Source organism: Arthrobacter sp. NPDC055138 (genome assembly GCF_053607305.1).
In genome coordinates this window covers 1-57,671 of sequence record NZ_JBSGTH010000009.1, presented here as the reverse complement: position 1 = coordinate 57,671, position 57,671 = coordinate 1, and the positions used below count along the sequence as shown (strand labels likewise).

Below are 57,671 nucleotides of genomic sequence, written 5' to 3'. Positions count from 1 at the left end.
CACGCGCCCTACCGGCAGTCCCAGCGCGGGGACATCTACCAAGATGTGATTGCCAAGCTCAAAGAGCACGGCCACGTCTACGAGTCCTACTCCACCCCGGAGGAGGTCGAGGAGCGGCACCGCGCCGCTGGCCGCGACATCAAGCTCGGCTACGACAACTTCGACCGGCACCTGACGCCGGAGCAGATCGCTGCTTTCAAGGCGGAAGGCCGCGAGCCGGTGCTGCGGGTGCAGATGCCGGACGAAGACATCACGTTCGCGGACCTGGTCCGCGGCGAGATCACGTTCAAGGCCGGCAGCGTCCCGGACTTCGTGGTAGTTCGGGCGAATGGCAAACCGCTCTACACGCTGGTCAATCCGGTCGACGACGCGCTGATGGGCATTACCCACGTGCTGCGCGGGGAAGATTTGCTCTCTTCGACGCCGCGTCAGATCGCGCTCTACCGGGCGTTGGTAGACATCGGCGTCGCCCGCTACATGCCGCTGTTCGGCCACTTGCCGTACGTGATGGGCGAAGGCAACAAGAAGCTGTCCAAGCGTGATCCGGAGTCCAACCTCTTCCTTCACCGCGAACGCGGCTTCATCCGCGAGGGGCTGCTGAACTACCTGTCGCTGTTGGGGTGGTCGCTGTCCGCTGACGAGGACATCTTTACCGTTGACCAGTTGGTGGAGAACTTCGACATCCACGACGTGCTAGCCAATCCTGCCCGGTTCGACCTGAAAAAGGCCGAAGCCATCAACGGCACGCACGTCCGGTTGCTGGAACCGGGTGACTTCAAGCTCCGGTTGGTGCCCTACCTGCAGCACGCCGGCTTGGTCGGCGAAATGCTGAACGAACGTGAGCAGATGATTCTGGCGGATGCCGCGCCACTGGTCCAGGAGCGCATCACGCTGCTGGGCGAAGCGCCGGAGATGCTCGCCTTCCTGTTCAAGAACGACGACGAGATCGACGTCGCGCAAGACGCCCGCAAGGGGCTGCCGGAGAACCTCACCGAGGCCCTGGACGCCGCGTTGGCGGCGCTGGAGCCGGTCCAAGAGTGGACGGCCGAGAACATTCAGGCGGCGCTGCGTGCGGCCCTGGTCGATGGCCTGGGGCTTAAGCCCAGGCTGGCCTTCGGCCCGGTCCGGACAGCTGTCTCGGGCCGGCGCATCTCTCCGCCGTTGTTCGAGTCCATGGTGATCCTCGGCAAGGAGTCCTCGCTGGCCCGGCTAAAGTCGTTCCGCGGCTAAGCCTGAATCGGAGCAGCGCGCGCGGTCCAGCCGTCCGTTTGCTGCTCGTTTTGCACTTTCGAGCAGGCATCCGGTAAAGTAATTACTCGTGCTGAGGCGCTAAGGAATGGGCGAAAGCCCGTTTTCATCGGCTCCGAAAGTGCCATTGGGATATGGTGTAATTGGCAACACAACGGTTTCTGGTACCGTCATTCTAGGTTCGAGTCCTGGTATCCCAGCGCTACGGCCTCCGCTCTGCGGGGGCTGGATTGTGCGGAGGCAAAACTCCAAACAAACCTACGGCCCCATCGTATAGCGGCCTAGTACGCCGCCCTCTCACGGCGGTAACGCGGGTTCGAATCCCGCTGGGGTCACTGTCCTAGCAGGACAAGGCAGCACCGGCCTTTCAACAGTGCAAGCTATGCGGCCCCATCGTATAGCGGCCTAGTACGCCGCCCTCTCACGGCGGTAACGCGGGTTCGAATCCCGCTGGGGTCACCAACAACCGGTCCCGGACATCATGTCCGGGGCCGGTTTTTGCATGCCGGGAGATGTGCGTCCCGCAGCGGCCGGGGTCCGCATGGTTGACCGCTTCTGCTGGCATGATGGGGAGCGTGACCAGCATGTTGCCCGAGGGCCAGGACAGGGGAGCGGCGGACGCCGTCGCGCTCTTGGAAGAAAGCCGCGGCACGCTTGAGTTGTTGGACTTGCCGCTGGACGTCCCGGGCGCCGTCGAGGCACGCGCCGCAATCCGCGCGGCCGTTGCCCAGTTGGACGACTATATTTTGCCCCGCTACCGCAGGCTGGAAGCGCCGCTGCTGGCGGTGGTGGGAGGCTCGACCGGCGCCGGAAAGTCAACGCTGGTGAACGCGCTGGCCGGATACCCGGCGACGCGTGCGGGCGCCATCCGGCCCACCACCCGGCAGCCCGTCCTGTTGCATCATCCGAGCGATGCTGGCTGGTTTACCGACCGGAGGATCCTGCCCGGCCTCAGTAGGATCACCGGAACACCCGCACATGCCGCGCCCGAGGCGCACACCGGCGGGGCAGAGCAGGCAGCCGAGCCCGCGGGGACCTCACTGGTGTTGCTCGCGGACCGAAGCATACCCGCAGGCGTTGCGGTGCTCGACGCACCGGATATTGATTCCATCTCCGACGACAACCGACGGCTGGCCGGTCAACTGCTGGCGGCGGCGGATCTATGGATTTTCGTCACCACGGCCAACCGCTACGCGGACGCAGTGCCGTGGGCGCTGCTACTGGACGCCGCACAACGGGACATCGAGGTCGCAGTCGTGCTGGACCGGGTACCGGCGGACGTTGAACTGGAGGTCCGCACCGACTTGGCCGGACTGCTGCAGCGACAGGGGCTCGCCGCCGCCAAGCTGTTCGTCATCTACGAGTCCACGCTGGACGGGCAGGGCATGCTGCCGGCCGGGGCCGTGGATCCGATCCGCGCATGGCTCGAGGAGCTCGCCGCCGATGCTTCCAGCCGTGCCGATATTGCCCGCCGCACGCTCGGTGGGGCCGTGCGCTCGCTGGCCGGCACCGTCCGGGCAGCAGCCGTCGCAGCCGACGATCAATACGCCGCCAGCCAGAGGCTGCGCAAGATTGTCGATCGGGCCTATGAAGCAGCCACCGTTCAGGCCCTCGCGGCGACGCAGGACGGGACGCTGCTGCGCGGCGAGGTGTTGGCCCGGTGGCAGGACTTTGTCGGAACCGGGGAATTCTTCCGCGGCATCGAGAGTGGAATAGGCCGGCTGCGGGACCGGATCGGCGCGTTCTTCTCCGGTAAGCCGGCCCCCTCGGTGGTGGTCGAGGCGGCCATCGAGTCCGGACTGCAGGCCGTCGTCGTCGAGGCCGCGGCCAAGGGGGCGGAGCAAGCCGACCTGGGCTGGCGGGTGGATCCGGCCGGGCAGGGCCTGCTCGGAGGCGGCGACCTGTCCACTCCCAGCGCAGGATTCTCGGCCGAAGTGGCGCGGGAGATCCGGGCGTGGCAGACGGAACTGCTGGATCTGATCCGCAGCGAGGGCGAGGACAAGCGGTTCACCGCGCGCATGCTCTCCTTTGGAGTCAATGGGCTCGGGGTGGCCCTGATGGTGGTGATCTTCGCGGCGACCGGCGGGCTGACGGGTTTGGAAATCGGCGTTGCCGGCGGCACAGCCGTGGTGGGCCAGAAGCTGCTCGAAGCCGTCTTCGGCGAGGACGCCGTCCGCAGGCTGGCCCGCAAGGCCCGCTCCCAGCTGGAGAACCGCACACGCAGGCTGATGGACGCTGAAGCGGAGCGCTTCCTGTCCAGGGTCCCGCCGCAGGAGCAGCAAGCCGAGGCGATGCGCTTACTGGCGGAGAAATTGCACGCTGTGGGAAGCACACCGGACCGGGAGGCACCGGAATGAGCCGGCACCGGGGGAAGCCCGAAGCATCCGTGTTGGAGGCGCGGCTGGAGGCCTTGAACTCGGCTGCCGAACTGGCCGAGGGCGTGCTGCCGACAGCGGACTTCGCGCCGATCAACGATGTCCTGGAACGCGCCAGCACCCGTCGCTCGTTGTCCGCCGAACACACCGTCGTCGGGTTTTTCGGAGCGACGGGCAGCGGCAAGTCCTCCCTGTTCAACGCCGTATCCGGAACCCATCACGCCACCGTGGCTGCACGCCGTCCGACCACCTCGGAGACGCTGGCCGGCATTTGGGGAACGGCCGGCAGCGAGCCGCTGCTGGATTGGCTGCAGGTGGCCCACCGGCACTTCGTTGCCGATGAGTCGCTGGGCGGACATGGCGGCCTGATCCTGCTGGACCTGCCCGACTTTGATTCCACCGCCGTCGAGCATCGCGAGATTGTGCAGCGCCTCGCGGGGCAAGTGGACGTCTTGGTCTGGGTCCTGGATCCGCAGAAGTACGCCGATGCCGCTGTGCACCACGGCTTCCTGCGGCCGCTGGCATCCCACGGGGCGGTGACCCTGGTGGTGCTGAACCAGGTGGACCGGTTGGCAGAGAACCAACTGCAACCCGTCTTGGCATCGCTCAAGGACATCCTGGTCCAGGACGGGCTGGACCGGGCAGATGTCTATCCTGTCTCCGCCCGGACCGGCGCCGGCGTCGACGAGCTCAAGGCGGCGATTACCGCGTTCGCCGACCAGCGGCAGGCGGCAACCAACCGGCTCGTCGCCGATGTCCGCAACGCGGCCCACTCGCTGGACCTGCATCTTGGCTCGGAACCGGCCGGCGTCAGTAAGCCAGCCCGCACGGAACTGGCTGACCAGCTCTCGCAGGCCGCGGGCGTTGATGCGATCGGCGACGCCGTCGCCACGTCCTACCGCCGCCAGTCGCACGCCCGGACGGGATGGCCGGTGGTCCGCTGGCTGGGGAAGCTGCGCCGGGACCCGCTCAAGCGGCTCAACCTGGACCGCAAAGACGTCAGCCCGATGCTCAATCGTTCGTCGATGCCGGCGCCGGGCCCGGCCCAACAGGCGCAGGCCGACAACGCGGTACGGCAGTTCGCCGACCGAGCCGGCGAAGGAGCCAGCGCCCCGTGGCGCGCGGCCATTCGCCGGGCCGCACGGTCCGGAGAGGACACGCTCCCGGACGACTTGGACCAAGCCCTGGCCCGCACCGACCTGCGCTCTGACCGGGGGTCCTGGTGGTGGCCCGTCTTCGGCGTGATTCAATGGTGCGCCTTGGCGGCCGCCTTGGCCGGAGCACTATGGCTGCTGGGCATCGCGGCGCTGGGATACTTCCAGTTCCCGGTGCCGGAAACCCCCAGGGTGGAGGGCTTCCCCGTGCCCACCTTGCTGCTGGCCGCCGGGATCCTCGCAGGGGTGCTGCTGGCGCTGGCATCCGGCCTGATATCGCGCCTCGTCGCCAGATCCAGGGCAGCAAGGGCACGACGGCGGCTGCGCGCCTCCGTGGCGCAGGTTGCGGAAGAGCGGATCGTCCAGCCTGTGGAGCAGGCCGTCGCCCTGTACAAGGAATTCCGGCAGGCGGTAGCGGCGGCGGCCGGAGACTGACGCCGTCGGAAAGCCGCGTCACCCACGCGAAGCTCGAAGCGGACCTGTAATGACAAGGGAGAATTGCAAGATTGGCCGATGAACTGATGATCAACGACCTGGATGAGGGATCACTGCTGGAGAGGATCTTCCCCCGTCTCGGCCCCGCCAACGTCCCGGTCGGCCCCGGCGACGATGCCGCCGTTATCGACGCACCGGATGCCCGGACCGTCATTTCGATCGATACGTTGGTCCAGGACCAGGACTTCCGGCTCGAGTGGCCCTCGGGATACCGGACCACCGGCTACGACGTCGGTTGGAAATCCGTGGCACAGAACCTCTCGGACATCAATGCCATGGGGGCCGTGCCCACGGCTTTAGTCATCAGCCTTACCCTGCCTGGTTCGACGCCGGTGGCGTGGGTCGAGGATCTGGCCGACGGTGTGGCCGAGGCGATCCGGAAACTTGGTGCGGACCGGTGCTCCGTTGTCGGCGGGGATCTGGGTCGGGGCAATGCGCTGGTCGTTACGGCCGCCGTCACCGGCGATCTCGAAGGCCGCCGTCCGGTGCTACGCAGCGGTGCACGCCCGGGCGACGTCGTGGCCGTGGCCGGAACGCTGGGGAAGGCGGCGGCTGGATTGCGCCTGCTCGACGGCAAGCACTCTATCGCCGAGGCCAAGGCTTCGCTGCGGGCGCTGGCGACTATCCAGTCCCGGCCCGAGCCACCGCTGCATGCTGGCCCGGCGGCCGCCAAGGCGGGAGCCACCGCCATGATGGACATTTCGGACGGCTTGCTCCGCGACGCAGCCCGGCTGGCCCGTGCAAGCGCCGTCTCGGTGGACTTTTTCGCGGCAGCGCTGCAGGACTTTGTTGAACCGCTGGGCGAGGCGGGTGCCTTGCTGGGAGCCGACCCGATGGAATGGGTACTCGGCGGCGGCGAAGACCATGGCCTGCTGTGCACCTTCCCGGCAGCGGTGGCCCTACCGGACGGATTCGTGGCAGTCGGTGCGGTCCGTAAAAGCAGATCGGTTCCGGCGACCCTGGACGGCGCCGCCGTCCAGGCCATTGGCTGGGACCACTTCGGGGGTTGAAAGGCAGCTAGTCGTTGGTCTTTCGCAGGGCTTCGGTGAGTTGGGCGGCAGCGTTGCAGACTACCTCGGCATGCAGCCTGCCGGGCTGCCGGGTCAGCCGCTCGATCGGGCCGGAAATGGAAACAGCGGCGATGACGCGCCCCGATGGTCCGCGCACCGGCGCCGAGACCGACGCCACTCCGGGCTCACGCTCGCCGAGGCTTTGGCCCCAGCCGCGGCGGCGCACGCCGGCGAGCACCGTCGGGGTGAAGCGTGCCCCATGCAGACCCTCCAGCAGCCGTTCGTGGTCTTCCCACGCCAGCAGGACCTGGGCGGCGGAGCCGGCCTTCATCGAGAGCTGCGTCCCCACCGGAATGGTGTCCCGCAGGCCAATCGGCCGTTCCGCCGAGGCCACGCAGACGCGAGCGTCGCCTTGCCGCCGGAAGACCTGCGCGCTTTCGCCGGTAGCGTCGCGAAGATTCATCAGGACCGGGCCCGCCGCCGCAATGAGGCGATCTTCGCCGGCAGCGGCGGCGAGTTCCACCAGCCTGCTGCCCAACACGAACCTGCCCTGCATGTCCCGGCTGACCAGCCGGTGGTGGACCAAGGCCAAGGCAAGCCGATGAGCCGTTGGCCGGGCCAGGCCGGTGGCTGCCACCAACTGGGCCAGCGAGGTTGGTCCGGCCTCGAGGGTGTCGAGCACCATGGCCGCTTTGTCGATGACGCCGACACCACTAGGATTGTCCATAGAATGATACTGTCATCTCACTATTTGAGATGCAAGTCGTTTCGCTGGCGGGATTCGAGCCCGTACTGGAAGAGTTGAATCACACACTTAAAGCAGGTCTCCCGCTGGGAGACACCACCTGCATTGGTAATTGATGGAGGGATCTGGCCATGGCCGATAACACTGCGGGCAGGACGCTCGCTGAAAAGGTCTGGGAGGCGCACGTGGTGCGCCGCGGCGACGGGGAAGGCACAGCCCGCCAGCCCGACCTCCTCTTCATCGACCTGCACTTGGTGCACGAAGTCACCTCTCCGCAGGCCTTCGAGGGCCTGCGGCTGGCGGGCCGCAAGCTGCGTCGACCGGATCTGACCATCGCCACCGAGGACCACAACACTCCCACGCTGGACATCGACAAGCCGATTGCCGACCTGACCAGCCGGACCCAGATCGAGACGCTGCGCTCCAATTGCCGGGAATTCGGCGTCCGCCTGCACTCGCTCGGCGATGCCGAGCAGGGTATTGTCCACGTCGTCGGTCCCCAGCTGGGGCTCACCCAGCCGGGCATGACAGTGGTGTGCGGCGACTCCCATACCTCCACGCACGGCGCATTCGGCGCGCTGGCCTTCGGCATCGGAACGTCCGAGGTGGAACACGTCATGGCCACCCAGACGCTGTCGCTGAAGCCGTTCAAGACGATGGCGATCAACGTCGAGGGCACGCTGCGTCCCGGGGTCACGGCCAAGGACATCATCCTGGCCGTCATCGCCAAGATCGGCACCGGCGGCGGGCAGGGCTACGTGCTGGAATACCGTGGCTCCGCCATCCGCGCGCTGAGCATGGAAGCCCGGATGACCATCTGCAACATGTCCATCGAAGCGGGCGCCCGCGCCGGCATGGTGGCGCCGGATCAGACCACCTTCGAATACCTCAAGGGCCGTCCGCACGCACCCGCAGGCGCCGACTGGGAGGCTGCCGTCGAGTACTGGCAGACGCTGCACACTGAGGATGACGCAGAATTCGACGCCGAAGTCTATCTGGATGCCAACACCTTGGAGCCTTTCGTCACCTGGGGCACCAACCCAGGGCAGGGTGTGTCGTTGTCCGAGGCGGTGCCGTCGCCGGACGACTTTGCCGACGAGAACGCCAAGGCCGCGGCGGAACGTGCGCTGGCCTACATGGGGCTCGAGGCGGGCACGCCGATGAAGGAGATCCCGGTGGACACCGTGTTCCTGGGCTCCTGCACCAACAGCCGGATCGAGGACCTGCGCATCGCCGCGGACATCATCCGCGGCCGGCAAAAGGCGCCGAATGTGCGAATGATGGTGGTCCCCGGGTCGGCGCGCGTCCGGCTCGAAGCCGAAGCCGAAGGGCTGGACCAGGTGTTCAAGGAGTTCGGTGCCGAGTGGCGGTTCGCCGGCTGCTCCATGTGCCTGGGCATGAACCCGGACCAGTTGGCTCCGGGGGAGCGCTGCGCCTCCACTTCCAACCGCAACTTCGAAGGCCGGCAAGGCAAGGGCGGCCGGACCCATCTGGTCTCGCCGGTTGTTGCTGCCGCCACGGCGGTGCGCGGCACTCTGAGCTCGCCCTCGGATCTGGATCCAGCCACTAACGACGCCGCCACGCGGTCTGCTGCCTAAGGAGCCTGAAGCACCATGGAGAAGTTCACCACCCATACCGGCATCGGCGTTCCCCTGCGGCAGTCCGATGTGGACACCGACCAGATCATCCCGGCGGTGTACCTCAAGCGGATCACCCGGACCGGCTTCGAGGATGCCCTGTTCGCCGGCTGGCGCAAGAACGACGATTTCATCCTGAACCAAGAACCGTTCAACCGCGGTTCCGTTCTGGTGGCCGGCCCCGACTTCGGCACCGGTTCCTCGCGCGAACACGCCGTCTGGGCCCTGAAGGACTACGGGTTCCGCGTAGTGCTCTCGTCCCGGTTCGCGGATATCTTCCGCGGGAACTCCGGCAAGCAGGGCCTGCTGGCGGCCGAGGTGGCGCAGGATGACATCGAGCTGATCTGGAAGGAGCTCGAGAACCATCCGGGTACCGAGATCACGGTGGATCTGGACGCGAAGACCGTCATCTGCGGAACCATCACCGCTCCGTTCGAGATCGACGACTACACCCGCTGGCGGTTGCTCGAAGGTCTGGACGATATCGGCCTGACCCTGCACCATGAGGCGGAAATCACCTCCTACGAGGCCAGCCGGCCATCGTGGAAGCCGAAGACGCTTCCCGCCAAGGTCTGACCGCAGGCATCCTGCACCGGATCGGCGCTCTTGAGGGAACTGCAACAGTTCTTTCAAGGGCGCCGATTTGCGTGAATGACCCGCATTATGTAAGTCCGCCGTCGGCGCACAGAAAGCCACGGGACGCGCGGTCCGTTTATTTCGGAATGGTCACGGATTGCCAATATGCTTAGCTGAGCCCTAGGCCCAGTCCGGCGTTAAACTAGTTTGAGGAAACAGGTATTCATGGCAAGTGTTTTGACCATTCGTGGTGGCGTACCCCTGACGGGAAAGGTCTCCGTCCGTGGTGCCAAGAACCTGGTTCCCAAAGCGATGGTCGCCTCCTTGCTCGCCAGCGATGCCTCGGTCCTCCGGAATGTGCCCGAGATCAGGGACGTGGAGATCGTCACCAGCCTGCTGCGCCTGCACGGCGTGGAGGTTTCCAAAGACCCGGTAACCGGTGACCTGACGCTGGATCCCACCCACGTCAAGACGGCCCAGATGAAGGACATCGACGCGCACGCCGGTGATTCCCGGATCCCGATTCTCTTCTGCGGCCCCCTGATCCACGCCATCGGCGAGGCATTCATCCCCGATCTGGGCGGCTGCCGCATCGGCGACCGTCCCATCGACTACCACCTCGAGGTGCTGCGCCAGTTCGGTGCCATCGTGGACAAGCGTCCCGGTGGCATCTCCATCTCGGCGCCCAGAGGATTGAAGGGCGCCAAGCTGACGCTGCCGTATCCCAGCGTCGGGGCCACCGAACAGGTTCTGCTGACAGCAACCAGGGCCGAGGGGATCACGGAGCTCAGCGGTGCTGCCATCGAACCGGAGATCATGGATCTGATCGCCGTGCTGCAGAAGATGGGCGCCATCATCTCTGTCCAGACGGACCGTGTCATCCGCATTGAGGGCGTGCCGGAACTGGTTGGTTTCAACCACCGCGCCCTGCCCGACCGCAACGAGGCGGCCTCCTGGGCATCGGCGGCGCTGGTCACCAAGGGCGACATCTACGTTGAAGGCGCGAACCAAGGCGATCTCACTGCGTTCCTGAACACCTACCGCAAGATCGGTGGGGCCTTTGATATCGACGATGACGGCATCCGGTTCTACCACCCAGGCGGGAGCCTGTCGCCGCTGGTGCTCGAGACCGACGTGCACCCAGGGTTCATGACGGACTGGCAACAGCCTCTGGTGGTTGCCCTGACCCAGGCGGAAGGCGTCTCGATTGTGCACGAGACGGTCTACGAGAACCGGTTCGGCTTCACCGAAGCCTTGATCCGGATGGGGGCGAACATCCAGGTTCACCGCGAATGCCTCGGCAGCATTCCGTGCCGCTTCGGCCAACGGAATTTCCTGCATTCTGCCGTCATCTCCGGCCCTACTCAGCTCTCCGGTGCGGAAATTGACGTTCCCGACCTCCGTGGCGGATTCAGCCACTTGATCGCCGCACTGGCTGCCACCGGAACCTCCCGGGTCACCGGCATCGAACTCATCAATCGCGGCTACGAGCACTTCCAGTCGAAGCTGGAAGGCCTCGGCGCGGACTTCGACGTCGAGTAGGCAGCGATGGGAGCAGCTACCAAAGAGCGTGTGGTCATCGGTATCCTGGCCGGCGTAGTCCGGCCGGTCTTGAACCTGGTCTTGCGGCGCAACTGGTCAGGAACCGAAAATTTCCCCAGCAACCAGGGAATCATCGTCTGTCCCAACCACAACACGGAGATTGATCCGCTGGTAGTGGGCCACTATGTCTATAACCAAGGCATCCTGCCGCATTTTCTGGCCAAGGCCTCGCTGTTCAAGATTCCGGTGGTAGGCCAGCTGTTGTCCGGGGCCCGCCAGATTCCGGTCGAACGGAGCAGCTCGGGCGCTAACCGTTCCTTGGAAATCTCCCGCGAAGTGCTGGATGAAGGCGGCGCCGTCATCATCTATCCGGAAGGCACGCTGACGCGGGACCCGAATCTGTGGCCCATGCGCGGGCACACGGGGGCCGCCCGGCTCGCACTGCAGACCGGAGCGCCGGTCATCCCGGTGGCACATTGGGGAGCCAACGACTTGCTGCCCCGTTATGCCAAGAAACCTAGCCTTTTCCCGCGCAAGACCGCTCATGTCGTGGCCGGGTCCCCGGTCGATCTGTCGGAGTTCGGCGGCATGCCGATCACCAAGACAGTGCTCGACGCCGCAACGAATAGGATTATGGACAGCATCACTGCGCTGCTGGCTGAGGTGCGCGGCGAAGAACCCCCTGCTGTCCGCTGGGATCCTTCCGCACACGGGCAGAAATCGACCGGCCGGGACTTCGGTGCCGGTCCTGCGGTGCATACGGAAGAAATCCCGCCAGAGGAGAAGTTGTGAGCGAACGCCCCGACCTGCCTGCAACCATTGCAGTTCTCGGAGCAGGAAGCTGGGGCACTACCTTCGCCAAGGTAGTTGCTGACGCACACCCCGAGGTCGTGGTTCGGCTGTGGGCGCGGCGCCCCGAGGTGGCAGAGGAAATTAATACTCAACACCGGAACGCGAAATACCTCAAAGACATCGTCCTGCCCGGCAACGTGGTTGCTTCCGCTGATGTAGCCGACGTCGTCCTGAATGCACCGCTGGTAGTGCTGGCCGTCCCGGCCCAGACGCTCCGGCCGCAGCTGGCCTCCTGGAAACCCTTGCTGGATCCGGAGGCAGTGGTGGTTTCGCTCATGAAGGGGTTGGAGCGCGGCAGCGACGCACGCATGAGCGAAGTGATCAAGGAAGAGCTGGGGCTGTCCGACGACCGCGTGGCAGTCATCTCCGGCCCCAACCTGGCCATGGAGATCGCGCGCAAGGAACCGACCGCGTCCGTGGTGGCCTGCACGGATGAAGATGTGGCGCAGTGGATCGCCCGGCTTTGCACTGCGGCTTATTTCCGCCCGTATACCAATCCGGACGTCACCGGCGTCGAAATCGGCGGCATCGTCAAAAACGTCATTGCTTTGTGCGTGGGTATCTGCGACGGCAAGGGCATGGGCGACAACACCAAGGCCACGGTCATCACCCGCGGACTCGCCGAGACCACGCGCCTCACCCTGGCCCTGGGCGGAGACGTGCAGACCATGGCCGGCCTGGCCGGACTGGGCGACCTCGTCGCCACCTGCTCATCGCCGCTGTCCCGCAACCATACTGCCGGCCGCTTGCTGGGCGAGGGGCTGACGCTTGATGAAGTGTCCGAACAGATGACCCAGACTGCCGAAGGCATCAAATCCGGCCGAGCGGTGCTGGATCTGGCCACAAAGCTCGGTGTCGACATGCCGATTACCGAGGCGGTGGTGGCCGTCCTCGAGGGGGAGATCGCCGTCGAGGAACTGGCCCCACGGCTCTTGGCCCGTGAACTCAAATCCGAAGGTGAGCTGCAGTGAACCACGAATCCAGCCCGGCTGCGCCGGAGTCAACAGCCGGCCGCAAGCCCCGCGTGGCGGTACTTTTCGGCGGACGCTCCAGCGAGCATTCGGTCAGCTGCGTCACCGCAGCAGGCGTCCTGGGCGCCATCGACAAGGACAAGTACGACGTCGTTCCCATCGGTATTGCGCGCAACGGCCAGTGGGTGCAGGTCGCCGATGATCCGGCCCAGTGGTCGCTGGCCTCGGGGGCCATGCCGGAGATTGCCGCGTCCGCAGAACCGGTCATGCTGGCCAGCCGCGACACCGCGCCGGAGCTGGTGGTGGCGCCGGCTGCGCAGGTTCCGCAAAGCCTGGGCAACGTGGACGTGGTGCTACCACTGCTGCACGGACCGTTCGGTGAGGACGGGACTCTGCAGGGTCTGCTGGAGATGGCCGACGTGCGCTACGTCGGCGCCGGCGTGCTGGCCTCGGCGGTGGGCATGGACAAACACTTCATGAAGGTGGTCTTTGAATCGGCCGGCCTCGCTGTGGGACCCTACGTGGTCATCACCGATCGCCAGTGGCAGCAGGACGCCGACGCTGCGCTGCAGCGGGCGGCCTCGCTTCAGTTCCCGGTCTTCGTCAAGCCAGCCCGCGCCGGATCCTCGATGGGGATCACCCGCGTGACCGAGCCATCCGGGTTGCGGTCCGCCATCGAAGCCGCCCGCGAGCACGACCCCAAGGTGGTGGTGGAGGCCGGCATCATCGGTCGGGAGATCGAGGTGGCAGTGCTTCAGGGCCGCGGCACCGAACCGACCCGCGCCAGCCTGCCCGGCGAGATAGCGGTGCAGCCCGGGGAGCACCAGTTCTACGACTTCGAAGCGAAGTACATCGATGGGGCCGCTGCCGCGCTGAGCTGTCCGGCAGATCTGCCGGCGGACGCAACGGACAAGGTCCGGGAGCTTGCCGCCCTGGCGTTTGACGCACTCGGGGGAGAGGGCCTCTCGCGCGTGGACTTCTTCTACACACCCGACGGCGAGCTGATCATCAATGAGATCAACACCATGCCCGGCTTCACGCCCATCAGCATGTACCCGCAGATGTGGGCCAAGTCAGGCCTGCCCTACACCGAACTGATCGACGAACTGCTGTACCTGGCGCTCAACCGCAAGACCGGACTCCGCTAGCCGCCGGTGGCGTTTCGATCACCGGTGGTCGACCAAAGGCGCTTGCGTGTTTCGTCGGTGGTCGACCACCAAAGGCGCTTCAACCGCCGGTGGTCGACCAAAGGCGCTTGCGCCTGCGTGGAGACCCGCCTGCGCGGAGACCCCTGCAGCCCTACAACGTGTCCGAGATGCTCAGGCACTTTCGTTCCTGCGGAATCTCCGAGGCCGCCGCGGACAGATCCATCAGTACGGAACTCTCCGCCACGTCGTCGGGCTTGAAAATCAGTTCCGTGGCCGGCGTGCGCCCGTACGTCGTGGCGGTCCAGTAGCCGTTCTCGCCTTCGCGCAGCACCCAATCCACGTCGTTGACCGAAACGCACTGATCCGTCGTCGGACCGGGAACCTGAACTCCGCAGCGCAGGATCACCTGTGACGGGTCCCCCCAGGCAGCAGTGGCCTGGCTGCTGGTTTCGCGGCGCGGGAAGTCGGCCACGTACTGGGGCAGGATCACCATCATCGGAGCGCAGCCGGGATTGGCAGCATCCGGTGCTGCGTCAACCGTGACCACCGGCGAGCAGGCCGTGAGGGTTCCCAACAATCCGAGCGACAACAGGGCAGCACAACGGAGGCGATTGGGGAAAACACGGGTCATACTGCTAGCGTATCCCGGTCCTTGCAGGCCGCTGGGGCCGCCGTGACGGCGGCCACGCCCAGCGGGGTTCCTGCAAGGGCAAGCCTGCCGCGGGCTTTATCCTATTAGGTAGCCCCTCCCAAGGAAGAGACCTCATTGACTGCTGAACATGACAACGAGTACCGCCCACGGCGGCAGCGCCGCAAGGGCAAGAAAGACCCCATTCGAACGGTCTTCTTCACGCTGTTGGGCATTGTTGTTGTGGCCGCAATTGTTGGAGGTGGCTACATTTTCAACCTCGCCAACTCTTTCAACAGCAAGTCACAGACGATCGAGTCGGCCTTCCCGACCAACCGGGCGGAAAAGGACCCCAACGACAAATCCGTCAACATTCTGCTCATGGGTTCGGACAGCCGCAACACCTCGGGGGAGAACCTCACCGAGACTTCGGATGGCAGCCGGTCGGACACCATGATGCTGATGCACATCCCGGAAAACCGGGAGAGCGTCTACGTCATGTCGATCATGCGTGATACCTGGGTGGACATTCCGGGCCAGGGCGAGCACAAGATCAACGCAGCCATGGCGTTCGGTGGTGTGCCGCTTGTGGTTGAAACCATTGAAGGCATGTTCGAGACCCGCGTCGACCACGTGGCGATCATCGACTTCGCCGGCTTCAAGGAACTCACCGATGCCCTGGGCGGGGTAGAGATCAACAACCCGGCGGCCTTCTCAGCGAATGGCTCGACCGGGGAACACTTCCCGGCGGGCACGCAGACCCTGGACGGCGAATCGGCCCTGTCCTTCGTTCGGGAGCGCAAGGCCTTCAGCGACGGCGACTATCAGCGCGTCCGCAACCAGCAACTCTTCGTCAAAGCTCTGATGTCCGAGTTCCTGACGGCGGAAACGCTGACCAACCCGATCCGCATCAATGAGGTTGTCGACGAATTTTCTCCGTTCGTCAGCGTCGATAATGACTTGAACGCCATGACCGCAGGGTCCTTGGGAGTATCGCTTCGAGACGTGCGTTCAAACGACGTTCAGATGTTTACCCTTCCGACGCTCGGCACCGGCACGTCCGCCGACGGCCAATCGATCGTGGTACCCGATGAGGCGGCCATTGCCGAGATCGCAGATGCCCTGCAGAGCGATAGCCTCGGCGAATACCTGAGCACCGCGGATTTGGAGTAGGTCCACAGCGCCGCCGCGGCGTGCCGATGCGCTGGGCAGGCTGCGGTAGGCTCAGTTAACGCCGGAGAACTGAGGACGATCGTTGGCGGGCATCGCCGGCGCATGCAGATGGGACCATGTTGCAGACGAAGATTGCTGCCAATGCCGAAGCGCTGCGCCGCTGGCTGTCCAAGGCCGAGGTGGTACTCGGGAACCACAGCGACCGCCTGAACGCCATCAATATTTTCCCGGTGGCCGACGGCGACACCGGGACCAACCTCTATCTGACCATCCGTGCGGCGGCTAAATCAGCCTCGGAAAATCCCACGTCCGACGTCGGTGAACTCCTGGCCGGTGCGGGCCAGGCCGCCATGGAGGAAGCGCGCGGAAACTCGGGCACCTTGCTGTCCGTTTTCCTGGCTGCACTGGCTGAACCGCTGCGCGGGACCACCCGGTTGACCGGACCGCTGCTGGCCGCGTCCCTGCAGCGTGCAGAGATCCGCTGCTGGTCTGCGCTGAGCGAGCCGGTGGAGGGAACCATGCTCTCCGTCATCGCCGCGGTGTCGCGGGCGGCCTCGGCCGTGCACGGCGCCCAGCACGGCGACGACAGCAACCATGGACTGGCCTCGACGCTGGAAGCGGTCGTGGAGGAGGCCCTCGCCGCAGTGGTCAGGACCGAGGCCCAGCTCGGTGCCCTGGAATCGGCCCATATTGTCGATGCCGGGGCGGTGGGTTTCCTGCTCATCATGGACACCTTGCGTGCCAGCGCCCTAGGCCAGGGGCTGCAGCCCGAACTGCTGGACGGATTGCACGGCTTCAACGTGCAGGATCCGCATTTGCATCTGGACCACATCGACGAAGGCGTCGAGGTAATGTGCACCATCAACCTCAGCCCGTTGGATGCGGCAACGCTGCGCTTGAAGCTGGACGAACTGGGCGATTCGGTCATCATGAGTGCGGTAACCGAGGTCGAGGGCGGGTACCGCTGGCGAGTCCACGCCCACGTGCCGGACGGCGATGCGGCCCTGGAGCTCATCCGGGAGCTGGGTGAACCGATGAATGTCACGATGACGGAACTCGCCGGCCCGCCGGAGCACACCCATGGCGGCTAGCCTGCCCGATGAGCTGGGTGTTCCGCTAGAGCGGCGGCTCGGCAAGCGTTCAGCGACGGCACTCGAGAAGCACCTGGGCATCACGCTGACCGGGGAACTGCTCAATTACTTTCCGCGGCGGTACCTGAAGCGCGGCGAACTGACCATGATCGCCGAGCTGCCGTTTGACGAGGATGCCAGCTTGGTGGCCCGTGTCCTGAAGTGCACGTCGCGCCGGATGCGTGCCCGCCGCGGCTCGCTGACCGAAGTGGTGGTGACCGACAATTCTTCGGACATCAGCCTCACCTTCTTCAACGGCTACCAGGCCGAACGCGAGCTGAAGCCGGGCACACTCGCCATGTTCTCCGGCAAGGTGACCTCGTACCGAGGCAGCCTCACGCTGACCAACCCGGACTATCAACTGCTTGAGGACGCCTTCGACTTCGACGCCGAGGAAGCCTTGCGTCCGGTACCGATGTACCCGGCCACGGCCAAGCTGGGCAGCTGGCGGATCAAGGCCGCGGTGGACGCGTTGCTGGACATCGTGGACCTCAGCCGCTTGGGCGACCCCATCCCGCCGGACATCGCCATCCGAGACGGCCTGCTCTCGCTGGCCGAGGCCTATGAACAGATCCACCGGCCGGCATCGATGGAGGCAGCCAACGCGGCCCGGGACCGCTTCCGGTACCAGGAAGCGCTGGTCCTGCAGGCGGCGCTGGGGCGGAAGCGGGCCATCGCGGCGGCTGAGCACGCCACCGCACGACCGGGACGGACCGGCGGAATCGCCGACAAGTTCGACGCCCGGTTGCCCTTCGAGCTGACCAACGGGCAGCGCGACGTCGGGCAGACCATCGCCACTGAGCTGGCCGGCCATGCGCCGATGAACCGGTTGCTGCAGGGGGAAGTCGGTTCCGGAAAGACCCTGGTGGCCCTGCGGGCGATGCTTCAAGTGGTCGATTCGGGCGGCCAGGCGGCGCTGCTCGCGCCGACCGAGGTCTTGGCCGGACAGCACTACGAGTCGATCAGCAAGACGCTCGGCCCGCTGGCACAGGGCGGCATGCTCGGCGGCGACGCCGACGGCACCAAGGTGGTGCTGCTCACCGGATCAATGACCGGAACCGCCAAGCGCAGGGCCCTGCTGGATGTAGCAACCGGGGAAGCGGGAATCGTCGTCGGCACCCACGCGCTGCTCGCCGAGACCGTGCAGTTCCTGGACCTTGGGCTGGTAGTGGTGGACGAGCAGCACCGGTTTGGTGTGGAGCAGCGGGACAAACTGCGCAGCCGGGCCGACACACCGCCGCATCTGTTGGTCATGACCGCCACGCCCATCCCGCGGACCGTGGCGATGACGGTCTTCGGTGACCTGGAGACGTCGGTGCTGACCGAACTGCCCGCGGGCCGCGCGCCGATCACCACTCACATGGTGGCGCTGCAGGAACACCCTGCGTGGGAGGACCGAATCTGGCAGCGCGCCCGCGAAGAGGTCGACGCCGGCCGGCAGGTCTACGTTGTCTGCCCCAAGATTGGCGACGACGAGCTCGAGGAAGCGGATCCGCCGGACGATCTGGAACAGGAGCAACAGCGGCCGATGGCCTCGGTGGCCGGAATCATCGAGCACATCAGCGGCCTGCCGGCGCTGGCGGGCGTGCGGATCGGCATGCTGCACGGGCGGCTCGAGTCCGAGCAGAAGGCCGCAGCCATGGCGGAGTTCAACGACGGCACGCTGGACATTCTGGTCTCGACCACGGTGATCGAAGTCGGTGTCGACGTGCACAATGCCACCATGATGGTGATCCTGGACGCCGACCGATTCGGGATCTCCCAGCTCCATCAGCTCCGCGGCCGGGTGGGCCGGGGCGGTCTGCCCGGTACCTGCCTGTTGGTGACGCAGCTGGAACCGGGCCACCCCAGCCGGGAGCGGCTGCAGGCCGTTGCCGCCACCACCGATGGGTTCGAACTCTCCCAGGCAGACTTGCAGCTGCGCCGCGAAGGGGACATCCTCGGCGCCTCGCAATCGGGAGGCAAATCGACGCTGAAACTCCTGCGGGTGATCAAGGACGAGGCGGTCATCGCCCGTGCCCGCCAAGATGCCGCCGCCATCCTGCAGCATGACTCCACACTCTCGCAGTATCCGGAACTGGCGGAGGCCATCGAGCTGTACCTGAACCCCGAACGCGAGGCCTTCCTTGAGCGCGGGTAATCGGTGAGCCGGATCGTGGCCGGCGTGGCCGGGGGACTGACCCTGGCGAGCGTTCCGGGCGACAACACGAGGCCGACGACGGACCGGGTCAAGGAGGCGCTGTTCTCCCGGCTGGAGTCCTACGACGTTCTGGCCGGTGCACGCGTGCTGGACCTCTTCGCCGGATCCGGGGCGCTGGGCGTGGAAACCGCCAGCCGCGGCGCTGCCACAGTCGACCTGGTCGAAGCGGCGGACAAGGCCGCAGCGGTATGCCGGCGAAACGCCGATATGGTCAACGAGAAGCTGGGCCGGAAGACGGCCACCGTTCACCGCATGAAAGCGGAACGTTTTCTCGAGAAGCTTCCCGCGGGACAACATTGGGACCTGGTACTGATGGATCCGCCCTATCCGTTGGGGGAGGACGCGCTCGGGGCGGTCCTGGGGTCCCTGTCCGGTTACCTTGCCGACGGCGCGGTGGTCGTCGTCGAGCGTTCCTCGCGTTCCCAGGAACCCGCGTGGCCGCATCGCCTGGAGCGGTTTGCAGTCAAGAAGTACGGCGAGACCCAGTTGTGGTTCGCCGAGCCGGTCATGGGGCCCTCAGCCCCCGGCGAATGACTCAAGCTCGGGACCGGTGAGCACGGCTGCGGGGTGCGGACCGGCGGCCAGCAGCGCGTCGGTCCATTCAGGCGACCAGCCGTCAAGACGTGTGGCCAGCACGATGTTGCCGGCCTTGGTGCTGGTGAACATGCCGGTCTCGGCGAGGGCGGCGACGGACCCGGCGGCGGAGATCAGTTCCCTGGTTTGCCGCTTGGCGAATGTCAGCGGCGGATCGTCGCCCACGTTGACCAGCAGCACTCCGTCGGGTTCCAGCACATCCAGCAACTCCTCGTAGAAGCCGGCGGTGGTGAGGTGTTCCGGGGCGTCATCGCCGGCAAAGACATCCAGCACAATGACGTCGAACGTCCCCTCAATATCGCCGAAGGCCACTTCATGCCGGGCATCGCCGAAGTGGACCGTGAGATCGGTTCCCTCCGGCATGGGCAGGTGCTCGAGCACGAAGTCCAACAGTTCCCGCTCCAGCTCCACGGCCACTTGGTCGGAACCGGGGCGGGTGGCCTGCACATAGCGGGCCAGCGTGAGGGCGCCGGCTCCCAGATGAAGGAACCGGAGCGGGACTCCCCGCGGTCCGGCGAGGTCGACGACGTTGGCGATCCGGCGCAGGTATTCGTAGAACACCTCGTCGGGATGCCGCAGATTGACGTGTGATTGCTCCGCGCCGCCGATGCTGAGGACGTAGGAACCCGGGACGCGGTCGTCCTTATCGATGCTCGCGTGCAGGCCGCTGCCGCCGAGATATCGTTCGGCCACGGCTCAGGCCCCTTTCCGCAGGGAGGCGAGGCGCCGGGCGGCTTCCTGCAGCACCTCGGTCTTCTTGCAGAAGGCGAAGCGCAGCAGCGAACGGGTCCGCCGGGCGCCGTCGGGATGGCAGAACACGGGCACCGGGATGGCCGCAACACCGATCTGCTCCGGCATAGCCCGGGCCAGTTCCAGGGAGTCGGCAAAGCCCAGCGGTGCGGTGTCCACGTTGACGAAGTAGGTGCCTTGCGGCGTGAAGACGTCAAAGCCCGCTTGCCGCAGGCCGTCGCTGAGCAGGTCGCGCTTGGCCTTCAGGTCCCTGGCGACTCCGGTGTAGAAGGAGTCGGGCAGTCCGAGCCCCAGCGCCACCGCATCCTGGAACGGGGCGCCCGAACTGTAGGTGAGGAACTGTTTGACGGTCCGCACCGCCGCCACCAGGTCCGCCGGGCCGGAGAGCCAGCCGACCTTCCAGCCGGTGAAGGAGAACGTCTTTCCGGCCGAGGAGATGGTGAGGGTCCGTTCCGCCGCGCCAGGCAGCGTCGCGATCGGGATGTGCGGGACATCGAAGGTGAGGTGTTCGTAGACCTCGTCGGTGACGATCAGCGCATCGTAGCGGTGTGCCAGTTCGACGATTCGGGTCAGCGCCGCACGCGAGAAGACGCTGCCCATGGGGTTGTGCGGGTTGTTGACCACCACCATTCGGGTGCGCTCGGAGAAGGCCGCCTCAAGTGCGTCGAGGTCGGGCTGGAAGTCCGGAGCCAGCAGCGGTGCCGTGGTATGCCGGGCGCCGCTCAATCCGATGACCGCGCCGTAGGAGTCGTAAAAGGGTTCGAAGGTCAGGACTTCGTCGCCCGGTCCGGTCAGCGCCAGCAGCGTGGCTGCCAGAGCCTCCGTTGCCCCCGTGGTGACGATGATCTCGGTTTCCGGGTCGGGAGTCAGTCCGTAGAACCGTTCCTGATGGTGCGCGACGGCGGTGCGCAGCGTGAGCGTCCCTTTGCCCGGCGCGTACTGATTGGCGCCGTTGCGGATGGCGTCCATCGCGGCGGCAGCTATTTCGGCCGGCCCGTCCTCGTCCGGGAAGCCTTGTCCCAGGTTGATGGCACCGGTCCGGGCCGCCAGCGTGGTCATCTCCTCGAAGATGGTCACGCCGAGCCCGCCGTCATCGCCGAGGAGGTTCGATCCCGCCGCGGTCCGCTGCCATGGGGCGGCAACGTTGTCACGGCGTCCGTGCACCAGTTGCCTCATTGCTGTGCTCATGACTTCCAGTATTACCATCCCGCGTGGTGCGCGGCCTGCCGGATCGGCTAGATTCGACTCTATGCGCCGTGCTGTCTGCCCAGGATCCTACGACCCGCTCCACAAAGGACACGTGGAAATTATTGCCCGTGCCGCGAGCATGTATGACGAGGTCATCGTCGCCGTCTCGACCAACTACGCCAAGAAGTACCGCTTCACGCTGGAGGAGAGGCTGGCCATGGCCCGCGAGACGCTGTCCTACCTCCGCGGTGTGAGCGTTGAGGCGATGGGCGAGGGCCTGCTCGCCGAATACTGCCGCAGCCGTGGGGCCGGCGTCATCGTCAAAGGCCTGCGCTCGTCACAGGACTACCACTACGAATTGCCGATGGCCCACATGAACAGGCACCTGGCCGGCATTGAGACGGTGTTTCTCGCTGGCGAGAACAGCTATTCGCATGTCTCTTCCACGCTGATCAAAGAAGTTGCGTCCCTGGGCGGAGACATTTCCGAGTTCGTGCCCAAAGCGGTTCTCAATCGCTTCCGCGCCGGGGGAACAGTCCCAATATCTGCGCCCGAGTCATGACGTGCGATTACGACCGAGTGGTTGCTTCAGCTAATCTCGTACCCATGTCTCATGCTCCACTAGTACGCAAAGCCGTGGTCCCTGCTGCAGGCCTGGGAACCCGGTTCCTGCCGGCGACCAAAGCCATGCCCAAGGAAATGCTTCCGGTCGTCGACAAACCGGCCATCCAGTACGTCGTCGAAGAAGCGGCGCGCTCCGGCCTGACGGATGTCCTGATGATCACCGGGCGCAACAAGCGGTCACTGGAGGACCACTTCGACCGTGTGCCGTTCGTCGAGGAGACCCTGGAGGCCAAGGGTGACCTGGAGAAGCTGGCCGCCGTGCGCGAATCCTCCGAGCTGGCGGATATCCACTACGTTCGGCAGGGCGATCCCATGGGGCTCGGCCATGCGGTGCTCCGCGCCAAGCAGCATGTAGGGGACGAGCCCTTCGCCGTCCTGCTGGGCGATGACCTCATTGACGAGCGCGACGAACTGCTCTCGGAGATGATCGCTGTGCAGCAGGCGACTGGCGGTTCCGTCATCGCCCTGATGGAGGTCGATCCGGAACAGATCAGCGCCTACGGCTGCGCCGACGTCAGCGCCGTTGACGGAGCCGCGCACGTGAAGGTCCACGGCCTGGTGGAGAAGCCGGCCACGGCCGACGCGCCGTCCAATCTGGCCGTGATTGGCCGCTACGTGCTGCATCCGGCCGTCTTTGATGTGCTGGAGCAGACCGCGCCGGGGCGCGGCGGCGAAATCCAGCTGACCGACGCGCTGCAGACCCTGGCCAAGTCTGACGACGACGGCGGCGGAGTGTATGCCGTCGTCTTCAAGGGGCGTCGCTACGACACCGGCGACAAGCTCAGCTACATCAAGGCGGTCATCTCGCTGGCAACGGAACGCGAAGACCTGGGACCGGAACTGCGTTCCTGGATCGTTGACCTCGCCGGCCAGATCGAGGCGGAGACGCCCTTGGCGGCGGCCGGACAGGGCTGAGACTGGCGCAGGATGGCCGGTTTGGGCCAGCGCCGGATCCAAGCTAAGATGATACGTCGGTCGTATGTTCCTTTAGGAGTTTTCAGTACATTGGTCTTGAACCATGATCAAAGTTCGCCCTTGACCCTTGCGGTCAAGGACCTCGGGCGCAGCCCGGGCAGCATGCGGACTCTTGAGGAACATATAGCTGCGCCGAAGGATTTCGGGGCAGCGCTCATTGGCGTTCAGCAAGGCTCCGACATGGAGCTGGATCTGAAGCTTGAGGCCGTGCACGAGGGAATCCTGGTTTCCGGCACTGTATCCGTGGCTGTCACGGGCGAGTGCGGGCGCTGCCTGGATCCCATCGCGTACGACCTTGACGTCAAAGTGCAGGAACTCTTCTACTATGAGGATGCTGAACTCCTCGAGGAAGAAGAACAGGACGAACAGCGGCGGGTTGAGCGCGATCTAATCGATCTCGAGCCGGTGCTGAGGGACGCAGTGGTGACCGCCCTGCCGTTCCAGCCGGTGTGCCGGGAAGACTGCCAAGGCTTGTGCCCAGAATGCGGGATGCGCCTTGAAGAGGATCCGGGTCACCAACATGAGGTCGTGGATCCTCGCTGGGCAGCCCTTGCTGGGCTGGCCGGCACGGCCGCCGACGAGGCGCCGAAAAGTAAAGAGTCAGACGAGAGAGAAGAGAGTTAGCCGTGGCTGTTCCCAAGCGGAAGATGTCCCGCTCGAATACGCGCGCCCGCCGGTCCCAGTGGAAGGCCACTGCGCCCAACCTGGTCAAGACCGTTGAGAACGGCCGTGTCACCTACAGCCTGCCGCACCAGGCAAAGGTTGTCACCGACTCGGCAGGTACCGCGCTGTTCCTTGAGTACAAGGGCCGCAAGGTAGCCGACGCGTAATAACGTCCGGTATGCCTTCAACTGAAGAGCTTTTGGAGCGTCTCGGTGTCGATCTCGACGCCGAGACGCTCCGTCTCGCTTTAACCCATCGTTCTTACGCCTACGAACACGGCGGTCTGCCCACGAACGAGCGCCTGGAGTTCCTGGGCGACTCGATTCTGGGTTTCTCCGTGACCGACGCGCTGTACCGGGACAACCCGGACCTGCCTGAGGGTGAGCTGGCCAAACGGCGATCCGCAGTGGTGTCCACCCGGGCGCTGGCCGGCATTGCCCGCTCGCTGGATGTGGGGCAGCATGTGCTGCTCGGGCAAGGCGAAAAGCTGACCAACGGCGCGGACAAGTCCTCTATTCTTGCCGACACCATGGAAGCCCTGTTCGGCGCCACCTACCTGTGCCACGGCATCGAAACCGCACGCCAGTTGGTGATGCGCCTGATCGGGCCGCTGCTGGCAGACGCCGAGGCCCTGGGTGCCGGGACCGACTGGAAGACCAGCATCCAGGAACTGGCCGCAGCCCGGAAAATGGGCAACGTGACGTACCGCGTGGAGGGCTCGGGTCCGGACCACGCGAGGACGTTTGTGGCCACGCTACTGATCGGCACCGCCGAACACGGCCAGGGGACCGGACATTCCAAGAAGGAAGCCGAACAGGAAGCCGCCGCCTCAACGTGGCGGGACCTGCGCGGATCCCTACCCGAAGCGGTGACGGAGAACAGCGGATCGGATGCCTGAGCTGCCCGAGGTGGAGGTTGTCCGCCGCGGGCTGGCCCAGTGGGTCCGCGGCCGGACCATCACCGGCGTCGACGTCCTTGATGAACGCTCCATCCGCCGGCACACACTCGGCGCCGAGGACCTCCGCGGAAACTTGGTCGGCGCCCACATTGCCGACGTCGTCCGGCGCGGCAAGTTCCTCTGGATGCCCCTGTTGGAGGCCGATGCCACGGGTGTGAACGATTCGAACGGCGACGCCGGGAATGAACCCAAACTCGCCCTGATGGCGCACCTTGGCATGAGCGGACAACTGCTGGTAGAGGACAGCGCACAGCCGGACGAGAAGCACCTCAAAGTGCGGCTGACGCTGAGCCCGGCCAGCGATGCCGACGGCTCTCCGATGCCGGCCGAGCTGCGCTTCGTCGACCAACGGATCTTCGGCGGCATGTTTCTGGCAGATCTAGCACCCACCCGCGACGGCCACGCCGGCGGCATCTCCGAGACCGGTCTGCCGCTGATCCCCGTCGATGCCTCGCACATCGCCCGCGACCCGCTGGACCCAGCTTTCTCCTTTGACGCGTTCTACCAGCGACTCCGTGCCCGCAAGACCGGCATCAAGCGCGCCATCCTGGACCAGGCCTTGGTCTCAGGCATCGGAAACATCTATGCGGACGAGGCGCTGTGGGCTGCCAAGCTCCACTACGCCCGCCCCACGGACACGCTGCGCCGCAAGGACGCGGAACGCCTCCTCGATGCCTGCCGCGAGGTTATGACGCAGGCGCTGGCGGCCGGCGGCACCAGCTTTGACTCGCTCTACGTGAACGTCAACGGCGCCTCGGGCTACTTCGAACGGCACCTGAACGCCTACGGCCGGGAAAATGAGCCTTGCTACCGCTGCAGCGACCTGGGCCTGACCACCAAGATCCACCGGGACACCTTCATGAACCGCTCGTCCTACACCTGCCCGGTCTGCCAGCCGCGCCCGCGCAACGGACGCTGGTAGAACCCGCCTAACGCTTCAGCTCGGCCAACACTTCGTCCGTGTACTTCGGCCAGACCTCAGCGGCCCAGGGGCCGAAGTCGCGGTCGGTGAGCGCGAGGCAGGCGGCACCGGCGTCTGGATCCACCCAGAGGAAGGTGCCGGATTGGCCGAAGTGGCCAAAGGTATTCGGCGAGCTGTTCGCGCCGGTCCAGTGCGGGTCTTTGTGGTCGCGGATTTCGAAGCCGAGGCCCCAGTCATTGTCCTGCTGGCGTCCGAAGCCGGGCAGCACGCCGGATAGGCCGGGATAGGCCAGCCTGGTCGCTTCCTTCAGCGTGGACGCGGCCAGCAGCGATGGTTTTTGCAGCTCGGCGGCGAAGCGGGACAGGTCCGCGGCAGTGGATGTGGCGCCGGCGGCGGGGGAGCCCTGCAGGCTGGTGTCCGCCATGCCGAGCGGGGCCAGCACGCCTTCCTTCAGGTACTCGGCGAAGCTCATGCCCGTGGCGGCTTCCAAGGTTTCGCCGAGGACCTCGAAACCGGCGTTGGAGTAGAGCCGCCGGGCTCCCGGGGCAAAGCGGATGGTGCGGTCGCCGAAGTCGTAACCGGCGCAGTGGGCCAGCAGATGACGAACCGTGGAGCCGTCGGGACCAGCAGCCTGGTCGAGTTCCAACGCGCCTTCTTCGACCGCCATCAGCGCGGCGTAGGCACTGAGGAGTTTGGTGACCGAGGCCAGCGGGAAGCGCCGTTGCTGGTCCCCGTGAGCGGCCAGGACAGTTCCGTCCGCCCCGACGACGGCGGTGGCCGCATTGTCCACCGGCCACGACTCGATCAGCTTGACGCTCTCCACAATTGCTCCTAGCTTGCCGTTGGGCGGTAGTGGGCTGCCAGCCGGCGCAGCCCGTCCTCGATGCTGACGTCAGGTGTCCAGTCGAGTACTTCGCGCGTGCGGCGCTGGTCGAACCAGTGCGCCGTGGACAGTTGCTCGGCCAGGAATTTAGTCATGGGCGGTTCGTCCGTGACCAGTCCGCGCTTTCCGGCAGCGGTCCAGGCGCGTTCGATCGCCGCGCCGGCGCCCCGGGCCAGCCAGCCCGGGACCGACCAGCCCGGCGCCCTCACGCCGGCGGCGTCGCAAATTCCTGCGATCAGCTCGCCGACCGGTCGTGGCTGGCCGTTGGTGACCACCAGTGCCTGGCCATGCGCCTGGTCCATCCGTTCGAGCGCCCGGACGATTGCTGCCGCCGCGTTGTCGATGTAGGTGGTGTCGATCAAGGCTGCGCCGTTGTCCAGCAGGGGCAGCCGGCCGTCCCGGGCCCGTGCCACCACACGCTCCACCAACTGGGTATCGCCGGGGCCCCAGACAACGTGCGGGCGGATGGCGGCAACCCGGAAGCCGGGGGAGTCCTCGGCGAGGGCTAGCAGCTCGGCGGCGGCCTTGGACCGTGCGTAGTTGCCGTGGGCCCGCTCGGGGTCGGCGGTCCCGGCGCCCGCTCCGGCGATCGCTTCGCCGAAATGCGCCACGGACGGGGAGGAAACGAACACCACGTCGCGCACCCCGGCGGATCTGGCCGCGGCCAGCAGGGTTCGGGTGCCGTCGATGTTGGTGGCCACGAACTCGCTCCACTCACCGGTGAAGGAGACCTTCGCGGCCAGATGGATGACTGCGTGCACGCCTTGGACTGCCCGGGCGACGGCGTCGGGTTCGGTCAACGAACCCAGCACCGTCTCGGAGCCGGGGCCGATGTCGGCCGGCCGGCGCTGGAAGGTCCGGACCCGGTGGCCCTGCTCCAGCAGCAGCCGCGCGACGGCGCCGCCGAGCATGCCGCTGGCGCCGGTGACCAGGACGGTTCGGCTGTCCGCGCGGGTCTCCGCTCGGGTCTCCACGCGCTCGCTGGCGCTCGCTTGGTCGACCACCGGGGCGCTCGCTTGGTCGACCACCGAGGGGGCGGACTTGCCGGTGGTCGATGGAGGCGCGCCAGCGCCGAGTAGAGACCTGCCGCCGGCCGGGTTCTTGCTCATGGCTTGGTGATCCGTCCGCCGGCCAGCGACTTCGCCGCCCATGCGGCCAGCCTGGCCCGGTCGATCTTGGAATTGTGGCGGATGTCGGTGGGCAGCTCGGGCACCACCAGCACCGCCGCCAGATCCATATCGGTAGAGCGTACGACGGCGGAGCGCACCTGCTCGCCGAGCTCACGTGGCGCTGTTCCCGGTTTAGCGGCAGGCGCCAGCGTTTCCACCACCGCAACGGGTACCTGGGTGCCCGCCGGACCGACGCCGACGACGGCAGCCAGCCGGACGCCGTCGTGCGTTTCCGCTGCCTGCTCTGCGGCCACGGGAGTGGCGACACCGGATGCCGTGGTGATGATGTGCGTGAGCCGTCCCTCTACCCAGAGCCGCCCCTCGGCGTCGAGATGGCCTACGTCGCCGGTGCGGTGCCAGCCCGGGACGGAGACGCTGTGCTGCTGGGTGATCCAGAGGCGGTCGTAGCGGTCCTTCACATGCGGGGCGCTGACCAGGATCTCTCCGGTGACGCCGGGCTCGGTGGAGGGCTGATCGGAGACGCTGCCGTCCGGTGCCACCGCGGCGATGGCCACCGTGGCGCCGGAAACCGGGGTGCCGACGCAGACGCCGTTGCCGGAACCGGCGGCGCGGATGCCGTCCAGGCTGATGTCCGTGACCGGGAGCGCCTCGGTCATCCCGTAGGGGGTATGCAGGGTTGCGGACGGCACCAGCGACTGCACCTTGGCCAGCAGCGGTTCCGGAATCGGGGCCCCGGCAGAAAGCAACAGCTCGACGCTGGAGAGCGCCACGCGGTGTTCGTCGGTCAAGCCGTCGGCCGTGGCCAGGACGTTGGCCAGCGCGGCCGGCGATGCGAAGACCGCGGTGGCGTCCACCGCGGCGGCGGCGTCGGCCAGGGCGGCGGCGGTGAGCGTCTTCGGCGCCGTGACGTCCATGTCCGGCGTGACCGATGTGGCGCCGAGGGCCGGGCCCAGCAGGGCGAACGGCGCGAAGCCGGCCACCAGCGACGTGCCGGCCTCCAGCCCGTAGGTGTCCTTCAACGTGTCCCGCATGGCGGCCAGCTGGCGGTGCGTGTAGACCACGCCCTTGGCCGGACCGGTGGAGCCGGAGGTGAAGAGGATGGCGGCGTCGTCGTCGGGGTTCGGCGAGGTTGCCGGGGTGCGGGTCTCCACGCGCTCGCTGGCGCTCGCTTGGTCGACCACAGGGGCGCTCGAGTCGGTGGTCGATGGAGGCGCGCCGGCGCCGAGCAGAGACCGATCGGCAGCCGACGCGGCCGCGGCAGCCTCCACCAGCTCGGGCACGGTGTGGGCGATCCCGTAGAGCTTGCGCTTAGCCTCGCCCATCTCGGTGACGCTGATGCGCTGGCCGGGCCAGTTGAACAGCCGGGCGGCGCCGAAGGCGCGCTCGATGCCGACGATGAACTGGGGGCCGGCACCCTTGATGGCGCGGCTGAGTCCGGCCGGGCCGAGCCCGGCGTCGGCCACCACGATGACGGCGCCGAGCTTTAGGCAGGCATAAATCAGGCTGGTCAGTTCAATGCCCGGCGGGACAAGCAAATTGATCCGGTCGCCAGCCTTGACGCCGATCCCGGCGAGGCCGTCGGCGAGCAAATCCACCTGTCCGGCGAGCTCAGCCCAGGTCAGCGTCCGTGGCCCCGCACCTGGAGCCGCAAGGGGCGCCATGTCGACGACGGCGGGGGAGTTGTCGGCGCGGCGCTCGTCGAGTTCGGCGAGCATCGGGCGGAAGGTCTCATCACGGGTCTCCACGGATCTCCGCGCAGGCCTGGCGGCCTTTGGTCGGTCACCGGAGGCGCGGGTCTCCACGCGCTCGCTGGCGCTCGCTTGGTCGACCACCGGGGTGGTCTCCACGGATCTCCGCGCAGGCCTGGCGGCCTTTGGTCGATCACCGGTAATGGGGAGCCAGGTGAAGAGGGGGGTGGCGATGTCGCGGTCTTCGGGGAGCAGATGACCGGCGCCTTCGAAGCGGTGCACGTCCGCCTGCGGCAGCCGGTCCAGCAGATCGCGCAGATAGCGGTCGGAGAAAACCGGGTCCTTGGGGCCCCACATGATCAGCGCCGGCACGTCCAGATCACGGATGCCCTCGGCCACCTGGTTCAGCGTGCTCCAGCTGGGAGCGCCCTCGTCGGCCGGGATATCCGCCACAAAGTTGCCCACGCCGGTGCGCCTGGCGGCGTGCCGGTACGGTGCCATGAACGCGTCCCTGACGTATTTTTCCAAAGGAGGATGCGCCAAGGCGTGCGTGACGCGCAGGAAGGCTGCCGACGTCGTCGTGCCCCACTGATGGACGGCGGGATGCAGCGCGAGTTTCAGCGGGGCGGGAAGCCCGAAGCCGGCGGGGTGGACGGCGGTGTTGGTCAGCACGACGCCGGCGAGTTGGCCGCGGTGCCGGGTGGCCCAGCCCAGCGAGATCACGCCGCCCCAGTCGTGCCCCACGGTGACCACCGGACCGGTGATGCCGAGCTCGGCGGTCAGGTCGCCCAGGTCCGTAATCCGGTCTTCAAGCCGGCGGAAACGCCCGGTGCGCTCGGAGAACCCCATGTCCAGCTGGTCGACGGCGACCACGCGCCACGGCGCTGCGGCGTCGCCGGCTGCGGCCAACAGAGTGCGCCAGAGGTAGGACCAGGTGGGGTTGCCGTGCACGCAGAGCAGGGTGCCGACTGGCTCGACGCCGCGTTCGGCCAGCTGCGGACCGTTGTCCAGCAGGTGCCAGGTGTGGGCACTGCCGGCCGGATCCACCGCGGCGGTGGAGGGGACGCGGACGCGGCGGGACCAGGCCGGGTCGACACCGGGCCAGAGGGGTTGGTCTACCACGCAATCTCCATCATGGTGGTGTTCAGGCCGGAGCCAACTCCCATGCAGAGCACCCGGTCGCCGCTGCTCAGCGTCTGCGACTCCTGGGCCAGCGTCATGGGAAGCGAGGCCGGCCCCACATTGCCCCACTTCGGGAAGGTGATCGGCACGCGCTCACGGACCAGATCGACCGCCTTGATGATCGCGTTGGTGTACGACGTGGAGACCTGGTGGGTGACATACCGGTCCATCGCGGTCCAGTTCCACCCATCGCGGTGGGCCTCGTGCCAGGCGCTGACCACCAGTTCCAGCCCGTTGTCCAGCAGCCCCTTGGTGTCCGTGAACATTCCGGCGGGCCCGCCAACGCACAGTTCGTGGTGCTCGGTGCCGGCACGCGAGACGCCGCCAAGGATCCGGTGTGATTCGGGGTGGACGTCGGCGGGGCCGATCACCGCTGCGGCTGCCCCCGAGCCCAAGGTGAGCGTGGCGAATTCGCGCAGGTAGTCGGCACGGGTGGAATCCGGACGGTTCAGGCGTTCAAAGGTGGTTTCCTGGGTCGGCTGGGCATCCTCGCCCGCGACGATCAACGCATATTTGATCTGCCCGGAGTCGATCATGTTGGCGGCCAGCGTGATGCCGTTGACGAAGCCCAGGCAGGCGTTGGCCAGGTCGAAGTTCATTGCCGACGACGGTAAACCCAGCCCGTGGTGGATCTTCACCGCGACCGAGGGCTCCAGGTTTACGCGCGTCACTGACGTATTGATCAGCAGCCCGATTTGGTTCGGCTCCACGCCGGCTTCGGCCATGGCCTTGGCGCCGGCTTCGATGGCGGCGTCGTCGAACGATGACTCGGGCGACCACCAGCGGCGCTCGGTCACGCCGGCAACCCGTTCAAGCAGCTTCCGGGAGAGCTTCAGGCGCTTCAGGCTGGGGGCAAGGCGCTCATCGAACTCGGCGGAAGTGACGGCTACGGGCGCCTCCACGCTAGAGACGGCCAGCAAAGCCGCGTTGTCATGTCGAAACGTCGCGTTACCGATCAATATCCAGCCTTTATTCGTCTGTCGGGGACGGTCACCTGTACACGGAGAATCCGGTATGGGCACCCGAAGTCTTAACTATGCACCCCGCGCCAACGTTCCGCACATACGTACAATGGCATTGGTTTGTGGCAATTGTCTCTGCTACTGCACTGGGACGTGTTTCGCGTCACCCTTTAAGCGCTGGTCTGCAAGAAAAAGCACTGCGGCAAGGGTGCAGGCGATGGCGGGCCAATAGGAATAGCGGAAATCAGAGGCCGGGACGATCGGGATGTAACCGAGAAGGTAAAGAAGCGCAGACCAACCGAGCGCCGCGATCTGCGCGCGCAGATATTTCGCCTTGGGGAGCAGCACGATGATAGCTGCGGCTGCCGCCAGCCAGAACCACGCCCTGAAGAACCAAGGGAACGTTTTCGCACCCAATTCCACTACATAGTCGGACAAGATGTTGTCGGCTTTGGTGGGCTGCACATAGAAGGCGGCGGGAACCGCGTGGCGGCCCGCCGTCACCGGCGCAAACTCGCTCTTGCCGACGAACAGGAACCGGGCGTAGGTCTGCGCGCGGTAGTAGGCGTACCGGGCCGGGTGTGTGACGACGTGGCTCAACCAGAGGTCGCGTACTTCCGCCTGATAAGCGATCGGCTCGAACTGCTTGCCGGTTGCCCCCCGGCCATAGCACTTCCAGTAGGCATCCCAGATCACGTCTTGGGACTGACAGACATCGCGGGCGTGTAGCAACTTGTCTTCCAATTCCTGCGGGATGTCCGCGGCCCGTATCTCCCGGGCGGGCACGGTGAAGATGATGTCGTCGAGGAAGACTTGGGACAGCTGGCCGGTTGGCTTGGGCTGGAAAACCGCGTTGAAGGCCGAACCGGCCCCCAGCAACAGCACCAGGAAAGTGACCGCCGCGGCTGTGTAGCCGGCCAGTAGGCGCCTCCTGTTCGAGGTCAGCCGTTTGCGCAGCCCGGGCGATCCGTTCCGCCACGCCCGGTAGAGCAGGAAGACCAGCGGAAGGATCGCAAAGAAGGCGTTCTTGCGGACCATGGCCCCATAAAGCAAGAAGAGCAGGGACAGGGCCAGAAGCGGGTAGCGGAGGGTAGCGAATCGCTCGGCCAGCAAGATCAAGACCGTGCCGAGCAAGAACGCGATCATCATCTGCACGTCCTTCCACAGCACACCCAGGAATGTGACGGTGAACGGCAGCAGGGGGACAGCGAGGGCGAGCGAGGAAACTAACCGGCTCCGGGTGAGATCGTGCAGATAGACCGCCAGCAGCAGCGCCGCCAAGAACGTCAACCCGATCTGCACCAGCACCATCGAGCTGATTTCGCCGGTCAGCCTGTACAAGCCCGTCCAACTGACCGTCATGATGGCGGGGTGCCAGTCGTCCAGCGGGATCCGGCCGAGGACCTGCTTGAGCTGGTGGGCGGAATCATTGGTCATGCGGCCCGGCCGGTTAGCCACCCACAGAAAAGCGGTCGCCAACAGGGCGACGACACCCACAACCGAAAGCCACCAATAGTCCGGCGCCGTCCACGGGGTCCGCCCGCCGACGAGGCTGCCGGTGCTGCCGCGGGACGGGCGGGCGGATGCACCGGTCACTGTGTCTTCCCGTCGAAACGCACCGCTTCGGCGTCCGGCTGCAGTGCATCCGCATCCTGCGGGTGCGGGGGCGGCTCCAGACGCAAATAGGCCAGCCGGGCTGCTTCACGCCGCCCACGCTTCAAAGCGTCGAGGATGATGCCGATGCAGCCCACCAGGACGGCCATCCCCATCAAAGCGGCAGCCAGGATCGCCGTCGGGAAGCGGGGGACGAAGCCGGTTTCAAAATACTCCAGCACCACGGGAACCCCCACCCCGAGCGAGATCAATGCCAGCGCCGCGGCGATGATGCCATGGAAAAGGGTCGGCCGTTCATGGCGGACCAGCTGCACGATGAGATAGAGAATTTTTAAGCCGTCGGTGTAGGTATGGAGTTTGCTTTCGCTTCCCGCGGGCCGTTCACCGAATCCGATCTCGACCTCGGCCTGCGGCAGGCGCAGCGAGGTCATGTGCACTGTGAGTTCGGTTTCGATCTCGAATTTCTTGGAGACGGCGGGGAACGACTTAACGAAGCGGCGGGAAAACACCCGGTACCCGGACAACATGTCGGAAACCTGGGATCGAAAGAGGAGGCTGACCACCCGGTTGAACATCCGGTTGCCCATTTCGTGTCCCGGGCGGTAGGACCCGGCTTCTCCGGAGGAACGAACTCCCAGCACGTGATCGTACGGGCCTGCCAGCAGGGCTTCGATCATGCGTGGCAAGGCCGCTGCCTCGTAGGTGTCGTCGCCATCGATCGTGACGTAGATGTCGGCGTCGATGTCGGCGAATGCGCGCCGGAGAACGTTGCCCTTGCCCTTGCGCGCTTCGTGCCGGACGACCGCTCCGGCTGCCCTCGCCAGTTCCGCGGTGCGGTCTGAACTGTTGTTGTCATAGACGTAGACCGTGATCCCGGGGACAGCCAACTGGAGATCCCGGACTACTGCGGCTACCGTCGGTTCTTCGTTGTGGCAGGGAACAATGGCGGCAATGCGCTGCCCCGGAAAGCTGGCTGGATCTGACACGGGAGGTTGCACCTCTATCCGGACACGGCCTGGATTAGATCTCCGTGGCCAGTGAGACCGGCCACCTCCGCTAGGTACTACACCTGTTTGTCCGCCGGGACAAGGCCGTGGTGCCGGGGAATACGCGGTTGACACGGTAGATTGTTGCAAGGAAACGTCCGCCGCGGGAGACACAACGTGCATCTTAAATCTCTGACTGTGCGGGGCTTTAAGTCTTTTGCGTCGGCGACGACTTTCGACTTCGAGCCCGGCGTGACCGCTGTTGTCGGTCCGAACGGGTCGGGCAAATCCAACGTGGTGGACGCCCTCGCGTGGGTGATGGGGGAGCAGGGCGCCAAAACCCTGCGCGGCGGCAAGATGGAGGATGTCATCTTCGCCGGCACTGCAGGCCGGCCGCCGCTGGGCCGCGCGCATGTCTCGCTAACCATCGACAACAGCGACGGCGCGCTGCCGATCGAATACTCCGAAGTCACCATTTCCCGCACCCTGTTCCGTACCGGCGGCTCCGAATACGCCATCAACGGCAGCAGTTGCCGGCTGCTGGACATCCAGGAACTGCTCTCTGACTCCGGCCTCGGCCGCGAGATGCATGTGATCGTCGGCCAGGGCCAGCTGGACAAGGTCCTGCACGCCACCCCGGAGGACCGCCGCGGCTTCGTGGAGGAGGCTGCCGGCATCCTCAAGCACCGCCGACGCAAGGAAAAGACGGTGCGCAAGCTGGAGTCCATGCAGGCGAACCTGCAGCGGCTCACCGACCTCACCGGCGAAATCCGCCGCCAGCTGACCCCGCTCGGCAAGCAGGCCGAAGTGGCCCGCCGGGCCCAGCAGGTGCAGTTCGAAGTCCGCGATGCCCGGGCCCGGCTGCTGGCGGACGAGCTGGTGGAACTGAGCACCTCGCTGGAGCAGGAGGTGGCCGACGAGGCTGCGCTGAAGTCCCGGCAGGCCGAGGTGGAGAAGACCCTGGCGTCAGGCCGCAGCCGGCTGGCCGAACTGGAGCGGCTGGCGGCGGAGGCCACACCCAAACTCAATGCTGCGCGGGACAGCTGGTACCAGCTCTCGTCAACGCGCGAACGCTTCCGCGCGCTCGCCAGCCTTGCCAATGAACGACGGCGGCTGCTCGGCTCCGCCGACCAGGAACCGGACAGCGGACGGGACCCGGAGATTCTGGAGCAGCAGGCGGCCGAGGTCCGCGAGGAGCAGGCCGAGCTGGAGTTCGAGCTGGAGGACCGCCGCGAGGTATTGGACGACGCGATCGAAGCGCGCGCCGCGGCGGAACGGGACGCGCAGGACGAAGAGAAGCGGCTGACCAACATCCTGCGGGCCGCGGCCGACCGGCGCGAAGGGCTGGCCAAGCTGGCCGGCCAAGTGGGGGCGGCACGCTCCCGGGTGGAGTCTGCCGAGGCGGAGCTGGGCCGGCTCCGCACGTCGATCACCGAGGGGGAGGAACGCCGCCGCCACGCCCAGGCCGAGTTCACCGCGCTCGAATCCCAGGCGGCAGGGGTGGAAGAAGGCGAAGAAGGCCTGGACGCCGCCTATGAGGAGGCCAGCGACGAACTGGCAGAGATCGAAGCGGAACTGGAGCAGCTGCGGGCCGACGAACGCGAGGCCGAGCGCGAGCGCGATGCTCTAACCGCCCGCAAGGAGGCCCTTGAAGTGGGGCTGAACCGGCGGGACGGCAGCGAGACGCTGCTGGCCTCCGGCACCGACGGCGTGCTGGCCCCGCTGGCGGACCTCATCACGGTGGAACCGAGCTACGAGGCCGCCATCGCCGCGGCCCTGGGCCCGCTGGCGGAAGCCGTTGCCGTCGCCGACCCGGACGCCGCCGTCCGGGCACTGGAACTGATGAAGACCGACGACGCCGGTCAAGTAGACCTGCTCATCGCCGGCTCGGTTGTCGACCGGTCTCTACTCGGCGCTGGCGCGCCTCCATCGACCACCGGCGCCAGCGACCGATCTTCGGTGGTCGACCAAGGGAGCGCCAGCGACCGCGTGGAGACCCCGGCGGGCGCCATTCCGGCGAACAGCCTGGTCCAGGCCAAGCAGGGCGTAGAGGGTGCAGTCCGCGCGCTGCTGGCCGCCGTCGTCGTGGTGGAAGACCTCCACGCCGCCGCGCGCGTTGTTGCAGCCGACCCGGCGCTCACCGCGGTCACCCGCGAAGGCGACATTTTCACGTCCTGCTCCGCTCGGGGCGGCTCCGCCGGCGGCCCCAGCCTGCTGGAGGTCCAGGCCGCCGTGGACGAGACCGCGCAGCGGCTGGAGGCCGCGACGGCCCGCGGCGAACGGGCCAAGTTTGCGATCGCCGGCGCAGCCTCGCGCCGGGACGAAGCCAAGCTGCGGGCCGACGCGGCCCTGGAACAGTTGCACGAATCCGACGCCCGGCTGGCAGCCGTGGCCGAACGGCTGGGACAGCTCGGCTCAGCGCTGCGGTCAGCCACCGGCGAGAGCGAACGGCTGGCCAAGCTGGTGGCTGCCGCCGAGGCCAACATCGTGACAGAGCAGCAGAAGCTGGCCGAAATCACCGAACGCCTCGGCGCGGCACAGGCCGCCGAGGACGCTCCGGCTGAAGCCGAACCGTCCACCGACAAGCGTGATGCGCTCGCCGCCGCGGCTACCCACGCCCGCCAGGTGGAAATGGAAGCCCGGCTGGCGCTGCGTTCCGGCGAGGAACAGCTGACCGCCATCGGCAACCGCGCGGCGTCGTTGGAGCGGGCCGCCGCGACCGAACGCCATGCCCGGGCGCAGGCGGCAGAGCGCGCCCGCAAGCGCCGGCTGCAGGCAGCCAAGGCCGCCGCCGTGGCCCAAGGCGCGCAGCAGACGCTGGCCTGGCTCGACGTCTCGGTGGATCTGGCCGAACGGGAACGCGACGAGGCCGAAGAGGTCCGCGCTGCCTGGGAGACGGAGCTGTCCACCGTGCGCTCGTCCACCGACGCGCTCGCCACAGAACTACGGGACCTGACGGACACCGTGCACCGCGACGAACTGGCCCGGGCCCAGCAGCGGCTGAAAATCGAGGCCCTGCAGACCCGGTCCATCGAAGAGCTGGGCCTGACGCCGGACCATCTGATTGCCGAGTACGGGCCGGACCAGCCGGTGCCGGTCGCCACGGCGGCGTCGACCGACAAGTGGGCCGCGCTGCGGGCTCCGGTGGACGAGGCAGGCAATGACGTGGTCGAGGGCGTTCCGTTCGTGCGCGAGGAGCAGCAGAAGCGGCTCAAGAAAGCCGAACGGGATCTGGCCGCGCTGGGCAAGGTCAATCCGCTGGCGCTGGAGGAGTTCGCCGCGCTGGAGGAACGCCACCAGTTCCTGAGCACCCAGCTGGAGGACCTGAAGGCCACGCGCAAGGACCTGCTGGACATCATCAAGGAAGTCGACGAGCGGGTGGAGCAGGTCTTCACCGAGGCCTACCGCGACACCGCCGTGCAGTTCGAGCGGGTGTTCGGCCGCTTGTTCCCCGGCGGCGAGGGCCGGCTGGTGCTCACCGATCCGGAGGACATGCTCAACACGGGCATCGAGGTGGAGGCCCGGCCGGCCGGCAAAAAAATCAAGCGGCTGTCCCTGCTTTCCGGCGGCGAGCGCTCGCTGACTGCGGTGGCACTGCTAGTAGCGATCTTCAAGGCCCGCCCGTCGCCGTTCTACGTGATGGACGAGGTGGAAGCCGCGCTGGACGACACCAACCTGGGCCGGCTGATCACCATCTTCGAGGAGCTGCGCGAATCCAGCCAGCTGATTGTCATCACGCACCAGAAGCGCACCATGGAAGTGGCCGACGCCCTGTACGGCGTGACCATGCGGGGCGACGGCGTCACCACCGTGATCTCGCAGCGGCTGGAGCATGCCAAGGCTCTGGTGGACTAAAGCAGGGAGGCGGGCGATGGTAAAGATTCCGGGGGAAACGGCGCAGCTGCTGACCATCGACGGCTGCCGGCTTCGCGTCCGGACGGTCGGCTCCGGCCCGACGGTCTTCGTGCTGGTGCACGGGATCGGCGTTTCCGGCCGTTACTTTGAACCCCTCGCGACCGAACTCGCCCGGCACGGCACCGTCCACCTGGTCGACCTGCCCGGCCACGGCGGCCTGCCCAAGCCGGAGCGAACCCTCGACCTGGTGGATTTGGCCCGGTTGGTCCACGGCGCCCTGGACCGGCTGCGGATCGGGCCCGCGGTGCTGGTGGGCCACTCGATGGGCTGCCAGGTCGTCACCGAACTGGCCCTGCTGCACCCCGGGGCGGCCACCGCGGTGGTGCTGCTGGCACCGACTTCCAACCGCCGCGAGCGTACCGCGTGGAAGCAGGGTCTGCGGCTGTTCCAGGACGGCTTCCGGGAACCGCTGGCGGTGGACGCGATCGAAGTGACCGACTATCTGCGCTGCGGGCCGCGCTGGTACCTCTCCCTGCTGCCGGCGATGCTCGGCCAGAAGCTGGAGGACCGTATCGCCGGAGTGCGGGTACCGGTGCGGATCGTCCGCGGCAGCCGGGACCCGATCGTGCCGCTGTATTGGTGCCAGGAGCTGGCCGAGGCCCTGCCGGGCACCACGGTGGACAACATCGACGGCGAGGGGCATGTGATGATGTTCCGCTCACCCGGGCCGGTGGCGCAGCTGTGCTTGGTACCGGCTGGGCCCGGCGGGGACGCCGCCGTCGGGGACCGCTCGTGAACCGGCTGCTTCGGCTGCTCCGGGTGCTGCGGCGGGCCCTGGGCTGGCTGGAGGACTACATCTACCTCGGCCGACATCACGTCCGTGGATTCCTCGCCAGGGCCGACCCGGCACAGTACCGGGGGGACCGCGCGCACAGTGCGAGCCCCGTCGTCGTTATTCCGGGTATTTACGAGTCCTGGACCTTCATGCTCCCGTTGATTGAGCATGTCCACGGCCGCGGGCATCCGGTGCACGTGGTCGAGCCGCTGGGATACAACGTCGGCAGTATCGCGCGCATGGCGGACGTCGTGGGCGACTACCTGCGTGGGCAAGGCCTGGAGAACGTGACGATCATTGCGCACAGCAAGGGCGGCCTGATCGGCAAACTCTTGATGACGACGGCGGAGCCCGCCGGGCGAGTGCAGCGGATGGTGGCCATCGGGACCCCCTTTTCCGGTTCCCGCTACGCGGCGTTTGCCGTGACGCCGATGGTCCGGGCGTTCTCGCCGAAGAACCGGATGCTGCAGCAGCTGCTGGCGAACCTGGACGTCAACCACCGGATCGTGTCCGCCTACAGCGCCTTCGACCCGCACATTCCCGGCGGCTGCTGGCTGGAAGGCGGCGTGAACATCCGGCTGGAAACCACCGGGCACTTCAAAATCCTTGCCGAGAAACGCGTTCACGACATCATCGACCAGGTGTTGGCCGGCCAGACGCCGGAATAGCTGCGAGCGGGGCGCTGTCGGAGGTCGATGGAGGCTGGTCTCCACGCGCTCGCTGGCGCTCGCTTGGTCGACCACCGGGCGGTCGGCCCATTGTCCGGCCCGCCCACCGGCGTTAGTGTCGAAACCAAGGACCACTGCAGACGGATACCGGGCAGCGGCGTTGCCGTGTTGACTGCCCGAGCAAAGGAGGCAGGCATGACGACAACCAGGACGAACCGCTTGGATCGGGGTGCGCGATGGGTTCGGTAGTTGTTTTCGCCCCGTCGCCAGGACTGACCGTGACGGTGGAGGATGTCGACGGCAGCCCGGATATCCACTCTCATGCCGGCGGGCAGGGCGTCTGGCAGGCGCGGATGCTGACAGGCCTTGGCTCGTCGGTCACCATGTGCTCCGTCTTCTCCGGCGAAACCGGCACCGTCATCAGGCATTTGATCGCCGACGAGGGCGTTGAGGTAGTACCGGTGGAGGGGCAGGGCAGCAGCGGGGCCTATATCCATGACCGGCGGGAGGGCGCCCGGGAACTGGTGGCGGAGAGTCCGGGTGAAAAGCTGACCCGCCATGACCTGGACGAACTGTACGGGCAGACCTTGAAGGTCGGCATGGACGCCGGCACCGTGATCCTCAGCGGAGCAGTCCGCGAGGACGCCGTCCCCTCCGACGTCTACCGGAGACTCGCTGCCGATCTGGGCACCGCAGGCTGCCGGGTGATCGTTGACCTGACCGGCGACCGGCTCACCGCGGCGCTCGCCGGCGGCGTCTCGGTGGCCAAAATTGCCGACGACGAACTCACCGAGAGCGGGCGCGCCAGTTCGGACGAACCCGAGGCGATCATCGAGGCCATGCACGCCCTGCATGAGGAAGGGGCCGGCACGGTCATCGTGACCCGCGCGCATTTGCCCTCGCTGATGCTGCACGAGGACGAGCTCAGCCAGATCCTCGTGCCCGAGATGCAGAGCGTTGACACTCGCGGCGCCGGGGATTCGTTGACCGCCGGGGTGGCCGCCACGCTGGCCGACGGCGGGTCGATGCACGAGGCGGTGGTGCTGGGCACGGCCGCCGGCGCGCTAAACGTCACCCGCCATGGCCTCGGCACCGGCGAAGAGGGCGCCATCCGCAACCTGACCAAGCTGGTGACGGTCTCGGCCTACCAGTCCGAGGAGCCGCCAGCTGACCAGCAGGCCAGTCCGGACGAACTGGCCCGAAAGGTCTGGAAACAATGAACACGCCGAAGATGGTCCTGATCACCAACGACGACGGCATTGACTCACCGGGGTTGCATGCCTTGGCCGCCGGCGCTTTGGAGGCCGGCCTGAACGTGACCATCGCGGCCCCGGTCACCGAAGCCAGCGGCAGCAGCGCCTCCATCACGGCCTGGGAGGACGAGGGCCGCATCCGGGTTGAGCAGCGGACGCTGGAAGGGCTCGAGTCCGTGCCGGCTTTCGCCGTGCACGGCACCCCCGGATTCATCTCCATGATCGCCACGCACGGCGCCTTTGGCGACCGGCCCGACCTGGTGCTCTCCGGGGTGAACCGCGGGGCGAACGTGGGCCGGGTGATCCTGCACTCGGGCACCGTGGGGGCCGCGCTGACCGCGGGGGTGAACGGCGGACGCGGCATGGCAGTTTCGCTGGACACCGGCCTGAACCCGGAGGGGCTGAACTGGGAGACCGCCGCGCTGCTGGCCACCGGGTTGCTGCCGTACCTGATGGACCAGCGCGCCGGCACCGTCCTGAACCTCAACGTGCCGAACGTGGACGGAACCGTGCTGCCCGAATTCCGGACCGCGACGTTGGCCGAGTTCGGCATCGTGCAAACCACGGTGGCCGAACGGGGCGAAGACCATCTCCGGTTGGCCATCGCGGACAGCCAGGAGCTGGCCCCACCGGAAAGCGACTTCGCACTGCTGGCCGCCGGCTTCGCTACGGTGACCGGAATCCAGCCGGTCACCGAAAGCCACTTGCCGGACTTCTCCGCGGTCGCGGACCGTCGTCGTTCCTAAAAATCAGTTCCCTGACACCGCGGAGCAACCGGAGGCACCATGACCCGCAGAGACCGGATAGCCGAGCCATGGGGGACACGGACCCCGTACGCCGCCGGGCAGGACTGGCCGGTGCGGGTGGACATGTACCTGCAGGACGGGCTGGAGCCGGAGGACGTGGACCGATGGGTGCAGACGGCCTCCATCCTGCACTCGAACGGGGACGCCCTGGACATTGCGGTCAAGGACGGCCGGATGGCTGGGGTGCGCGGGCGGGCCACCGACCGGGTCAATCACGGGCGGCTGGGACCCAAGGACCTCTATGGCTGGCAGGCGAACGCATCACCGGACCGGTTGACCAAGCCGCTCATTCGGGAGAACGGCAAGCTGGTGGAAACCGACTGGGACACGGCCATGGACCGGGTGGTGGGCCGGACCAAGGAGCTGCTGGACGAACAGGGCGGCAGCGCCATCGGTTTCTACACCACCGGTCAGCTGTTTGCCGAGGAGTACTACACGCTGGGCCTGGTAGCCCATAAAGGGCTGGGCACCAGCCATGTGGACGGCAACACCCGGCTGTGTACGGCGACGGCAGCGGCGGCGCTGAAGGCGTCGTTTGGCTGCGACGGCCAGCCCGGATCCTATACGGACATCGACCACGCGGACGTCATCGCGCTCTACGGGCACAACATGGCGGAGACCCAGGTGGTGCTGTGGTCCCGGGTGCTGGACCGGCTGGCCGGCCCCAACCCGCCGAAAATCGTCTGTATCGATCCGCGGTCCACGCCGGTGGCGAAGGCCGCGACCGTGCACCTGGCGCCCCGGCCGGGCACCAATGTGGCGCTGATGAACGGCCTGCTGCACGAGATCATCGCCAACGATTGGGTGGACCACGAGTACGTCACGGCCCATGCCGTGGGCTACGAGGAACTGGAACAGCGGGTGAAGGAGTATCCGCCGGAGCTCGCGGCGGACGTCTGCGACGTCCCGGTGGAAAAGATCCGCGAAGCCGCCCGTGTACTCGGCGGTGCCGAGCGGCTGTTCTCCACCGTGCTCCAGGGCTTCTACCAGTCCAATCAGGCCACCGCCGCCGCAGTCCAGGTCAATAACATCAACATCGTCCGCGGGATGCTCGGCAAACCCGGCTGCGGCATCCTGCAGATGAACGGCCAGCCGACGGCGCAGAACACCCGCGAATGCGGCGCCGACGGCGACTTCCCGGCCTTCCGCAACTGGTCCAACGACGAGCACGTCAAGGATCTGGCCAGGCTATGGAATGTTGACCCGATGGCGATCCCGCACATGTCGCCGCCCACGCACGTGATGCAGATGATGCGGTACGTGGAGGACGGGTCCATCCGGATGCTCTGGGTCAGCGGCACCAATCCCGCTGTTTCGCTGCCGGAGCTGCGCCGGATCCGCTCGATCCTGGAACAGGAGCGGTTGTTCCTGGTGGTGCAGGACATCTTCCTCTCCGAGACCGCGCAGCTGGCGGACGTGGTGCTTCCAGCGGCGACCTGGGGCGAGAAGACCGGCACCTTCACCAACGTTGATCGGACCGTCCACCTGTCGGAGAAGGCGGTGGATCCGCCGGGGGAGGCGCGACCCGACCTGGATATCTTCCTGGATTACGCCCGGCGGCTGGATCTACGGGACAAGGACGGCGGCCCGCTGGTGAAATGGCACGACCCGGAATCGGCCTTCGAAGCGTGGAAGGAGTGCACGCGCGGCCGGCCCTGCGACTATACCGGCATCACCTACCAGAAGCTGCGCGGCGCTTCGGGCATCCAGTGGCCCTGCAACGAGGACAACCCGGACGGCACCGAACGGATCTATCTGGACGGCCAGTTCTGGAGCGCGCCGGACTACTGCGAAAGCTACGGCCGGGACCTGCTCACCGGCGCCCCGCTGGAGCCGGACGAGTACAAGGCGCTGAACCCGGACGGCAAGGCGCTGCTCAAAGCCGCTGACTATTTGCCGCCGCATGAGTTGCCCAGCCAGGACTTCCCGCTGCAGCTGATCACCGGACGGACGCTCTACCACTTCCATACCCGGACCAAGACCGGCCGGGCACCGCAACTGCAGGCGGCGGCTCCCGATGTCTGGGTGGAAATGTCCCCGGCCGATGCGGCCGCCTACGGCATTGCCGAAGGGGACCTCGCCGAGGTGGCAACGCCGCGGGGGTCCGTGCAGGCCCAGGTGCGGATCAGCGGCATCAGGGACGGCGTGCTCTTCCTTCCCTTCCACTACGGCTATTGGGACACGGATGGCGGCCACCAGCCCGACGGCGCCGGGCGAGCGGCCAACGAACTGACCATCACCGACTGGGATGCCGCGTCTAAGCAGCCCATCTATAAGACCGCCGCGGCCCGGCTCAAGAAAGTTGGTGCCGGCGACGGACCGGCACCGGCTCCCACCACCACGGCCTCCGCGCCGGTCGGGGCGATTGGCCGGCAGACGGCCGGAGGCGACAGCGCCGGCGCTGACGAAGAGCTGCAGACGACCCATGGGGGAGGACTGTCATGAGGATTGGCCTGGTGCTGGAAGAGCTGCACCGATCCGAAAACGACCTGGCCCACGAACTGCTTCAGATTTCCGAACGGCACAAGGTGGACCACGAGATCTACCACCTCGGCCGCGACCTGGCCCGCTGGTCGCAGCAGCACGTGCGGGAGATCGCCGAGATCGGCCGGCAGTACGGGCTGGACCTGGACGCGGAGCCGACGGACGAGGGGGCCTGGGCCGAACGGATCCGGGAAAAGGGCAGTGAACTCCTGGGCCGCCGCGGCGACGTCGGCTTACTGCTGCTGCGCGACCTGCGGGAGGTCTATATGAAGGCGTCCGGGGTCTCCGCCGACTGGGAAATGCTGGCGCAGGCGGCCCAGGGCATCAAACACACCGACCTGCTCGGGGTGGCGCAGAAGTGCCACCCCGAGACGGTGCGCCAGATGCACTGGGCCAACTCGAAGCTCAAGGAGTCTTCGACCCAGATCCTGATCAGTTGAGCGCGGGTCAGACCAGCTGCCGCGGGATGCTGCGCTGCCAGTTCTGCGAGTAGACGCGGGGATTGCCCTTGTCCTCGTCCAGCTCGTACGCATCCAACTGTGCGTTCACCACAAAATCCGTCGGCGTGGAGGTCAGCACGGTCCTAGTCTGCACCTCGACCCGCCAGTCGCCGCGTTCGTAGCGGCGGATGGTCTGGGTCTCGCCGCGGACCGAATTCACGTCGTTCCCGCGGGAGCTATACCACTCGTTGCTGACCCGCCGGATGTCCGTGCCGGTTTCGTCGATCCGGAACCGGCCCTGGTCATTGATAATCTCCACCGTCGACGTGCCCGACTCCAGATCGCGGATGGTCCGCCAGTGGTGGTTGCCCGGGTTCAACAGCGTGGTGGCCAGCTCCGGAGCCGCTTCCGGCTCCGCGAAGGGACGCAGCTCGCCGTCGTCGGCCCGCGGTTTACGCACCGGGATGTCCAGGGTGCCGCCGGAGAAGATGGTGACGGTGGCCGGTTCCGGCGCCGGCCACACCAACGGCCAGTACGACGTCGAGACCGACAACCGCAGCCGGTGCCCGGTCGGGAACGACTGCGCCAGCCCGTTGAGGGGAATCTCGATCCGGTAGCGCTCGCCGGGTTCCAGCGGCTGCGGCTGCTCGCTGCCGTCGCGGTGAGTCAGGTTGAGCAGGCCGTAGGTGACCCGGGTGGCCTCGCCGTGCGGCGCCACATCGGAGAGTCGGACCACCAGCTGGGCGACAGGCTTGTCCGAGGCGACTTCAAACGCGGCTACCGGCCGGCCGAAGACTTCAAGATCATCCTCCAGCGGTTCGGTCTCGTAGACCAGCGAGCCGCCGTCCTCTTCGCGCTGGTCGGAGGGCAGGTCGGGCAGCGCCGCGTAGGACGCCCACTTGCCGGCGAACATGCCCACGCTCAGCGGCGAGAGCAGGTCGACGCCGCCGCCGGGCTCCACCGGCGAGCCTTCCGGGAACAAGCCGTAACGGCCCAGCTGCCAGCGCTGATTCTCGATGTTCGGCGACGGCCAGGACGGTTCGGCCACCCAGTGGCCGGGACGGTCCTCATAGGAGGGCTCGGGGGAGACCGCGTCCTGCATCCAGGCCCGGACCATCGGCTCGTCCATCATGCCGGTGTCTTTGTCCTTCAGCCAGTGGTCCCACCAGCGCACCGCCTCCTGCAGGAAGCCGATGGCCGGACCGGGCACGCCCAGATGCGGGTACTTGTGCCCCCAGGGGCCGATCAGGCCCTGGCGCGGCACGTCCAGGTTCTCCATCAGGCGGAAAATGGCGTTGGTGTAGCCGTCCGCCCAGCCGCCCACGGCCATGACCGGGATCTTCACCTGCGAGTAGTCTTCACAGACCGACGCCGGCTTCCAATACTCGCCGCGGGTCTGATTTTCCAGCCAGGTCTCCAGCCAGAGGCCGCTGCCGGAAAGCCGCTCCTGCCACATCTCGCGCCAGCGCTCGCCGACGATTTCCGGGTCCGGCGGCAGGCTGTTGAAGGCAAACATCACGGTGGCCTCGGAGAGGTTGTCGGCCAGCAGGCAGCCGCCCATGTAGTGCATGTTGTCCACGTACAGGTCGTCGGTGGCCGAGGCACTGATGATCGCCTTCAAGGCCGGAGGCTGGCGGGCGGCCATCTGCAGGCTGTTGAAGCCGCCCCAGGAGATACCCATCATTCCCACCTTGCCGTCGCACCACGGCTGGTCGGCCAGCCAGGCGATCACGTCCTCGGCGTCTTCGTGTTCCTGCGGCCGGTATTCGTCAGTCATCACGCCGTCGGAATCGCCGCTGCCGCGCATGTCCACGCGGACGCTGATGTAGCCGTGGCCGGCCATATAAGGATGGTTCAATTCGTCGCGGCCGCGGGAGTTGTCCCGCTTGCGGTACGGGATGTATTCGAGGATGGCCGGCACCGGAAGTTGCTCGGCACCCTCCGGCATCCAGATCCGCGCCGCCAGCCGTGCGCCGTCGCGCATCGGAATGAAGACGTTTTCGATGGCATGGACTGTGTGCGGAAAGTTCTCGATGGTTTTCATGCAGTGCTCAGTGCTCCTTTCGGCTGTTCTCTGCACCAGGGGCCCGCACCGGGTGCGGATGCGCAGGATACGCGTGTGCCGGGCCGCGTGGCTGCGGCCCGGCACACGCAGCGGGGCTATGCGGCGGCGACTGCCTCGAACTCGAACGGCAGCAAGTCGACCGCGGCGTTGTAGCGCTCCACCAGCTGGTCGCGGTCGTCGGCGCCCACATACAGGATGCCGATGACGTAGCGGTAGCTGTCCTGGTTGGGCAGTTCGGACAACCGGTCGCCCACCTGCGCCTGCAGGGTGAAACTGGCCTGCGGGATCCGCTTGGCCAGCCGGGCTATGTCCAGCTCGCCCGGGACGCTGGTCACGATGGCGTCTTCGTCGTGGAAGACCATGCACTGGGAGGCGACGGCGAATTCACCCTTGCGGTGCGGCATAGACGGTTCGACGCCCTGCGCAATGTCGATGGCGACCTCGTGGTTGGACACGCCGTCCACCTTGGCGAAGAGATCGCTGTGCGACTGGGAAATGCGGGTGTTGAACTCGATCAGCCAGAGCTGATCCTCCGCCTGGTCCCACATGAATTCGGCGTTGAAGCAGCCGTTGTCGAAACCAACGTGCCGCAGGTACCGCTCGGCCAGGTCGATCATGCGCTGCTGGACAGCCTCCGGGACGCTGTTCGCCGGGTAGTCCAGCCGTTCGAAGCTGGTCCCGGCGGCGTCCTTGTGCATGTCGAAGACGCCGTGGACGTTGTACGAGCCGCGGAACATGGTGCCTTCGGGGGCGGCCTGGGTTCCGGCGACGAACTGTTCGGCCAGACAGGTGTTCCCGCCGGCATTCTGCAATTCCGCCGGCAGATCCACCATCTTCAGGACCTCGTTGAAGGCATCCCCGACCTGCTCGATCTCCGCCCGGATCTGCCCGATGGCGTGATTGAAGTCTTCTTCGCTGCGGATCTCGAATCCGAGGTTGGACGAGTGCGCCTTCACCGGTTTGACCCAGAAGGGGAACGGAATGTCGATCTGCTGCAAAGCATCGTCGTCGAACGGATCAAAGGAGGCGAACTGCGGAACTACCTCGGGGATGGACGCCTGCTGCTCCAGCCGGCTCCAATACTTGTGTTCGCATTTGAGCACGCTCTCCAGCGACGGCGCGGCGATGCCGTACTCCTTGGCGAGGATGGGGCCGATGACGCTGGTGGGGAAATCCCAGTGGGAGACGATCGCGTCCACGCTGCCGTCGAATTCGCGCAACTGCCGACGTGCTGCCTCCAGCAAGCCCTGGAAATCGATCTCCTGCGCGCCGACCAGTCGGTCGTAGTCCAGCAGGCTGTGGAAAGTGTAGTTCTCGGCTCCGCGGACGGTCTCAAGTTCGCCGGCCTGAAAGTCGGTCAGTCCCAGAATAAATACGTTCTTCAAATCATGCCTCCCGTTGTTGGTGGTGACCCTCATGGGCCGTGCAGGTGCACAGGCCGTGGAAAGGATCGGTTGATCGGGTGGGGTCTTTCGACCCAACCACGCACCAGATGGGCCGTCAAGGCACCGGGCGGGCCGGAAGGGTGGGGCCGGACAGGACGCCCGCCGCCGTCGAGGGGGCAGGCAGGGCCGCTGTGATTTACGGCATGATGGGGAGATGGCGCAGAAACAGGCACCGTCGGAGCAGCCCATGAGCGACTTCTCGAAGGGCTTTGACTACCCGATGTATGTGGTCACCGCCGTGGGCGGCGGCGAGCGGTCCGGCTGCCTGGTTGGCTTCGCCACGCAGTGCAGCCTGAAGCCAGCACTGTTCTTGGTCTGCATCTCGCAGCTGAACCACACCCATCCGGTGGCGTTGGAGGCCACCGTCCTCGCGGTGCATGTGCTGGCGCGCAGCCAACGGGCGCTCGCAGAAATCTTCGGCGAAACCACCGGTGACCAGGTGGACAAGTTCTCCCGCTGCGACTGGGAGCCGGGGCCGGAGGACGTTCCGCTGCTGGCGGACGCTGCGCGGGTCATGGTGGGCCGGGTGGTGAAAAAAGTGGATCTGGGCGACCACACCGGCTTCCTGTTGGCGCCGATTGAGACTCGCGGGGGAGAGGCCACCGACCTTTTGTCCTTCAGCGACGTCAAGGATTTCGACGCCGGCCATCCCGCCTAGCGCCCGCCATCCTGCCTGACGCCTGCTATTCCGCTTAGCGCCCGCCATCATGCCTGACGCCTGCTATCCCGACGCCGGCTTCCCGCCCAGGGCTCGGGGCGGCGAGTGAACCGTGCCGGGCCGTTACTGCTGGGCCAGCCGTCCGCGGACCATCTCGCTGACCGCTTTGCCGTTGTAGCGGCCGGCGACCTTCTCGGTGACCGGCTTCATCACCGCTCCCATCTGGCGCATGGACAGTTCCACTCCGTCTGCCTTGAGACCGGCGATGGTGCTGTCCACAATCTCCGCCACCTCGGCTTCGCTCAACGGCTTGGGCAGGTATGCCTCGATGATGTCGGCTTCCGCGCTCTCTGCAGCGGCCCGTTCCGACTCGCCGGCTTCGGTATAGATCCGGGCGGTATCGCGGCGTTTGGCCGCCTCCTTCTGCAACAGGGTAGTGATCTGGGCATCGTCCAGCTCCACCGGCGTCTTGCCTGACTTTTCCTTGGTGGTGATCTCGCCCAGCACATTGCGGACGGTGGTCAGCGCCGTCTTGTTCCCGGCCTTCATATGGGCGACGACGTCGGCCTGCAGCTGCTCTTTCAAAGTCACGTCAGTTTCCTTGCTTCGGTGTAGGTGGTCAGTGGGTGGGTCGGTTCTGTGGGATCGGTTGTGCCGTCAGTCGGTGGCGTAGCGGGTGACGAAGTTGTGCAGGATTCGCTGCGGCACGGACACCGTCTTGTTGCGCACCTGCTCCATCACAGCCTCCGCTTGGTCGGGCGGAAAGTAGCCTGCATCCCGGTAGATCCAGATCCGGGTCAGCAGGCCTTCGGTATCCAATTCGGCGTGAAACTGGGTGGCGTAAAGGTTGTTCTGGAGCCGGAACATTTGGTACGGGCAGTGCTCCGATGCGGCCAGATGGACCGCGCCCGCGGGCAACACGGAACAGGCTTCTTTGTGTCCCACGAAGGCGCTGAATTCCCGCGTCAGGCCGGACAGCAGGGGATCGGCGGCACCGTCGTCGGTCAACACTACCTGGACTGCGCCGATCGGCTCACCGTATTGCCGGTCCACCACTCCGCCGCGGTGCCGTCCCAGCGTGCCCACGCCGTAGCAGGCTCCCAGGAATGGATAATCGCGGGCGACGACGGTGTCCAGCAGTTGCTCCAGCTCGGCTTCCACCCGCAGCTGGACGGACGACTTGGTTGCGTCGTCGTCGCTGGAAGTGAACGGGCTGCCGCCCAGGATGATGCCGCTGTAGTCGTCCAGATTGATGGCCGGCATCGGCCCGGCTTCCAGCCGAACCCGGCGCAGCTGATCCGGCTCCAGACCACCGAATCGGGCGAAGGCCGCATATTCCTCATCGGCTGCGGTGTCGTCGGCCCGTGTGGCCAGCAGCAGGAACGGCTTCATGCGTTGATCGTACAGTCGCCGTGCGGTCTGCCGGTACGGAAGGTGGTGGGCGCGGTCGCCTGATGCGTCCGGCCGTAGCTGCTGCTGCCCCGGTCGGGCGGCCCGGCCGCCGCGCGCGGTCGGGCAGCCCTACCGCAGGCAACCATGCCGCCAAGCGCTCAGGCAGGCTTCCACGGTTTGTCCCAGCTCTTCGGTTTGGCCGAGGGGAAGCGGCGCCAGAGCGTCTGGAACTCTGACACCGCCTCCTGGGCCGCCGCCTGTTCGAGGGCGTCAAGACGGCCGTAGAGGAAGGTATCCTCGCCGTCGTAGGCTGCCTTGGCCGCCACTCGGCGCAGCAGTTGGCGTGCCACCACGGCATCTTGGTGTTCGCCCAACACGCTCTGAATTTCATGGGCCGCTTGGCCCAAGTCCGCGGCGCCGATGGGGGAGAGTACCGCCGCCGCTTCGGCGGCATAGCGCAGCCGCTTGGCCCGTTTGCGGGCCTCATGCAGCGCTAGTTCCGCCTGTTCCGAGCCCTCCGGGGCGGCGATGGCGGAGCTGGCTGCTGCGCGCAGACGCTTGAACTGCCGGCCCACTAGCCGGGGCACAACCTGCCGGACGGGTTCGGAGGCCAGCGGGGCCAGTTGCGGCTGGCCCAGCCAGGCCTCGATGTCCTTCACAAGCCGGCGGTAACGCTTGCCGTTGAGGGCCCGCACCACCTGCCGGTGTCCGGCGTGCAGCCGTTCCGCCAGCTCGGCGTTCAGACGGCGGACGGCAGGTGCCGTGCCGGGAGCGCCCGGCACTACCCTCCGCTCCAATTGCCGGTCCAACTGCAGGTCCAGATCCGCGCGTGCATTCCCGGGCGCCTCGTCCGTTCCGTCCCCGTCGTCGGACCCGGCCGTCCCGCCGTTGTCCCGCTCGCGGCCCCGGGCCTCGCCGTTGGCCCGGGCCTCGCCGTCGGCCTGGGCCTCGCCGTCGGCCTGGGCCTCGCCGTCGGCCTGGTCTTCGACGGCGACGGCCAGCAACTGCCCCAGGCGTTCGGCCTGCACCTCCGCGTCCCTGGCGGCAGCCAGTTCGCCGGCGAGCCACTTCAGTTCGGCCTGCAGCAGGTCCGGCGGCGGGTCCAACAGTTTCCGGTAGGCCTTCAAGACCGAGCGCAGCCGGCGGGTCGCGGTGCGTAGCTGGTGCACGGCATCCGGGGCGTTCCGCCGGGCGGGCCCGGCCAGTTCCTTGAGTTGAAGAAAATGCCCGCGGGCAGCATGCAGCAGCAAGTCGCCGGCCGGGCCTTTGAGGCTCGGTTCGGCGTGCGGTGGCAGCGGCGGCGCACCCTGCTCGTGGCCCGCCGATGCGCCCCGCTCGTGGTCTGGCTGTGCAGCCTTCGGCCCGCCCTGGTCCGAGCCTTTGGTGGACATGCCCGCAGTGTACCGCGGACGGAAATCGGTCCTCCGGCGCGCCTGCACGGCGGGCCGTGGTGGCCGGTAGGCTAGACCCCGTGGACGCAACCATGATCATCATTTACGTAGTCATCGCCATCGCCGTCATCGGCCTCGTGGCAACTCTTTTGCTGCGCGGGCGCAGGACTCCGCCGGGCACCTACACCACCACCCGGGACGCCAACGACCCGGCCGCGCCGCCGGCCGGGGGCGGCACCGACACACTGGAAGCGCCCCGCGGACCAACGGCCACGGCACCGCCCATCGGGGTGCCGACCGAAGAGGAACCGCTGCCGGTCGGCGTCGAAATTCCGGAGGACGCCGCGGCGCTGGAGACCATTCCGGTGGAAACACCGGCGCCGGTGCAGGGCCGCCTGGCCCGGTTGCGCGCCCGGCTGGTCAAGTCCAACAACGCGCTGGGCAAGGGACTGCTGGCGCTGCTCGCGAGCGACAAGATCGACGAGGACGTCTGGGACGAAATCGAAGAGACCCTGCTGCTGGCCGACCTCGGCACGGACCCGACGCTGGAACTGGTGGACGCGCTCAGGGACCGGGTGAAGGTGGAGGGCAGCCGGAACCCGGAGCAGGTCAAGGCCATGCTGCGCGAGGAACTGATCAAGCTGGTGGACCCGTCCATGGACCGGTCGCTGGCCGTGATGCGCCACGCCGACCGCCCCGCCGTGATGATGGTGGTGGGCGTCAACGGCGTCGGCAAGACCACCACGGTGGGCAAGCTGGCCCGCGTGCTGGTGGCCGAGGACAAGGACGTGATCCTGGGCGCCGCGGATACCTTCCGTGCGGCCGCGGCCGAGCAGCTCGCCACCTGGGGCTCGCGCGTGGGAGTTCCCACGGTGAAGTCCGACGTCGATGGTGCGGACCCAGCCTCCGTCGCCTTTGAGGCGGTCAAGGCCGGCATCGACCAGGAAGTCGACGTGGTCATGGTGGACACCGCTGGCCGCCTGCAGAACAAGGTGGGCCTGATGGACGAACTCGGCAAGGTCAAGCGAGTGATCGAAAAGCAGGCCACGGTCGATGAAGTCCTGCTGGTGCTGGACGCCACCACCGGCCAGAACGGGCTGAACCAGGCCAAGGTCTTCGCGGAGGTCGTCAACATCACCGGTATCGTGCTGACCAAGCTCGACGGCACCGCCAAGGGCGGCATCGTGGTGGCCATCCAGCGCAGCCTGGGCGTGCCGGTGAAGCTGGTGGGCCTGGGCGAAGGCGCCGACGACCTGGCCCCGTTCGAAACCGAAGACTTCGTGGACGCGCTGCTGAACTAGTTGGACGTGCCGCTGAACTAGTTGGACGCGCTGCTGAACTAGTAGGCCGCGGTGCCCACTAAGGCGCCGCCCGCTATGGGCAGCGCACACCCAGCGCACACCGCACGACGGCGATCCCTCCTGCCGGGCCTGACGCCCGGTGGGAGGGATTTTCCTTTAAATCGCGGTGGATTAAGCCGCAGTGGAGCGCAGGCTCTGCCGACGCTTCGTCGACTGCGCGCCCGCTTCGGACGATACGCCCGGGGTGCGGAGGGCGATGAGCAAACCCCAGAGCACCGCGGCGATGGCCAGCAGCGTGACGTCCACGCTGCCTCCGGCCTCCGGACCGAGGAGCCAGCTGATACCGAGCGACACGGCGCTGAAGCTCAGCACGGTCCGCAGAAGAGCACGCGCCGGGGGCCAGAGCGCATGCAGCAGGCTTGCCGCGGCCAGCGTCAGGCCCAGGGCGCCTTGGACCGGCCAGTGGTCGATGCCCATAGTCCAGTATTCGGGCTCTGACCCTGTGGTGCGGGAAAAGTTGAGCGCGTACCAGGCGTAGGCGGCCCAGAAGGGGAGGGCCAGCACGGCCAGCACGAGCAGCGGCCAGTCCACCGACAACACCGGCTTCTGGTACCGAGTGTCGGCCCGTCGGGCGGACCACAGCAGGCCGAGGGTCATGACGCCTAGCACCCCGGCCATCACCACCGGGCCGAAGCTGAAGCCGAGCAATGCACCAAGGAGGAGCGCCGCCGTCGTGAGCCACAGCAGGGCGAGGACCGGCCAAACGTCCCGTGGCCGGAACACAGCCCAGCCGAATGGGAGGGCCACTGCGAAGGTGGTGAGGACGCCCCAGCTGCTCTCCAGCGCCGCAACCTCGGCGAAGAAGGAATCCTCAACGAACATGGTTGACAGATCGATCACTCCGAAACCGGGCAGCACGGCCCAGAAAAGCACCGCGAACCCCGCGAAAATGCGTCCCCCAACGGTCATGGGTCAGAGAATAGCGGTGCACACGGTGCTTGGCTACAGACGCGAGCCTGGCGCAGAAACTGCCGTTTGCCGGCGGTCTTGCCGGGTGGCGCGGGTCAGTCCGCCGCAGCTTCCTTGACGGGTTTCATCAGCGTCTCTCGGCCGAACACCAGCCAGAGCAGGGCGGAGGCCAGCATGACCGCACCGGTGACGCCGAAGGCCCAGGCATAGTTAAGCCGGTCGGCCAGCATTCCGGCCAGGACCGGGCCGATGATGGCCCCGGCATCGGTGCCCATCTGGAAGACGGCCAGCACCTTGCCGCCGGTGCGGTCATTGCCGATGATGTCGCCGACGGCGGCCTGCTGCGCCGGCCCGAGCAGCCCGGATCCGAAGCCGGCAATCACTGAGGCCGCCACGAAGGCCGGTACGGAATCGATGAAACCGATGGCTGCGATGGCAAGTCCGGCGACAGTGAGTCCGGCGACCACCAGCGGGCGGCGGCCGACGTTGTCCGCGAGTCGGCCGGAGAAGGTCAGGGCCATCGCGTTGCCGACGGCGAAGACGGCCAGCGCCAGGCCGGCGGTCGCCGGACCGGCACCCAGCACGGCCGCAGCGAACAGCGGAATGAGTGCCATCCGGACGCCGAAGGTGGCCCAGCCATTGGCGAAGGCTGAGACGACGGCGGCGCGATAGCCGGGATCCGACAGCGCCTCGCGCAGATCCATCGCGACCGGCGCCGGCCCGTCGTCGGCGGTCCTGGGGGCGGGCTTCTTCAGCAGGACGGCGACGACGGCGGCCGCCACGACCAGGGCCACGGCATAGACCACGAAAGGCATCCGGAGGCCGAACCCGGCCAGCAGGCCACCGACCACCGGCCCCAGGATGCCGCCCATCAGGAAGGTGCCCGCGTAGAGGCTGGAGACCCGGCCGCGTCCGTTCGGCGGGGCCAGCCTGAGGATCAGCGCCATGGCCGACACCGTGAACATGGTTGACCCCAGGCCGCCGAGGCCGCGGAAGATCAGCAGCTGCCAATAGTCCTGCGCCATCGCGCAGGCTCCGGTCGAAGCGGCCACAATCAGCAGCCCGGTGAGGTAGACGCGGCGCTCGCCCCAACGGCCCACCAGCACCCCGCCGGCGGGAGCGAACACCAGCCGGGCGAAGGCAAACACACTGACAATCACGCTCGCGGCCGCCACGCCGACGTCGAAACTGGCGGCGAACTGCGGCAGCACCGGCGCCACCAAGCCGTATCCGAGCGCGATCACAAAGGCTGCCGCAATCAGGACCTTGATATCCCGCGGCAGCGGAGTCTGCGCTTCCCGGCCCGGGCGTTGCAGACCGGGCAGGCGGATATGGCGCTCCGTGCGGCGTGAAACTGGCATGTCATCAAGCCTAGCCCGGTTAAATTGGCGTCCTCGTGACAGTGGCCCGGGGCCACGGCCACTCCGCGCACGACCGGGTGGGCAGCGCCGTCGTTCGTAGCAGGTGCCACCCCACATGTGCCACGCCGCGGTCGGAATCGGGCGCCGCCGTCGTGCGTTTGCCACCGCCGTAACACTGCCGAAACACGCCGGACAAGCCGGTTTTACCTGGGCGGGTTTCTTGTAACACTCCCGCAATGCACGCTCCGGTTTGCCGAAACACGTCGTCGTCAGGCTTGAGTCAGCGGCGGGAAGCTACCTGCCGAAGGACGAGAGGACGTGAAGATGGATCTGTCAGCAGGTCACGTCTGGGTAATGATTTCGGCAGCCTTGGTGCTGCTCATGACGCCGGGATTGGCGTTCTTCTACGGCGGCATGACGAGGGCCAAGTCGGCCCTGAACATGATGATGATGAGTTTTTCCGCGATCGCGCTGGTTGCGGTGGTCTGGGTGCTCTGGGGTTACTCCATGAGCAGCGGCGAGGGAGTGGCTCAGCTCTTCGGCAATCCGATCGCCGCCTTCGGCCTTGAGTCGCTGCTGAACACCGAAGACCTGATTGGCGCAGGCTACGGTGCCACATTCGCGATCATCACGGTGGCGCTCATCTCCGGCGCCATCGCCGACCGGGCAAAGTTCGGCGCGTGGGCGCTCTTCGTACCGATCTGGGTCACGCTGGTGTACTGCCCGCTGGCCTTCATGATCTGGGGCGGGGGACTGCTCGGCGCTGAAGGAGCCATCGGCGCGTGGGCCGGAGAAGCAATCGACTTCGCCGGCGGCACCGTGGTGCACATCAACGCCGGCGTGGCCGGCCTGATCCTGGCCCTGATCCTGGGCAAGCGCAAGGGCTTCGGCAAGGACCCGGCCCAGCGCCCGCACAACATTCCGCTGGTGATGCTTGGCGCCGCTCTGCTGTGGTTCGGCTGGTTCGGCTTCAACGGCGGCGCGGCAGGTTCGGCCGAGGAAGCCGGGCTGATTTGGGTCAACACCATGGCCGCTCCGGCAGCCGCCATGCTGGGCTGGCTGGTGACCGAGCGCATCCGCGACGGCCGTCCCACCTCGCTGGGGGCAGCATCCGGCGTGGTTGCAGGCCTAGTGGCCATCACCCCGGCCTGTGCGAACGTCTCCCCGGTGGGCGCAGTTGGCCTGGGCTTGGTGGCCGGCGTGCTGGCAGCGCTGGCGGTCGGGCTGAAGTACCGGTTCGGTTATGACGATTCGCTGGACGTGGTGGGTGTCCATCTGGTGGCGGGCCTGGTCGGCACGCTGGCCCTGGGCTTCATCGCCCTGCCAGTCGAGGGTGTTGGCGGCGGCCTCTTCTACGGCGGCGGCGTCGCCCAACTGTGGGCACAGACCGTGGCCGCAGTGGTATCCGTGGTGTTCTGCGCGGTGCTCACCGTCCTCATCGGGCTGGCGATCCACAAGACCATCGGCTTCCGGGTGACCGAAGAGCAAGAGGTCACTGGCGTGGACCTGACCCAGCACGCCGAATCCGCCTACGAGTTCGGCGGCCTGGGGACCGGCGGCACGTTCATCCCACACCCGGCTACCGACCGCAGCGCGCATGACGCGGGCGCCCGATCCGCCATCAAGGAAGAGGTCAACGCATGAAACTGGTGACAGCGATCATTCGGCCGCAAAAGCTCGACGCCGTCCGCAACAGCTTGGAAAGCTACGGCGTCCAGGGCCTGACCATCAGCCAGGCAAGCGGATATGGCCGGCAGCGCGGTCACACCGAGGTTTACCGCGGCGCGGAATACACCGTGGACCTGCTGCCCAAGATCCGGATCGAAGTGCTGGTCGCGGACGAACAGGCGGACGACATCGTCGATGTCCTGGTCGCCACGGCCAATACCGGCCACGCCGGCGACGGCAAGGTCTGGCTGGTTGACGTCCACGAAGCCGTGCGGGTGCGCACCGGCGAACGTGGTGAGGCAGCCATCTAGGCCGCGTACTCTCCGACAGTTCCAAAGCCCGGTTGCTTTGGCCGCCCCTGTGGCGGCCGGGCAGCCGGGTTTTTGGTGTGCGCGCATGGAATGGTTTGCTATGCGCTGGAATCGAGATCACCCGACGAACCAGTTGGCGACTTGTCCTATTCAGGCGGGTCTTCTCCTTCATAAGACGCTCGTCACCTTCGGCAGCGGTGTTGTCCTACACAGGGCCAAATCAACTGGCGCTTTTGCACATAGGCCGAACATCCGTTCTACCAGGAGCTTGCGCTGCGTAGCGTTGAAGCATGGCAGCGGAACCGTTGGACGAGGCGCAGGAGCCGGAGGAGCACTCCGGCTCCGGCTCCTGCGCCTCTCCGTCGGACTCCCCGTCGACGCCTTCTTCCGACCCCGCGCTCGTGTCCTCTCAAGAGCCCTCCGATGGCGATTCCAGTTCCAGCGACGGCGCCGCTGACGGGCTAGTCGAAGTCGGCGACACCACTGGCTCAAAGGAAACTCCTGATGCACTTGCTGCTGGAACAGGCACCATGGGACAGGAAGATATCGCCCCGGTCGAGATGCCTCCGGCGCGCGAGTTGTGGGAGGAGGACTGGCGGGAACTGGAACCGGCGGAACTGGCCGGGCTGCTCGCCGGCACCGACCCCGAGACCCTGGACGACTGGTCCGTACTCGAATACCTCAAAGCCGTCCGCAAACACGAGGCCTGGACCCAGTCCCGCCGCACCCACGGCCTGCACCGGATGGCCGTGCTCCGGCCCGCCAC

49 protein-coding genes and 3 tRNA genes (1 of these 52 running past the window's edge) are annotated in these 57,671 nt (G+C 66.8%); 35 read left to right on the top strand and 17 right to left on the bottom strand.

Translation table 11 applies throughout. From position 1 onward, the window contains the following. The 7 genes from gltX to ACWF5H_RS18065 form a co-directional block, all read left to right on the top strand. Window positions 1-1,230, top strand: the 3' portion of a protein-coding gene (gltX, locus tag ACWF5H_RS18095; protein ID WP_452038583.1) for a glutamate--tRNA ligase. The gene continues 270 nt to the left of window position 1, outside the view; only the last 1,230 of its 1,500 coding nucleotides appear in the window; its start codon lies off the left edge, out of view; the stop codon is at window positions 1,228-1,230. A gap of 146 nt (window positions 1,231-1,376) precedes the next feature. Next, window positions 1,377-1,448 (top strand) — tRNA-Gln (locus ACWF5H_RS18090). Between the two features lie 62 nt (window positions 1,449-1,510). Further along, window positions 1,511-1,583, top strand: a tRNA-Glu gene (locus ACWF5H_RS18085). Window positions 1,584-1,634: 51 nt separating this feature from the next. Further along, window positions 1,635-1,710 (top strand) — tRNA-Glu (locus ACWF5H_RS18080). A 104-nt stretch (window positions 1,711-1,814) separates the two neighbouring features. Then, a complete protein-coding gene (locus ACWF5H_RS18075) occupies window positions 1,815-3,605 on the top strand; it encodes a dynamin family protein (RefSeq protein ID WP_452038616.1) in 1,791 nt (596 codons plus the stop codon). Further along, window positions 3,602-5,212 carry a GTPase gene (locus ACWF5H_RS18070; protein ID WP_452038582.1) on the top strand — a complete coding sequence of 537 codons (1,611 nt, stop codon included), beginning with the start codon at window positions 3,602-3,604 and terminating at the stop codon, window positions 5,210-5,212. Before ACWF5H_RS18075 ends, ACWF5H_RS18070 begins: the two co-directional genes overlap by 4 nt. Before the next feature lie 86 nt (window positions 5,213-5,298). After that, window positions 5,299-6,282, top strand: a complete 984-nt coding sequence (locus ACWF5H_RS18065) for a thiamine-phosphate kinase (protein ID WP_452038614.1) — start codon at window positions 5,299-5,301, stop codon at window positions 6,280-6,282. A 7-nt stretch (window positions 6,283-6,289) separates the two neighbouring features. On the opposite strand, the gene ACWF5H_RS18060 is transcribed toward ACWF5H_RS18065, so the two are convergent. Further along, window positions 6,290-7,009 carry an IclR family transcriptional regulator gene (locus ACWF5H_RS18060; RefSeq protein WP_241915089.1) on the bottom strand — a complete coding sequence of 240 codons (720 nt, stop codon included), beginning with the start codon at window positions 7,007-7,009 and terminating at the stop codon, window positions 6,290-6,292. Between the two features lie 149 nt (window positions 7,010-7,158). Here ACWF5H_RS18060 and leuC point away from each other — a divergent pair, with 149 nt between their 5' ends. From leuC to ACWF5H_RS18030, 6 genes are all read left to right on the top strand, one after another. Then, on the top strand, window positions 7,159-8,625 hold the full coding sequence (leuC, locus tag ACWF5H_RS18055; RefSeq protein ID WP_452038580.1) for a 3-isopropylmalate dehydratase large subunit: 1,467 nt from the start codon (window positions 7,159-7,161) through the stop codon (window positions 8,623-8,625). A gap of 15 nt (window positions 8,626-8,640) precedes the next feature. Then, complete coding sequence (gene leuD, locus ACWF5H_RS18050; protein ID WP_364650404.1) at window positions 8,641-9,240, top strand: 3-isopropylmalate dehydratase small subunit; 600 nt, start codon at window positions 8,641-8,643, stop codon at window positions 9,238-9,240. Between the two features lie 225 nt (window positions 9,241-9,465). After that, entirely contained in the window at window positions 9,466-10,782 is a 1,317-nt protein-coding gene (gene murA, locus ACWF5H_RS18045) for a UDP-N-acetylglucosamine 1-carboxyvinyltransferase (RefSeq protein ID WP_452038578.1), read from the top strand. A gap of 6 nt (window positions 10,783-10,788) precedes the next feature. Continuing rightward, complete coding sequence (locus ACWF5H_RS18040) at window positions 10,789-11,574, top strand: lysophospholipid acyltransferase family protein (RefSeq protein ID WP_452038577.1); 786 nt, start codon at window positions 10,789-10,791, stop codon at window positions 11,572-11,574. Continuing rightward, complete coding sequence (locus ACWF5H_RS18035; RefSeq protein ID WP_452038576.1) at window positions 11,571-12,605, top strand: NAD(P)H-dependent glycerol-3-phosphate dehydrogenase; 1,035 nt, start codon at window positions 11,571-11,573, stop codon at window positions 12,603-12,605. Before ACWF5H_RS18040 ends, ACWF5H_RS18035 begins: the two co-directional genes overlap by 4 nt. Continuing rightward, window positions 12,602-13,753 carry a D-alanine--D-alanine ligase family protein gene (locus ACWF5H_RS18030; RefSeq protein WP_452038575.1) on the top strand — a complete coding sequence of 384 codons (1,152 nt, stop codon included), beginning with the start codon at window positions 12,602-12,604 and terminating at the stop codon, window positions 13,751-13,753. The genes ACWF5H_RS18035 and ACWF5H_RS18030 overlap by 4 nt, the downstream gene beginning before the upstream one ends. Before the next feature lie 151 nt (window positions 13,754-13,904). On the opposite strand, the gene ACWF5H_RS18025 is transcribed toward ACWF5H_RS18030, so the two are convergent. Next, the gene (locus tag ACWF5H_RS18025; RefSeq protein WP_364650417.1) at window positions 13,905-14,384 is read right to left on the bottom strand and encodes a DUF3515 domain-containing protein; all 480 of its coding nucleotides are present in this window, start codon (window positions 14,382-14,384) and stop codon (window positions 13,905-13,907) included. A 135-nt stretch (window positions 14,385-14,519) separates the two neighbouring features. Between ACWF5H_RS18025 and ACWF5H_RS18020 the strand changes: the two genes are divergently transcribed. The 4 genes from ACWF5H_RS18020 (at window position 14,520) to rsmD (ending at window position 19,418) form a co-directional block, all read left to right on the top strand. Beyond that, entirely contained in the window at window positions 14,520-15,554 is a 1,035-nt protein-coding gene (locus tag ACWF5H_RS18020) for an LCP family protein (protein WP_452038573.1), read from the top strand. A 152-nt stretch (window positions 15,555-15,706) separates the two neighbouring features. Continuing rightward, a complete protein-coding gene (locus ACWF5H_RS18015; RefSeq protein WP_452038612.1) occupies window positions 15,707-16,645 on the top strand; it encodes a DAK2 domain-containing protein in 939 nt (312 codons plus the stop codon). After that, complete coding sequence (locus tag ACWF5H_RS18010; RefSeq protein WP_452038572.1) at window positions 16,635-18,824, top strand: ATP-dependent DNA helicase RecG; 2,190 nt, start codon at window positions 16,635-16,637, stop codon at window positions 18,822-18,824. The genes ACWF5H_RS18015 and ACWF5H_RS18010 overlap by 11 nt, the downstream gene beginning before the upstream one ends. A 3-nt stretch (window positions 18,825-18,827) precedes the next feature. Next, the gene (gene rsmD / locus ACWF5H_RS18005) at window positions 18,828-19,418 is read left to right on the top strand and encodes a 16S rRNA (guanine(966)-N(2))-methyltransferase RsmD (RefSeq protein ID WP_452038571.1); all 591 of its coding nucleotides are present in this window, start codon (window positions 18,828-18,830) and stop codon (window positions 19,416-19,418) included. On the opposite strand, the gene ACWF5H_RS18000 is transcribed toward rsmD, so the two are convergent. Together ACWF5H_RS18000 and ACWF5H_RS17995 are read right to left on the bottom strand one after the other, a co-directional pair. Further along, complete coding sequence (locus ACWF5H_RS18000) at window positions 19,401-20,171, bottom strand: spermidine synthase (protein ID WP_452038569.1); 771 nt, start codon at window positions 20,169-20,171, stop codon at window positions 19,401-19,403. The two genes, rsmD and ACWF5H_RS18000, sit on opposite strands and share 18 nt — an antisense overlap. Before the next feature lie 3 nt (window positions 20,172-20,174). Beyond that, on the bottom strand, window positions 20,175-21,416 hold the full coding sequence (locus ACWF5H_RS17995) for an aminotransferase class I/II-fold pyridoxal phosphate-dependent enzyme (RefSeq protein ID WP_452038568.1): 1,242 nt from the start codon (window positions 21,414-21,416) through the stop codon (window positions 20,175-20,177). A gap of 61 nt (window positions 21,417-21,477) precedes the next feature. On the opposite strand from ACWF5H_RS17995, the gene coaD reads away from it, so the two are divergent. The 6 genes from coaD (at window position 21,478) to mutM (ending at window position 25,558) form a co-directional block, all read left to right on the top strand. Further along, complete coding sequence (coaD, locus tag ACWF5H_RS17990; RefSeq protein WP_452038567.1) at window positions 21,478-21,978, top strand: pantetheine-phosphate adenylyltransferase; 501 nt, start codon at window positions 21,478-21,480, stop codon at window positions 21,976-21,978. A 44-nt stretch (window positions 21,979-22,022) separates the two neighbouring features. Beyond that, a complete protein-coding gene (gene galU, locus ACWF5H_RS17985) occupies window positions 22,023-22,955 on the top strand; it encodes a UTP--glucose-1-phosphate uridylyltransferase GalU (protein WP_452038566.1) in 933 nt (310 codons plus the stop codon). A 120-nt stretch (window positions 22,956-23,075) separates the two neighbouring features. Continuing rightward, the gene (locus ACWF5H_RS17980) at window positions 23,076-23,639 is read left to right on the top strand and encodes a YceD family protein (protein ID WP_364650438.1); all 564 of its coding nucleotides are present in this window, start codon (window positions 23,076-23,078) and stop codon (window positions 23,637-23,639) included. A gap of 2 nt (window positions 23,640-23,641) precedes the next feature. Beyond that, complete coding sequence (gene rpmF, locus ACWF5H_RS17975; protein WP_127511582.1) at window positions 23,642-23,845, top strand: 50S ribosomal protein L32; 204 nt, start codon at window positions 23,642-23,644, stop codon at window positions 23,843-23,845. A gap of 11 nt (window positions 23,846-23,856) precedes the next feature. Then, on the top strand, window positions 23,857-24,576 hold the full coding sequence (rnc, locus tag ACWF5H_RS17970; protein WP_452038565.1) for a ribonuclease III: 720 nt from the start codon (window positions 23,857-23,859) through the stop codon (window positions 24,574-24,576). Next, complete coding sequence (gene mutM, locus ACWF5H_RS17965; protein ID WP_452038564.1) at window positions 24,569-25,558, top strand: bifunctional DNA-formamidopyrimidine glycosylase/DNA-(apurinic or apyrimidinic site) lyase; 990 nt, start codon at window positions 24,569-24,571, stop codon at window positions 25,556-25,558. Before rnc ends, mutM begins: the two co-directional genes overlap by 8 nt. A gap of 7 nt (window positions 25,559-25,565) precedes the next feature. Here mutM and ACWF5H_RS17960 read toward each other — a convergent pair whose 3' ends face one another. The 6 genes from ACWF5H_RS17960 to ACWF5H_RS17935 all read right to left on the bottom strand — a co-directional run bounded on the left by ACWF5H_RS17960 (window position 25,566) and on the right by ACWF5H_RS17935 (window position 34,003). Continuing rightward, complete coding sequence (locus ACWF5H_RS17960) at window positions 25,566-26,381, bottom strand: serine hydrolase domain-containing protein (RefSeq protein WP_452038563.1); 816 nt, start codon at window positions 26,379-26,381, stop codon at window positions 25,566-25,568. Window positions 26,382-26,389: 8 nt separating this feature from the next. Further along, window positions 26,390-27,352, bottom strand: coding sequence for an NAD-dependent epimerase/dehydratase family protein (locus ACWF5H_RS17955; protein WP_452038611.1), 963 nt, complete (start codon window positions 27,350-27,352; stop codon window positions 26,390-26,392). A 194-nt stretch (window positions 27,353-27,546) separates the two neighbouring features. Beyond that, window positions 27,547-30,381: an alpha/beta fold hydrolase gene (locus tag ACWF5H_RS17950; RefSeq protein WP_452038562.1), complete on the bottom strand. Its 2,835-nt coding sequence runs from the start codon at window positions 30,379-30,381 to the stop codon at window positions 27,547-27,549. Next, window positions 30,375-31,400, bottom strand: a complete 1,026-nt coding sequence (locus ACWF5H_RS17945; protein WP_452038561.1) for a 3-oxoacyl-ACP synthase III — start codon at window positions 31,398-31,400, stop codon at window positions 30,375-30,377. The genes ACWF5H_RS17950 and ACWF5H_RS17945 overlap by 7 nt, the downstream gene beginning before the upstream one ends. 141 nt (window positions 31,401-31,541) lie before the next feature. Then, complete coding sequence (locus tag ACWF5H_RS17940) at window positions 31,542-32,900, bottom strand: hypothetical protein (protein WP_452038560.1); 1,359 nt, start codon at window positions 32,898-32,900, stop codon at window positions 31,542-31,544. 95 nt (window positions 32,901-32,995) lie between these two features. After that, on the bottom strand, window positions 32,996-34,003 hold the full coding sequence (locus ACWF5H_RS17935; RefSeq protein WP_452038559.1) for a glycosyltransferase: 1,008 nt from the start codon (window positions 34,001-34,003) through the stop codon (window positions 32,996-32,998). Window positions 34,004-34,180: 177 nt separating this feature from the next. Here ACWF5H_RS17935 and smc point away from each other — a divergent pair, with 177 nt between their 5' ends. From smc to ACWF5H_RS17900, 7 genes are all read left to right on the top strand, one after another. After that, window positions 34,181-37,858, top strand: a complete 3,678-nt coding sequence (smc, locus tag ACWF5H_RS17930; RefSeq protein WP_452038558.1) for a chromosome segregation protein SMC — start codon at window positions 34,181-34,183, stop codon at window positions 37,856-37,858. Window positions 37,859-37,874: 16 nt separating this feature from the next. Then, window positions 37,875-38,654 (top strand): alpha/beta fold hydrolase, encoded by a 780-nt coding sequence (locus tag ACWF5H_RS17925; RefSeq protein ID WP_452038556.1) that lies wholly within the window; start codon window positions 37,875-37,877, stop codon window positions 38,652-38,654. Further along, window positions 38,651-39,361, top strand: a complete 711-nt coding sequence (locus tag ACWF5H_RS17920) for an esterase/lipase family protein (RefSeq protein WP_452038554.1) — start codon at window positions 38,651-38,653, stop codon at window positions 39,359-39,361. The genes ACWF5H_RS17925 and ACWF5H_RS17920 overlap by 4 nt, the downstream gene beginning before the upstream one ends. Window positions 39,362-39,597: 236 nt before the next feature. Further along, window positions 39,598-40,581, top strand: coding sequence for a 1-phosphofructokinase family hexose kinase (locus tag ACWF5H_RS17915; protein WP_452038553.1), 984 nt, complete (start codon window positions 39,598-39,600; stop codon window positions 40,579-40,581). After that, window positions 40,578-41,360, top strand: coding sequence for a 5'/3'-nucleotidase SurE (gene surE / locus ACWF5H_RS17910; protein WP_452038552.1), 783 nt, complete (start codon window positions 40,578-40,580; stop codon window positions 41,358-41,360). Before ACWF5H_RS17915 ends, surE begins: the two co-directional genes overlap by 4 nt. 39 nt (window positions 41,361-41,399) lie before the next feature. Further along, window positions 41,400-43,865: a molybdopterin oxidoreductase family protein gene (locus ACWF5H_RS17905; protein ID WP_452038551.1), complete on the top strand. Its 2,466-nt coding sequence runs from the start codon at window positions 41,400-41,402 to the stop codon at window positions 43,863-43,865. After that, window positions 43,862-44,344: a hypothetical protein gene (locus ACWF5H_RS17900; RefSeq protein WP_452038550.1), complete on the top strand. Its 483-nt coding sequence runs from the start codon at window positions 43,862-43,864 to the stop codon at window positions 44,342-44,344. Before ACWF5H_RS17905 ends, ACWF5H_RS17900 begins: the two co-directional genes overlap by 4 nt. Window positions 44,345-44,351: 7 nt before the next feature. Here ACWF5H_RS17900 and ACWF5H_RS17895 read toward each other — a convergent pair whose 3' ends face one another. Together ACWF5H_RS17895 and ACWF5H_RS17890 are read right to left on the bottom strand one after the other, a co-directional pair. Then, window positions 44,352-46,388, bottom strand: coding sequence for a CocE/NonD family hydrolase (locus ACWF5H_RS17895; protein WP_452038549.1), 2,037 nt, complete (start codon window positions 46,386-46,388; stop codon window positions 44,352-44,354). Between the two features lie 116 nt (window positions 46,389-46,504). Further along, entirely contained in the window at window positions 46,505-47,794 is a 1,290-nt protein-coding gene (locus tag ACWF5H_RS17890; RefSeq protein ID WP_452038547.1) for an ATP-grasp domain-containing protein, read from the bottom strand. Between the two features lie 247 nt (window positions 47,795-48,041). Here ACWF5H_RS17890 and ACWF5H_RS17885 point away from each other — a divergent pair, with 247 nt between their 5' ends. Beyond that, window positions 48,042-48,512, top strand: coding sequence for a flavin reductase family protein (locus tag ACWF5H_RS17885; protein WP_452038545.1), 471 nt, complete (start codon window positions 48,042-48,044; stop codon window positions 48,510-48,512). Window positions 48,513-48,635: 123 nt separating this feature from the next. Here the strand turns inward: ACWF5H_RS17885 and ACWF5H_RS17880 are convergent, their stop codons facing one another. The 3 genes from ACWF5H_RS17880 to ACWF5H_RS17870 all read right to left on the bottom strand — a co-directional run bounded on the left by ACWF5H_RS17880 (window position 48,636) and on the right by ACWF5H_RS17870 (window position 51,295). Further along, window positions 48,636-49,103 (bottom strand): GatB/YqeY domain-containing protein, encoded by a 468-nt coding sequence (locus tag ACWF5H_RS17880; RefSeq protein ID WP_452038544.1) that lies wholly within the window; start codon window positions 49,101-49,103, stop codon window positions 48,636-48,638. A 66-nt stretch (window positions 49,104-49,169) separates the two neighbouring features. After that, the gene (locus ACWF5H_RS17875; RefSeq protein WP_452038543.1) at window positions 49,170-49,904 is read right to left on the bottom strand and encodes a glutamine amidotransferase; all 735 of its coding nucleotides are present in this window, start codon (window positions 49,902-49,904) and stop codon (window positions 49,170-49,172) included. 158 nt (window positions 49,905-50,062) lie between these two features. Further along, window positions 50,063-51,295 carry a CHAD domain-containing protein gene (locus tag ACWF5H_RS17870; protein WP_452038542.1) on the bottom strand — a complete coding sequence of 411 codons (1,233 nt, stop codon included), beginning with the start codon at window positions 51,293-51,295 and terminating at the stop codon, window positions 50,063-50,065. Between the two features lie 92 nt (window positions 51,296-51,387). On the opposite strand from ACWF5H_RS17870, the gene ftsY reads away from it, so the two are divergent. Continuing rightward, window positions 51,388-52,596, top strand: coding sequence for a signal recognition particle-docking protein FtsY (ftsY, locus tag ACWF5H_RS17865; protein ID WP_452038609.1), 1,209 nt, complete (start codon window positions 51,388-51,390; stop codon window positions 52,594-52,596). A gap of 171 nt (window positions 52,597-52,767) precedes the next feature. Here ftsY and ACWF5H_RS17860 read toward each other — a convergent pair whose 3' ends face one another. Together ACWF5H_RS17860 and ACWF5H_RS17855 are read right to left on the bottom strand one after the other, a co-directional pair. Beyond that, window positions 52,768-53,565, bottom strand: a complete 798-nt coding sequence (locus ACWF5H_RS17860; protein WP_452038541.1) for a hypothetical protein — start codon at window positions 53,563-53,565, stop codon at window positions 52,768-52,770. 95 nt (window positions 53,566-53,660) lie between these two features. After that, window positions 53,661-54,926, bottom strand: a complete 1,266-nt coding sequence (locus ACWF5H_RS17855; protein WP_452038540.1) for an MFS transporter — start codon at window positions 54,924-54,926, stop codon at window positions 53,661-53,663. Window positions 54,927-55,250: 324 nt separating this feature from the next. Here ACWF5H_RS17855 and ACWF5H_RS17850 point away from each other — a divergent pair, with 324 nt between their 5' ends. The 3 genes from ACWF5H_RS17850 to ACWF5H_RS17840 all read left to right on the top strand — a co-directional run. Continuing rightward, the gene (locus ACWF5H_RS17850; RefSeq protein ID WP_452038538.1) at window positions 55,251-56,570 is read left to right on the top strand and encodes an ammonium transporter; all 1,320 of its coding nucleotides are present in this window, start codon (window positions 55,251-55,253) and stop codon (window positions 56,568-56,570) included. After that, window positions 56,567-56,905 carry a P-II family nitrogen regulator gene (locus ACWF5H_RS17845; RefSeq protein WP_364650514.1) on the top strand — a complete coding sequence of 113 codons (339 nt, stop codon included), beginning with the start codon at window positions 56,567-56,569 and terminating at the stop codon, window positions 56,903-56,905. Before ACWF5H_RS17850 ends, ACWF5H_RS17845 begins: the two co-directional genes overlap by 4 nt. Window positions 56,906-57,195: 290 nt before the next feature. Further along, the coding region (locus ACWF5H_RS17840; protein ID WP_452038537.1) for a hypothetical protein at window positions 57,196-57,671 on the top strand (476 nt) is incomplete at its 3' end.

Excerpts from the sequence above, each read along its gene's own strand:
- ftsY (WP_452038609.1), top strand. The coding sequence starts at position 51,388 with ATGATCATCATTTACGTAGTCATCGCCATCGCCGTCATCGGCCTCGTG.
- ACWF5H_RS18075 (WP_452038616.1), top strand. The coding sequence starts at position 1,815 with ATGGGGAGCGTGACCAGCATGTTGCCCGAGGGCCAGGACAGGGGAGCG.
- ACWF5H_RS17955 (WP_452038611.1), bottom strand. The coding sequence starts at position 27,352 with ATGCTCGGCGGCGCCGTCGCGCGGCTGCTGCTGGAGCAGGGCCACCGG.
- ACWF5H_RS17850 (WP_452038538.1), top strand. The coding sequence starts at position 55,251 with ATGGATCTGTCAGCAGGTCACGTCTGGGTAATGATTTCGGCAGCCTTG.
- ACWF5H_RS17915 (WP_452038553.1), top strand. The coding sequence starts at position 39,598 with ATGGGTTCGGTAGTTGTTTTCGCCCCGTCGCCAGGACTGACCGTGACG.
- ACWF5H_RS18040 (WP_452038577.1), top strand. The coding sequence starts at position 10,789 with ATGGGAGCAGCTACCAAAGAGCGTGTGGTCATCGGTATCCTGGCCGGC.
- ACWF5H_RS17900 (WP_452038550.1), top strand. The coding sequence starts at position 43,862 with ATGAGGATTGGCCTGGTGCTGGAAGAGCTGCACCGATCCGAAAACGAC.
- ACWF5H_RS17895 (WP_452038549.1), bottom strand. The coding sequence starts at position 46,388 with ATGAAAACCATCGAGAACTTTCCGCACACAGTCCATGCCATCGAAAAC.
- leuD (WP_364650404.1), top strand. The coding sequence starts at position 8,641 with ATGGAGAAGTTCACCACCCATACCGGCATCGGCGTTCCCCTGCGGCAG.
- ACWF5H_RS17995 (WP_452038568.1), bottom strand. The coding sequence starts at position 21,416 with ATGAGCACAGCAATGAGGCAACTGGTGCACGGACGCCGTGACAACGTT.
- mutM (WP_452038564.1), top strand. The coding sequence starts at position 24,569 with ATGCCTGAGCTGCCCGAGGTGGAGGTTGTCCGCCGCGGGCTGGCCCAG.
- ACWF5H_RS18065 (WP_452038614.1), top strand. The coding sequence starts at position 5,299 with ATGATCAACGACCTGGATGAGGGATCACTGCTGGAGAGGATCTTCCCC.
- leuC (WP_452038580.1), top strand. The coding sequence starts at position 7,159 with ATGGCCGATAACACTGCGGGCAGGACGCTCGCTGAAAAGGTCTGGGAG.
- ACWF5H_RS18060 (WP_241915089.1), bottom strand. The coding sequence starts at position 7,009 with ATGGACAATCCTAGTGGTGTCGGCGTCATCGACAAAGCGGCCATGGTG.
- coaD (WP_452038567.1), top strand. The coding sequence starts at position 21,478 with ATGCGCCGTGCTGTCTGCCCAGGATCCTACGACCCGCTCCACAAAGGA.
- ACWF5H_RS17855 (WP_452038540.1), bottom strand. The coding sequence starts at position 54,926 with ATGCCAGTTTCACGCCGCACGGAGCGCCATATCCGCCTGCCCGGTCTG.
- rnc (WP_452038565.1), top strand. The coding sequence starts at position 23,857 with ATGCCTTCAACTGAAGAGCTTTTGGAGCGTCTCGGTGTCGATCTCGAC.
- ACWF5H_RS17870 (WP_452038542.1), bottom strand. The coding sequence starts at position 51,295 with ATGTCCACCAAAGGCTCGGACCAGGGCGGGCCGAAGGCTGCACAGCCA.
- ACWF5H_RS18010 (WP_452038572.1), top strand. The coding sequence starts at position 16,635 with ATGGCGGCTAGCCTGCCCGATGAGCTGGGTGTTCCGCTAGAGCGGCGG.
- ACWF5H_RS17905 (WP_452038551.1), top strand. The coding sequence starts at position 41,400 with ATGACCCGCAGAGACCGGATAGCCGAGCCATGGGGGACACGGACCCCG.
- surE (WP_452038552.1), top strand. The coding sequence starts at position 40,578 with ATGAACACGCCGAAGATGGTCCTGATCACCAACGACGACGGCATTGAC.
- ACWF5H_RS17845 (WP_364650514.1), top strand. The coding sequence starts at position 56,567 with ATGAAACTGGTGACAGCGATCATTCGGCCGCAAAAGCTCGACGCCGTC.
- ACWF5H_RS18070 (WP_452038582.1), top strand. The coding sequence starts at position 3,602 with ATGAGCCGGCACCGGGGGAAGCCCGAAGCATCCGTGTTGGAGGCGCGG.
- ACWF5H_RS17860 (WP_452038541.1), bottom strand. The coding sequence starts at position 53,565 with ATGACCGTTGGGGGACGCATTTTCGCGGGGTTCGCGGTGCTTTTCTGG.
- ACWF5H_RS17885 (WP_452038545.1), top strand. The coding sequence starts at position 48,042 with ATGAGCGACTTCTCGAAGGGCTTTGACTACCCGATGTATGTGGTCACC.
- ACWF5H_RS17875 (WP_452038543.1), bottom strand. The coding sequence starts at position 49,904 with ATGAAGCCGTTCCTGCTGCTGGCCACACGGGCCGACGACACCGCAGCC.
- ACWF5H_RS18025 (WP_364650417.1), bottom strand. The coding sequence starts at position 14,384 with ATGACCCGTGTTTTCCCCAATCGCCTCCGTTGTGCTGCCCTGTTGTCG.
- ACWF5H_RS17925 (WP_452038556.1), top strand. The coding sequence starts at position 37,875 with ATGGTAAAGATTCCGGGGGAAACGGCGCAGCTGCTGACCATCGACGGC.
- galU (WP_452038566.1), top strand. The coding sequence starts at position 22,023 with ATGTCTCATGCTCCACTAGTACGCAAAGCCGTGGTCCCTGCTGCAGGC.
- murA (WP_452038578.1), top strand. The coding sequence starts at position 9,466 with ATGGCAAGTGTTTTGACCATTCGTGGTGGCGTACCCCTGACGGGAAAG.